This is a genomic window from Aphanothece sacrum FPU1 (assembly GCF_003864295.1).
GTDB classification, from domain to species: domain Bacteria; phylum Cyanobacteriota; class Cyanobacteriia; order Cyanobacteriales; family Microcystaceae; genus Aphanothece_B; species Aphanothece_B sacrum.
In genome coordinates, this window is sequence record NZ_BDQK01000013.1 from 112,228 (window position 1) to 169,479 (window position 57,252).

General features: G+C 37.8%; 59 protein-coding genes and 1 pseudogene (2 of these 60 cut by a window edge). 27 read left to right on the forward strand and 33 right to left on the reverse strand.

Annotated features, from left to right (window positions below):
* From AsFPU1_RS11075 to AsFPU1_RS11150, 16 genes are all read right to left on the reverse strand, one after another.
* Positions 1–169, reverse strand: partial view of an ABC transporter ATP-binding/substrate-binding protein gene (locus tag AsFPU1_RS11075; protein WP_124970481.1) — the 5' end (the start) only. It extends 1,841 nt beyond the left edge of the window; 169 of the gene's 2,010 nt are visible here — the first part of the coding sequence; it begins with the start codon at positions 167–169; its stop codon lies beyond the left edge, outside the window.
* 74 nt (positions 170–243) lie between these two features.
* A complete protein-coding gene (gene ntrB / locus AsFPU1_RS11080; RefSeq protein WP_124970484.1) occupies positions 244–1,080 on the reverse strand; it encodes a nitrate ABC transporter permease in 837 nt (278 codons plus the stop codon).
* A gap of 58 nt (positions 1,081–1,138) precedes the next feature.
* A complete protein-coding gene (locus AsFPU1_RS11085) occupies positions 1,139–2,512 on the reverse strand; it encodes a CmpA/NrtA family ABC transporter substrate-binding protein (RefSeq protein ID WP_124970487.1) in 1,374 nt (457 codons plus the stop codon).
* Between the two features lie 421 nt (positions 2,513–2,933).
* A complete protein-coding gene (locus AsFPU1_RS11090; RefSeq protein ID WP_124970490.1) occupies positions 2,934–3,263 on the reverse strand; it encodes a helix-turn-helix domain-containing protein in 330 nt (109 codons plus the stop codon).
* A 9-nt stretch (positions 3,264–3,272) separates the two neighbouring features.
* On the reverse strand, positions 3,273–3,641 hold the full coding sequence (locus tag AsFPU1_RS11095; protein WP_124970493.1) for a type II toxin-antitoxin system RelE/ParE family toxin: 369 nt from the start codon (positions 3,639–3,641) through the stop codon (positions 3,273–3,275).
* 199 nt (positions 3,642–3,840) lie between these two features.
* Positions 3,841–4,263 carry a response regulator gene (locus tag AsFPU1_RS11100; RefSeq protein ID WP_124970496.1) on the reverse strand — a complete coding sequence of 141 codons (423 nt, stop codon included), beginning with the start codon at positions 4,261–4,263 and terminating at the stop codon, positions 3,841–3,843.
* Between the two features lie 80 nt (positions 4,264–4,343).
* Positions 4,344–6,740, reverse strand: coding sequence for a hybrid sensor histidine kinase/response regulator (locus tag AsFPU1_RS11105; protein WP_124970499.1), 2,397 nt, complete (start codon positions 6,738–6,740; stop codon positions 4,344–4,346).
* Positions 6,741–6,868: 128 nt separating this feature from the next.
* Positions 6,869–7,249 (reverse strand): shikimate dehydrogenase, encoded by a 381-nt coding sequence (locus AsFPU1_RS11110; RefSeq protein WP_227873338.1) that lies wholly within the window; start codon positions 7,247–7,249, stop codon positions 6,869–6,871.
* A 69-nt stretch (positions 7,250–7,318) separates the two neighbouring features.
* Positions 7,319–8,677: a methyl-accepting chemotaxis protein gene (locus AsFPU1_RS11115; RefSeq protein ID WP_124970502.1), complete on the reverse strand. Its 1,359-nt coding sequence runs from the start codon at positions 8,675–8,677 to the stop codon at positions 7,319–7,321.
* 45 nt (positions 8,678–8,722) lie between these two features.
* Entirely contained in the window at positions 8,723–10,165 is a 1,443-nt protein-coding gene (locus tag AsFPU1_RS11120) for a methyl-accepting chemotaxis protein (RefSeq protein ID WP_124970505.1), read from the reverse strand.
* 77 nt (positions 10,166–10,242) lie between these two features.
* Positions 10,243–12,015 (reverse strand): methyl-accepting chemotaxis protein, encoded by a 1,773-nt coding sequence (locus tag AsFPU1_RS11125; protein ID WP_174715383.1) that lies wholly within the window; start codon positions 12,013–12,015, stop codon positions 10,243–10,245.
* Between the two features lie 75 nt (positions 12,016–12,090).
* The gene (locus AsFPU1_RS11130) at positions 12,091–13,185 is read right to left on the reverse strand and encodes a chemotaxis protein CheW (protein ID WP_124970508.1); all 1,095 of its coding nucleotides are present in this window, start codon (positions 13,183–13,185) and stop codon (positions 12,091–12,093) included.
* Between the two features lie 27 nt (positions 13,186–13,212).
* Positions 13,213–14,364 (reverse strand): response regulator, encoded by a 1,152-nt coding sequence (locus AsFPU1_RS11135; RefSeq protein WP_124970510.1) that lies wholly within the window; start codon positions 14,362–14,364, stop codon positions 13,213–13,215.
* A gap of 261 nt (positions 14,365–14,625) precedes the next feature.
* Positions 14,626–15,897 (reverse strand): MgtC/SapB family protein, encoded by a 1,272-nt coding sequence (locus AsFPU1_RS11140; protein WP_124970513.1) that lies wholly within the window; start codon positions 15,895–15,897, stop codon positions 14,626–14,628.
* Positions 15,898–16,092: 195 nt separating this feature from the next.
* A complete protein-coding gene (locus AsFPU1_RS11145; protein ID WP_124970515.1) occupies positions 16,093–17,655 on the reverse strand; it encodes a family 10 glycosylhydrolase in 1,563 nt (520 codons plus the stop codon).
* A 192-nt stretch (positions 17,656–17,847) separates the two neighbouring features.
* Positions 17,848–18,171, reverse strand: coding sequence for a DUF3155 domain-containing protein (locus tag AsFPU1_RS11150; protein ID WP_124970518.1), 324 nt, complete (start codon positions 18,169–18,171; stop codon positions 17,848–17,850).
* A 235-nt stretch (positions 18,172–18,406) separates the two neighbouring features.
* On the opposite strand from AsFPU1_RS11150, the gene AsFPU1_RS11155 reads away from it, so the two are divergent.
* A complete protein-coding gene (locus AsFPU1_RS11155) occupies positions 18,407–19,753 on the forward strand; it encodes a GAF domain-containing sensor histidine kinase (protein ID WP_124970521.1) in 1,347 nt (448 codons plus the stop codon).
* Positions 19,754–19,760: 7 nt separating this feature from the next.
* Here the strand turns inward: AsFPU1_RS11155 and AsFPU1_RS11160 are convergent, their stop codons facing one another.
* On the reverse strand, positions 19,761–20,432 hold the full coding sequence (locus AsFPU1_RS11160; protein ID WP_124970524.1) for a hypothetical protein: 672 nt from the start codon (positions 20,430–20,432) through the stop codon (positions 19,761–19,763).
* Between the two features lie 220 nt (positions 20,433–20,652).
* Here AsFPU1_RS11160 and queF point away from each other — a divergent pair, with 220 nt between their 5' ends.
* A complete protein-coding gene (gene queF, locus AsFPU1_RS11165; RefSeq protein WP_124970529.1) occupies positions 20,653–21,063 on the forward strand; it encodes a preQ(1) synthase in 411 nt (136 codons plus the stop codon).
* A 274-nt stretch (positions 21,064–21,337) separates the two neighbouring features.
* Here queF and AsFPU1_RS11170 read toward each other — a convergent pair whose 3' ends face one another.
* Positions 21,338–22,885, reverse strand: a complete 1,548-nt coding sequence (locus AsFPU1_RS11170; RefSeq protein ID WP_172957404.1) for a GAF domain-containing sensor histidine kinase — start codon at positions 22,883–22,885, stop codon at positions 21,338–21,340.
* A 355-nt stretch (positions 22,886–23,240) separates the two neighbouring features.
* On the opposite strand from AsFPU1_RS11170, the gene AsFPU1_RS11175 reads away from it, so the two are divergent.
* Positions 23,241–23,576, forward strand: a complete 336-nt coding sequence (locus AsFPU1_RS11175; RefSeq protein ID WP_124970535.1) for a DUF3082 domain-containing protein — start codon at positions 23,241–23,243, stop codon at positions 23,574–23,576.
* Here the strand turns inward: AsFPU1_RS11175 and AsFPU1_RS11180 are convergent.
* Both AsFPU1_RS11180 and AsFPU1_RS11185 read right to left on the reverse strand, forming a co-directional pair.
* Positions 23,573–24,598: a helix-turn-helix domain-containing protein gene (locus AsFPU1_RS11180; protein ID WP_124970538.1), complete on the reverse strand. Its 1,026-nt coding sequence runs from the start codon at positions 24,596–24,598 to the stop codon at positions 23,573–23,575. The two genes, AsFPU1_RS11175 and AsFPU1_RS11180, sit on opposite strands and share 4 nt — an antisense overlap.
* Before the next feature lie 5 nt (positions 24,599–24,603).
* Complete coding sequence (locus AsFPU1_RS11185) at positions 24,604–25,371, reverse strand: pseudouridine synthase (protein ID WP_124970541.1); 768 nt, start codon at positions 25,369–25,371, stop codon at positions 24,604–24,606.
* A gap of 158 nt (positions 25,372–25,529) precedes the next feature.
* Here AsFPU1_RS11185 and AsFPU1_RS11190 point away from each other — a divergent pair, with 158 nt between their 5' ends.
* The 3 genes from AsFPU1_RS11190 to AsFPU1_RS11200 all read left to right on the forward strand — a co-directional run bounded on the left by AsFPU1_RS11190 (position 25,530) and on the right by AsFPU1_RS11200 (position 27,769).
* The gene (locus AsFPU1_RS11190; RefSeq protein WP_124970544.1) at positions 25,530–26,243 is read left to right on the forward strand and encodes an LmeA family phospholipid-binding protein; all 714 of its coding nucleotides are present in this window, start codon (positions 25,530–25,532) and stop codon (positions 26,241–26,243) included.
* Positions 26,244–26,516: 273 nt separating this feature from the next.
* Positions 26,517–27,431 carry an ROK family protein gene (locus AsFPU1_RS11195; RefSeq protein WP_124970547.1) on the forward strand — a complete coding sequence of 305 codons (915 nt, stop codon included), beginning with the start codon at positions 26,517–26,519 and terminating at the stop codon, positions 27,429–27,431.
* Between the two features lie 122 nt (positions 27,432–27,553).
* The gene (locus tag AsFPU1_RS11200) at positions 27,554–27,769 is read left to right on the forward strand and encodes a DUF6887 family protein (RefSeq protein ID WP_124970550.1); all 216 of its coding nucleotides are present in this window, start codon (positions 27,554–27,556) and stop codon (positions 27,767–27,769) included.
* Between the two features lie 224 nt (positions 27,770–27,993).
* Here AsFPU1_RS11200 and AsFPU1_RS22855 read toward each other — a convergent pair whose 3' ends face one another.
* From AsFPU1_RS22855 to nifJ, 6 genes are all read right to left on the reverse strand, one after another.
* Entirely contained in the window at positions 27,994–28,656 is a 663-nt protein-coding gene (locus AsFPU1_RS22855) for a PEP-CTERM sorting domain-containing protein (RefSeq protein ID WP_124970553.1), read from the reverse strand.
* 133 nt (positions 28,657–28,789) lie between these two features.
* Positions 28,790–29,086: a type II toxin-antitoxin system RelE/ParE family toxin gene (locus AsFPU1_RS11210; protein ID WP_124970556.1), complete on the reverse strand. Its 297-nt coding sequence runs from the start codon at positions 29,084–29,086 to the stop codon at positions 28,790–28,792.
* Positions 29,071–29,256 carry a hypothetical protein gene (locus tag AsFPU1_RS11215; RefSeq protein WP_124970559.1) on the reverse strand — a complete coding sequence of 62 codons (186 nt, stop codon included), beginning with the start codon at positions 29,254–29,256 and terminating at the stop codon, positions 29,071–29,073. The genes AsFPU1_RS11210 and AsFPU1_RS11215 overlap by 16 nt, the downstream gene beginning before the upstream one ends.
* Positions 29,257–29,445: 189 nt before the next feature.
* Positions 29,446–29,709, reverse strand: a complete 264-nt coding sequence (locus tag AsFPU1_RS11220; protein ID WP_124970562.1) for a type II toxin-antitoxin system HicA family toxin — start codon at positions 29,707–29,709, stop codon at positions 29,446–29,448.
* On the reverse strand, positions 29,696–30,208 hold the full coding sequence (locus tag AsFPU1_RS11225) for a DUF4365 domain-containing protein (protein ID WP_124970564.1): 513 nt from the start codon (positions 30,206–30,208) through the stop codon (positions 29,696–29,698). The genes AsFPU1_RS11220 and AsFPU1_RS11225 overlap by 14 nt, the downstream gene beginning before the upstream one ends.
* An 82-nt stretch (positions 30,209–30,290) precedes the next feature.
* Positions 30,291–33,929, reverse strand: coding sequence for a pyruvate:ferredoxin (flavodoxin) oxidoreductase (nifJ, locus tag AsFPU1_RS11230; protein WP_124970567.1), 3,639 nt, complete (start codon positions 33,927–33,929; stop codon positions 30,291–30,293).
* A gap of 356 nt (positions 33,930–34,285) precedes the next feature.
* On the opposite strand from nifJ, the gene AsFPU1_RS23550 reads away from it, so the two are divergent.
* The 7 genes from AsFPU1_RS23550 (at position 34,286) to AsFPU1_RS11260 (ending at position 41,148) form a co-directional block, all read left to right on the forward strand.
* Positions 34,286–34,459: a DUF7149 domain-containing protein gene (locus AsFPU1_RS23550; RefSeq protein WP_438357493.1), complete on the forward strand. Its 174-nt coding sequence runs from the start codon at positions 34,286–34,288 to the stop codon at positions 34,457–34,459.
* A gap of 74 nt (positions 34,460–34,533) precedes the next feature.
* Positions 34,534–34,773 (forward strand): type II toxin-antitoxin system VapB family antitoxin, encoded by a 240-nt coding sequence (gene vapB, locus AsFPU1_RS11235; protein WP_227873339.1) that lies wholly within the window; start codon positions 34,534–34,536, stop codon positions 34,771–34,773.
* Complete coding sequence (locus AsFPU1_RS11240) at positions 34,773–35,159, forward strand: type II toxin-antitoxin system VapC family toxin (protein WP_124970570.1); 387 nt, start codon at positions 34,773–34,775, stop codon at positions 35,157–35,159. The genes vapB and AsFPU1_RS11240 overlap by 1 nt, the downstream gene beginning before the upstream one ends.
* Positions 35,160–35,234: 75 nt before the next feature.
* Positions 35,235–35,495 (forward strand): type II toxin-antitoxin system Phd/YefM family antitoxin, encoded by a 261-nt coding sequence (locus tag AsFPU1_RS11245; RefSeq protein ID WP_124970573.1) that lies wholly within the window; start codon positions 35,235–35,237, stop codon positions 35,493–35,495.
* A 462-nt stretch (positions 35,496–35,957) separates the two neighbouring features.
* Complete coding sequence (locus AsFPU1_RS11250) at positions 35,958–39,539, forward strand: DNA gyrase subunit B (protein WP_124970576.1); 3,582 nt, start codon at positions 35,958–35,960, stop codon at positions 39,537–39,539.
* A 53-nt stretch (positions 39,540–39,592) separates the two neighbouring features.
* Positions 39,593–40,402 (forward strand): glycine-rich domain-containing protein, encoded by an 810-nt coding sequence (locus AsFPU1_RS11255; RefSeq protein WP_124970579.1) that lies wholly within the window; start codon positions 39,593–39,595, stop codon positions 40,400–40,402.
* Positions 40,403–40,566: 164 nt separating this feature from the next.
* Positions 40,567–41,148 (forward strand): beta-class carbonic anhydrase, encoded by a 582-nt coding sequence (locus AsFPU1_RS11260; protein WP_124970582.1) that lies wholly within the window; start codon positions 40,567–40,569, stop codon positions 41,146–41,148.
* Between the two features lie 96 nt (positions 41,149–41,244).
* Here AsFPU1_RS11260 and ahcY read toward each other — a convergent pair whose 3' ends face one another.
* From ahcY to AsFPU1_RS11275, 3 genes are all read right to left on the reverse strand, one after another.
* Entirely contained in the window at positions 41,245–42,522 is a 1,278-nt protein-coding gene (ahcY, locus tag AsFPU1_RS11265) for an adenosylhomocysteinase (protein WP_124970585.1), read from the reverse strand.
* A 180-nt stretch (positions 42,523–42,702) separates the two neighbouring features.
* Complete coding sequence (locus AsFPU1_RS11270; RefSeq protein ID WP_124970588.1) at positions 42,703–43,125, reverse strand: type II toxin-antitoxin system VapC family toxin; 423 nt, start codon at positions 43,123–43,125, stop codon at positions 42,703–42,705.
* A gap of 20 nt (positions 43,126–43,145) precedes the next feature.
* Positions 43,146–43,355, reverse strand: a complete 210-nt coding sequence (locus AsFPU1_RS11275; RefSeq protein WP_124970591.1) for a hypothetical protein — start codon at positions 43,353–43,355, stop codon at positions 43,146–43,148.
* Between the two features lie 342 nt (positions 43,356–43,697).
* Between AsFPU1_RS11275 and AsFPU1_RS11280 the strand changes: the two genes are divergently transcribed.
* The 5 genes from AsFPU1_RS11280 (at position 43,698) to AsFPU1_RS11300 (ending at position 45,527) form a co-directional block, all read left to right on the forward strand.
* On the forward strand, positions 43,698–44,021 hold the full coding sequence (locus tag AsFPU1_RS11280) for a DUF433 domain-containing protein (protein ID WP_124970594.1): 324 nt from the start codon (positions 43,698–43,700) through the stop codon (positions 44,019–44,021).
* A complete protein-coding gene (locus tag AsFPU1_RS11285; RefSeq protein ID WP_124970597.1) occupies positions 44,005–44,340 on the forward strand; it encodes a DUF5615 family PIN-like protein in 336 nt (111 codons plus the stop codon). Before AsFPU1_RS11280 ends, AsFPU1_RS11285 begins: the two co-directional genes overlap by 17 nt.
* Before the next feature lie 135 nt (positions 44,341–44,475).
* Positions 44,476–44,949: a PIN domain-containing protein gene (locus AsFPU1_RS11290; protein ID WP_124970600.1), complete on the forward strand. Its 474-nt coding sequence runs from the start codon at positions 44,476–44,478 to the stop codon at positions 44,947–44,949.
* Positions 44,930–45,109 (forward strand): hypothetical protein, encoded by a 180-nt coding sequence (locus AsFPU1_RS11295; protein WP_124970604.1) that lies wholly within the window; start codon positions 44,930–44,932, stop codon positions 45,107–45,109. Before AsFPU1_RS11290 ends, AsFPU1_RS11295 begins: the two co-directional genes overlap by 20 nt.
* A 184-nt stretch (positions 45,110–45,293) precedes the next feature.
* Positions 45,294–45,527 carry a helix-turn-helix domain-containing protein gene (locus tag AsFPU1_RS11300; protein WP_124970607.1) on the forward strand — a complete coding sequence of 78 codons (234 nt, stop codon included), beginning with the start codon at positions 45,294–45,296 and terminating at the stop codon, positions 45,525–45,527.
* A 7-nt stretch (positions 45,528–45,534) separates the two neighbouring features.
* On the opposite strand, the gene AsFPU1_RS11305 is transcribed toward AsFPU1_RS11300, so the two are convergent.
* Together AsFPU1_RS11305 and AsFPU1_RS11310 are read right to left on the reverse strand one after the other, a co-directional pair.
* On the reverse strand, positions 45,535–45,783 hold the full coding sequence (locus tag AsFPU1_RS11305) for a type II toxin-antitoxin system HicA family toxin (protein WP_124970610.1): 249 nt from the start codon (positions 45,781–45,783) through the stop codon (positions 45,535–45,537).
* On the reverse strand, positions 45,776–45,982 hold the full coding sequence (locus tag AsFPU1_RS11310) for a type II toxin-antitoxin system HicB family antitoxin (RefSeq protein WP_124970613.1): 207 nt from the start codon (positions 45,980–45,982) through the stop codon (positions 45,776–45,778). Before AsFPU1_RS11310 ends, AsFPU1_RS11305 begins: the two co-directional genes overlap by 8 nt.
* Before the next feature lie 126 nt (positions 45,983–46,108).
* On the opposite strand from AsFPU1_RS11310, the gene AsFPU1_RS11315 reads away from it, so the two are divergent.
* Genes AsFPU1_RS11315 through AsFPU1_RS11330 form a run of 4 tightly spaced genes read left to right on the forward strand, consistent with a single transcriptional unit; the run spans position 46,109 to position 47,516 of the window.
* Entirely contained in the window at positions 46,109–46,441 is a 333-nt protein-coding gene (locus tag AsFPU1_RS11315) for a hypothetical protein (protein ID WP_124970616.1), read from the forward strand.
* Positions 46,405–46,797 carry a hypothetical protein gene (locus AsFPU1_RS11320; RefSeq protein ID WP_124970619.1) on the forward strand — a complete coding sequence of 131 codons (393 nt, stop codon included), beginning with the start codon at positions 46,405–46,407 and terminating at the stop codon, positions 46,795–46,797. Before AsFPU1_RS11315 ends, AsFPU1_RS11320 begins: the two co-directional genes overlap by 37 nt.
* An 11-nt stretch (positions 46,798–46,808) precedes the next feature.
* Positions 46,809–47,105 carry a hypothetical protein gene (locus AsFPU1_RS11325; protein ID WP_124970622.1) on the forward strand — a complete coding sequence of 99 codons (297 nt, stop codon included), beginning with the start codon at positions 46,809–46,811 and terminating at the stop codon, positions 47,103–47,105.
* 6 nt (positions 47,106–47,111) lie between these two features.
* Positions 47,112–47,516, forward strand: coding sequence for a type II toxin-antitoxin system VapC family toxin (locus AsFPU1_RS11330; protein WP_124970625.1), 405 nt, complete (start codon positions 47,112–47,114; stop codon positions 47,514–47,516).
* Between the two features lie 21 nt (positions 47,517–47,537).
* On the opposite strand, the gene lepA is transcribed toward AsFPU1_RS11330, so the two are convergent.
* A complete protein-coding gene (lepA, locus tag AsFPU1_RS11335; RefSeq protein WP_124970628.1) occupies positions 47,538–49,349 on the reverse strand; it encodes a translation elongation factor 4 in 1,812 nt (603 codons plus the stop codon).
* A gap of 482 nt (positions 49,350–49,831) precedes the next feature.
* On the opposite strand from lepA, the gene AsFPU1_RS11340 reads away from it, so the two are divergent.
* A complete protein-coding gene (locus AsFPU1_RS11340) occupies positions 49,832–51,133 on the forward strand; it encodes a serine/threonine-protein kinase (RefSeq protein ID WP_124970631.1) in 1,302 nt (433 codons plus the stop codon).
* Positions 51,134–51,167: 34 nt separating this feature from the next.
* Here AsFPU1_RS11340 and AsFPU1_RS11345 read toward each other — a convergent pair whose 3' ends face one another.
* The gene (locus AsFPU1_RS11345) at positions 51,168–54,080 is read right to left on the reverse strand and encodes a DEAD/DEAH box helicase (RefSeq protein WP_124970634.1); all 2,913 of its coding nucleotides are present in this window, start codon (positions 54,078–54,080) and stop codon (positions 51,168–51,170) included.
* Positions 54,081–54,311: 231 nt separating this feature from the next.
* Between AsFPU1_RS11345 and AsFPU1_RS11350 the strand changes: the two genes are divergently transcribed.
* The 4 genes and pseudogenes from AsFPU1_RS11350 to AsFPU1_RS11365 form a co-directional block, all read left to right on the forward strand.
* Positions 54,312–55,199 carry an alpha/beta fold hydrolase gene (locus AsFPU1_RS11350; protein ID WP_124970637.1) on the forward strand — a complete coding sequence of 296 codons (888 nt, stop codon included), beginning with the start codon at positions 54,312–54,314 and terminating at the stop codon, positions 55,197–55,199.
* Between the two features lie 184 nt (positions 55,200–55,383).
* Positions 55,384–55,851 carry an SsrA-binding protein SmpB gene (gene smpB, locus AsFPU1_RS11355; RefSeq protein WP_125061107.1) on the forward strand — a complete coding sequence of 156 codons (468 nt, stop codon included), beginning with the start codon at positions 55,384–55,386 and terminating at the stop codon, positions 55,849–55,851.
* Positions 55,852–55,961: 110 nt separating this feature from the next.
* Positions 55,962–56,156: pseudogene (locus AsFPU1_RS11360) on the forward strand (Uma2 family endonuclease); the annotation flags it as partial.
* A gap of 163 nt (positions 56,157–56,319) precedes the next feature.
* Positions 56,320–57,252: the 5' portion of an ammonium transporter gene (locus AsFPU1_RS11365; protein ID WP_124970642.1), read on the forward strand. 495 nt of this gene lie beyond the right edge of the window; 933 of the gene's 1,428 nt are visible here — the first part of the coding sequence; its start codon is at positions 56,320–56,322; the stop codon falls past the right edge of the window.

Consider the following 57,252-nt stretch of genomic DNA (forward strand, 5'->3'; position numbering starts at 1 on the left):
CAGCAATCATATTTAAAAGGGTTGATTTACCACAACCTGAGTGACCAATTAGAGAAATAAATTCTCCTTTTTTTATCTCTAAATCAATCCCTTGAAGAGCAATATATTCACCGCCACCAATTAAAGGAAAGACTTTATCAATACTGTCTGCTGCAACAAAAACACCCATGATTTTTACCTCTTAATTACTATGTAAAATGAGTAGGTTGGGTTTCGTGACCTTAACTCAACCCACATATTTAGTTATTCACCAGGAGAAATTAAAGTTTGTAGCCAACCCATAAAACGGTCAAGAACTAAACCAATTGCACCGATATAAATCAGGGCTAAAATGATGTCACTGATGTAGTTATTTTGGTAAGAATCCCAGATAAAGAAACCAATTCCAACAATACCAGACATAACAATCTCTGCTGCAATAATCGCTAACCAAGCTAAACCGATAGCAATTCTCAATCCGGTGAAAATGTAAGGAAGTGCAGAAGGAATCAGAATCTTAAAGAAGAATTTTTTCTGAGAAAGTTGGAGAACTTTACGAACATTAATGTAATCTTGAGGAATTTGTTGAACTCCTACAGCCGTATTAATTAAGATGGGCCAAACTGCGGTAATAAAAATTACGAAAAGTGCAGCAGGTTGGTTTTGTTGTAAAGCGGCTAAGGCAATGGGAACCCATGCTAAAGGAGGAACAGTTCTTAAAAATTGAAATAAGGGATCTAATGCTTTATTAGCAAAACTATTTAACCCGACAAACACTCCTGCAGAAATACCCACAACCGCAGCTAAAGTATAGCCAATTAATACCCTTTGTAAACTAGCCAAAGATTGCCAAAACAATCCTACATCGGTTCCCCCACGATTAAAAAAGGGATATAGTAAATAAGTACGAGTACGTTCATTAAACCAGAGATCACTCGGAGGTGGTAACTTAATTAATCCAATATTTGAAGAGATTTGCCACACAAATAAGAAACCTAAAATTCCTACAATGGGAGGCAAAATATTTTGAGAGTTCTTTTTCCACCATTTAGCAAAAGAACTATTGCCATTTTTACCTCTAGTATTAACCGTAGTTGCCATTTTGATTGCTCCTCAATTAGTTAGTTGTTTATAGATGAAAACTTGTTAAAGTGCTGAATTAAACTTTTTTAATTGCCAGACTCTTTAGATAGGCCTTGGGATCATCTGGATTAAATTCTTTGCCATCAAAGAACTTCTCAACTCCACGAGAATCACTGGTAGGAATATCCGCATCAGGAATACCCGCTTCTTTGGCCGCTTCTTTCCAAATATCAGAACGATTAACTTTACCAATTAATGCCTTAGCATTGTCATCTAAAGTAGTAGGAGGTAAGAAACCCCAACGTACACTTTCTGTTAAGAACCAAAGGTCAAGACTCTTATAGGGGAAAGAAATACTACCACGGGGAGATTTCCAATACATAGCTGCTTTTTGGAAGTCTTTAATTTCTGGTTGTCCATCACCCATAATATAAGTTCCTAGCAACATTGGTTCAAGAACATCAACCGGAATATTAAAATATTTGGCCCCACCTAAAATCTTAGCCATTTCGGGACGGTTTGCTTCCACATCACACCATTGTTGTGCCTCCATAATTCCTTTTAATAAAGCTTTAGTTGCTTTGGGATTTTTATCAACCCAGTCACCACGCATAGCAAAATATTCTTCAGGATGAAACGCCCAAATTTGTGAGGTCAAGGCAGCCATAAATCCAATACCGTCTCCTACAATACGAGCAGGCCAAGGATCTCCTGTACTAAATGCTTCCATACTTCCCGTCTTCATGTTGGCCACAGTTTGGGCCGCGGGGACAGTTAGTAGGTTAACTTCTTTATCGGGGTCAATACCACCTGCGGCTAACCAATAACGAATCCAAAAATCTTGGTTCGCTTTGGGGAAGGTATAGGCGGCCCTAAAAGGTTTACCTGCTGTTTTTAGGCCGACAATATAATCTTTGGCTTTGCTGACATCTAAACCAATGCCTTTGCCTTCTTGAGTTTTGGCGATCGCAATGCCATTTCCTTGAGTGTTTAGCATGGCTAACACATACATAGGAATTTTGACATTATTTTTAGTGATCAACCCCTCAGAAATGAGGTAAGGCATAGGCATTTGCCATTGTCCCCCATCAATACCCCCGGCAGCAGACCCGATTTCTACGTTATCTCTTGCTGATCCCCAGTTCGCTTGTTTGGAGACATCTACTTGAGTCATGCCATATTTGTCGAAAAAGCCCTTTTCATTGGCAATAATCAAAGGTGCAGCCTCAAAAATGGGAATAAAGCCTAATTTTGCGCTTGGGGTTTCAGGGGTGGTTTCGGGGGTTAAAGTTGAGGGAGAACCTACCGGAGATGGGGTTGAGGTTGGTGAATTGTTGCCTGTGGGTTCGGGAGGATTCCCTAAACATCCTTTTAATAACACTGCACTAGCTGCCGACATAGAGGCTGTTACTAGAAAGTTACGACGAGACAAAGGTGAAAAATCGGACATAAAATTTTATTCCTGCTAATAGTTGTAAACAGAACAATGAAAGAATATATACTTGGTAAAAAGGTCTTAAACCCTTACACAATAATAGTTTTAGCACCAATATTAATATTTTATATAAGTGCGATGGGTTGAGGTTCCTCAATGAATTTCATTGATTTGCTCAACTTGTTAAATCAGTTTAGCACCTTTCTTAAAATTTTTTTTTTTTTTTACCTGATCAACCATAACAAAAAACTAATCATATCCATAAGTATAGATTAATTTTTATGATTATTTGATTTTTGAGTGTGTTTTGTCGATATATTGTTTTTTTATTATCATTATAATTTATTTTTATCAATTATCAAAAAAAATTAAATCACAAAGAATAGGGGTCAACGGCCGTTGACCCCTACAATAAGGTTTCAGTTTTTACCTATATTTACCTTGATATAACGGTCAATATAGCTTTTGGACGAGATTCTGGCTTAGATGTAATGACAATTTCAACATCTTGGTTTAAAGCATTAAGAAAGCGAAAGAGTCGGTCAGTAGAAAACTCACGCAGTTGTCCGCGTATGAGTTTTGAGATTTTAGGCTGATCAATGCCCAAAATAGCGGCTGCTTGAACTTGAGTCAGATTTTGCTCTTTGATAATCTCCGTGATACATTGAGCAAGACGAGATTTTGCTAACGCTTCTTCAGCATTAGGATAGCCAAGATCAGTAAAAACATTGCCACAGCTTTCTTCAATAATAATGTCCTCAATCATAGCGTTTCACTATTGTTGTTTTTTCCATTGTCCGTAATGTTCCTCTGCCTTTTTCAATCGACTTTTAATTAAATTGATTTCGGTCTTCGGTGTAGCAATACCTTTCTTCGATTTTTTCTGGAAGGCATGAAGCACATAAACTCCACCCATAAAGCGAACCGTATAGACGGCACGATAAGTGTCACCCTCATAATTTTCCACGACTTCAAGAACGTTTGCTCCTCCAAATCCACTAAGAGGTTTTGCGTCTGGGTGCTTTTTTTCCTGTTGGGCGATGTCGAGCGCGTGTCCCATCATATCTTGCACCTCATCAGGAAATTCTTTGAGGTTACGTCTTGATGAACCCATCCAAAAAAGTGGTTTTCTCTCTATCTTCATGGTATGCTAATAATGGCATATTTTTTCAACCTTGTCTAGTAGTTAGGAATATGTTTGACTGAGATCTTGCACCTGATATTAAAAACTCGATTTTTTCCTAAACGACAACCAAATCAATGGGGTTTGCTCTAAAAATCAGTTTTTTTGGACTTTGGGCTTGCTAAAACGCATTTAAAATACGTTTTAGCTTACTATTCGGTTACAGTGGCTTGGCGGCCACTTGTTTAGTCGCCAGGACTTTAATTTTGATAATTAATGTCTTTTTAAGTTCCTCTTCGTTGGCGGTAGCGGCTTGAGGTTTAGGCATGAAATCCAAAGCTCCAGATTGCAAAACCTTAAAGATGTTGTCGATGTCTGCCTGTTGCACCACATTGCTAATGACCAAAATAGGTACAGGATATTTAGCCATCACTTGTTTGATTAATTCAAAACCATCCATTCCTGGCATTTGTAAATCAGTACAAATCACTTCTGGTTGCAATGTGGGAATCATAGATAATGCTTGATTCCCATCAAGAGCAGTTCCTACTACTTCAATTTCTGGGGAAGATTGCAAGATTTTTTTGAATAACCCCAATGCGACGGGGGAATCTTCGACTAAAAGAACTTTGATCGGTTTCATTGTGGGATCTCCGTGGAAAATAATGTGACTGTGTACCTTTATAGTTCCCGAATTTTTGGGATTTATAACTTTTTTTGCAATTAAATTAGTTGTTTCAAAGTTTGAATCAGAACTTTTTGGTCAAAATCCCCTTTGGTCAGATAAGCATTTGCCCCCGCTTCTGCACCGCGACGCTTATCTGTCTCTTTAGCCAAAGTAGTGACAAGAAGAATCGGTAATTCACTGTACTCTGGGTGTTGACGAATTTTGGCGGTCAGTTCCAACCCGTTTAGGTTAGGCATTTCTACATCCGAAACGACAGCATCGAAATGGCCTGTCCTTAGTTTGTTGTAACCTTCTAATCCATCAACGGCAATGGTTACTTCATATCCCGCACCTTCTAGAAGCCGTTTCATTTGAGTACGAATAATGATCGAATCTTCTACCAGAAGAAGTTTGCTCTTGGTTGTGACTAACTCATCTTCTATTACTGTCGTAATTTTGCCTCCTTTCTGTACAGATTTGCATAAATCTTGGGCATTGAGAACCATACAAACTTGTCCATCCGGGAGAATTGTTGCACCAGAAATATTGCGAACTCGTTTGAGTAATTTGCTTTGCGGTTTCAAAAAGACTTCTTGGCGATCAATCAATTGATCTACAAACAATCCCAACCGTTCGGTGCCTACTTTCAGGATGACGCAAGGTATGGTTTTTCCTGTAGAATTGATAGCTGCGGCGGAAGCAGGTGCGTTAAGCGGCAATTCTAATAAATCGGCTAACCAAAAGACTGAGACTGGTTGTCCCTCAAAATTAATCGTTTGAGAACCTTCGATCGCGAAAATTTCTTGCCGAGACACCAGCATAACTGTGTCTAGAAACTCTAAGGGAATAGCATAGGGAATGTGATCAATTTCTACGAGGAGAACTGAGGGAATAACGAGGTTGGCACTCACCAAAAGGCGAAATTCGCATCCCATCCCAGGAGTAGACTCTACCTGAATCGACCCTTTTAAACGCTCGACGTTGATGCGAACCACCTCTAAACCCATCCCTCTACCTGACAGTTCTGTAACTTCCATGCGAGTGGAAAATCCAGAGGTAAAAATTAAAGATTGGAGTTGATCTTTTGTCATTTTTGCCAATTCTTCTGGGGTACAAAGACTGCGCCGCGCTGCAGTCCGTTTAATACTCTCAATATCTAATCCCCGTCCGTCGTCTAATACCTCAATCCCAATGTTGTTGCCACTCTGGTAGCCTCGCAGACGAATGGTAGCAGTGCGGGGTTTGCCCAATTTTTCCCGTTCAGTTGGGGTTTCGATTCCGTGATCGATCGCATTACGAAAAATATGCAGTAAGGGATCTTTCATTTCTTCGAGAATCCGCTTGTCTGCTCGCGTTTCTCCCCCTTCGATCACTAGATTGATTTCTTTTCCCTGTTGCTTGCCTAAATCTCGCACCATGCGGTTAAAGGGATTGAACAGAGTCGATAAAGGCAAAAGTCGCAGGTTTTGCAGGCCTGATTCTAATTCATTGGTGATGCTTTCTAACTTATTATTATCTTCTGTAGCATCGAATTTTAAGTGACTAACCAAATCTCCCAATTTTTCTAAACGTTGCTCGGCACGCTTCCAGAATTTGTGGAAAGGTGTAAGGGATGGTTGGTCTAGTTCCTGTTCTAATTGCTGGAATTTTGAGCGATTAACTAAGTTATCCCTAGTCCAGTCTTCGTAAAGTTGGAAAATTTCTTCAATGTCGTTGAGACGGCGAGAAATTCGACCTTTGGTAATATTGAGTTCCCCTGTTTGTCTGATCAAATTGTCCAGTTTCTCAGAGTCAACGCGGATACTGTCAAAAGAATCGGTTTCTCGTTGGTTATGAATTGTTGGTTGTGGGTTAATAACTTCTGATTTCTGACTTTTTAGGGGGGATGTTATTTCTTTCTTATGGGTAACAGGCACTGCTTTGTTTTCTAAACCCCCTCCTACCAATGACTCCTGCTGCTTAACTACTGATTCAAAGAGATCCTCAAATAAGTTAATATCTTCAGTAACCAGAGCTTCTGGTACAGTTGGCATTTGCTGTAGGGTGTTATCTTGCTCTTGGGAATTACCATTTTGCTCGGCACCCATTAATTGAGCCAAGACGAGGAATGTATTAATGCCCGATGTTTTACCAGTAACCGCTTCATCAATGAGTTTGCGAATGGCATCGAGTCCGTGATAAAGGCGATCGCACAAATCTGAGGTGATCACCCTCTCTCCCTGTTTGACACCTACCATACAGTCTTCCATTTGGTGAACGAGAGTTTCTACGTCTGTGACTCCTAACATCCGCGAATCACCTTTAAGGGTATGAGCTTCTCGCAGAAATTCTTCTAGTTTGTCAGTATCATGGGGTTGCTTTTCTAGATACATTAAAGCCCCTTCTAGTTTTTGTACCCGTTCTGGGGTAACGCTTTTATAAATATCTCTGAGTTCGTCGTCTTCAATATACATAGTTGTAAGATTTGTTGTTAGTGTAAAAAACCCTCCGGCGGGTTGATCTAGTTTTTTGGTGAGAATCATGGTTATGTAAAAAACCCGCCCCTACTACAAATTTTGTGTAATTAATTTTGTGTACCTACTTATGGATTGGGAATAGAGCGCAATAACAGTGTAATGATGCTCGTCATTACAGCGACAATAATGGGAATAATTAAAGATTTTGCTCCTTTTAAATCCGCTACATCCGCTACTACTGTTTGGGTTGTTAATTTAATCTCTTTAATATCCTCCTTAATGGTTACTGTCTCGGTTTTCACTATTGCCATGTCTATTTTAAGGTCATTAACTTCCTTTTCTAGTCTGTCTAGTTTCTCCTCAACTTTATTGAATCGCTGGTCAACTTTATCAAATCGCTGGTCAACTTTATCAAATCGCTGGTCAATGCTATCAAATCGTTGCTCAAACTTTTCAAATTTCTGTTCTAGATATTCTTTTAGTTCTTGTTCGATCATGACTGACATTAAACTATGCTCCTGTTAGATAAATTGTCTCCCTATCTCCTCAATGATAAACAATGTCTCCCTACTCCTTTAAACGACAGCTTGAAGATCTTGAGCGGCAGATTTAAGTTCTTCGGTGGATACTCGGACTTGATTAATTCCAGCAGAGGTTTCTTGCGCTCCCAAATTAATAGCATTCATAGCGGCGATGACTTGCTGTACCGTCGTAACTTGTTGCTTAGAACTCACGAAGATCTTTTCGTTGTTGACGAATACGTGATTAACCGCTTCAGCTACTCCGGCAAATGCTTGTGCCATTCCTTCTGCAAGTCTGATACTTTCATCGGTCTTTTTAGAGCCTTCATCTGTTACCATCACGGTGCTGTTCATTGATACTTGTAAATCTGTTACCAAAATATTGATTTTCTCAGCAGATTTTTTGCTTTCGTCAGCTAGTTTGCGAATTTCGTTAGCAACAACACCGAAACCTTTACCCTGTTCTCCCGCACGAGCAGCTTCAACTGCCGCCTTAAGGGCAAGCATATTGGTTTTGTTAGCGATATTTGCCACTAGGTCGGAAATATTAGCAATTTGTCCGGTTTGTTCACTCAGTTGCATGATCTGTTCCGCAATGGATCGGACATTTTCTTTGAGAGTACCCATACCTTCCATTGTTTGCTGAACTGCTTGGGTTCCATTTTTAGCAATAGTTAGGGCTTCGCGCGCTTCAGATGTACTAGCTTCAGCTTGTTGAGCAGATTGAAGGGAAGATGCACCCAATTGTTCGATTGTGGTCGTAGTTTCGTTTACGGAATTTGCCTGTTGGCGGATGGTGTTTTGCTGCTGTTCGACGGTGTTAGCAATTTCGATTGAGGAAGAAGCAATATGGCCTGTAGCTTTTTCAAAAGTTGAGGTCATATTGTTCCATATCAGCAAGATGATTGCTATGACAATTAAGTTAATTAGAAAAACAATGATCTGGATGATTTTTACCCTGTTAGTTGTTGAATTAGAGACATTCTCTGCTGCTCCTACGGCTTCGTTAGTTGTATTGAAGAATTCTTCACTTACTGTAAAAAGTTTTTGCCTGTTTTGAGGGTTTGGATTTAGCCTGGTTTTCTCGATAAGGCCTTTAATATTTTGCCAATCAGTTTTAACCTTTTGCATTTTCAACCAAAAGTCTCTATCTATAGCTGGTGGCAAACCTAATTGTTTATCCCCCTCAATTAATCCATTGATTAATCCATCAATTTTTTGGATTAATTCATCACCTTGTTTGCCTGACAATTCTATTTTCACCAGTCGCTGAGTTCCACCTCTGACGATACCTGCTAGGTTAACTACCGTACCTTCTTTGCCGGTGGAAGTGAGCAAAACTGAGCCTAAATTGGAGACAGCAAGGACGACAATGCCGACGATAGTCAAACGAAATGGGACAGTAATTTTCATGAATATTCATCCTTAATTATAGTTTTAGGGAACAAGGAACAAAGATTAAACAACAGCTTGAAGATCTTGGGCAGCAGATTTAAGCTCGTCGGTGGAGACTCGGACTTGATTAATACTCTCAGAGGTTTCTTGCGCTCCTAAGTTGATGACATTCATGGCGGCGATGACTTGCTGTACCGCCACAACTTGCTGCTTAGAACTAGCAAAGATCTGTTGGTTGTTGACGAAAACGTGATTAACCGCTTCAGCTACTCCGGCAAACGCTTGTGCCATTCCTTCTGCTAATTTGATACTTTCATCGGTCTTTTTAGAGCCTTCATCTGTTGCTGTCACAGTGCTGTTCATTAATGCTTGTAGATCTGTTACCAAAGCATTGATTTCTTCAGCAGATTTTTTGCTCTCGTCAGCCAGTTTACGAATTTCAATAGCAATGACGTTGAAGCCTTTACCCTGTTCTCCTGCATGAACTGATTCTACCGCCGCATTGAGAGCAAGCATATTGGTTTGTTTGGCGATATTTCTTACTAGATTAGAAATAGTAGCAATTTGTCCGGTTTGCTCCTTCAGACGCATGATCTGTTCCGCAATCGATTGAACATTTTCTTTGAGAGTACCCATGCCTTCCATTGTTTTCTGGACTGCTTGGGTTCCATTTTCAGCAATAGTCAGGGCTTCCTGCGCTCCTGAAGCACCAGCTTCAGCTTTTTGGGCAGATTGAAGGGAAGATGCACCCAGTTGTTCAATAGTACTGGTTGTTTCGCTGACCGAGCTTGCCTGCTGACTGATGGTGCGTTCCTGCTGTTGTACGGTGGTGGCAATTTCAAATGAAGAAGACGTGACAGAACTCGCTACTTTCTCGATGGATTTACCAATATTAGACGCTGCCAATAATGCGACTGTGATGGCAAATATTACTGATAATAATGTACCGAGTGAACTTAATAGAAGCAGCAAATTACTGGTAGCTTTTTCTTTTTCGGATATCGTTTTTAAACCCGTTTGTGTTTGAGCAAAGATTTCCTCTCTAGTTTTGTCAACTTGACTCATTCGCAACTCTGTACTTAAATCAATCGCCTCGGCTAACTTTCCTTGCTCTAATAAGCTGAAGGTTTTTTGCGCGATTTGATCGAGTTCTTCCCCACTTTTCACCAGAAAATTTAACTGTTCTCGCTGTTTGGGATCTGTAATAATTTTGTCTAATGATTGACTGGCTTCACGAAATAGGTCAATTCCTTCCTGATAAGATTTGATGTAGCTGTCATCTTTGGGAAAAAGGAGGCGGCCTCTGACATTACGGACGACCCTGGATAATCCATTGATTGCCTCATCTGTGTGAATCATCTTCTCCTGAGAAATTGTTATTTGTTCTGATAGCTTCAAGTTTTCCTTAACATTGTTATAGTTAAGTACACCTAAAAGAATGAAAAAAGTAATAGGAAGTGAATAACTTAGTAGTAGACGGTTTCTGAGTTTTAAATTACTGAACATAGGATTGAGTTTCTCCGTTTTTTTGATTGGGTGATTAGATTTGGGACTTTCTAAATTTCCTTTAGCAATCAGTTGCTTTAAACGACTGCTTGGAGATCTTGGGCAGCAGATTTAAGCTCGTCGGTGGAGACTCGGACTTGATTAATTCCTTGAGAGGTTTCTTGCGCTCCTAAGTTGATGACATTCATGGCGGCGATGACTTGTTGTACCGCCACAACTTGCTGCTTAGAACTAGCAAAGATCTGTTGGTTGTTGACGAAAACGTGATTAACCGCTTCAGCTACTCCGGCAAACGCTTGTGCCATTCCTTCTGCTAATTTGATACTTTCATCGGTCTTTTTAGAGCCTTCATCTGTTGCTGTCACAGTGCTGTTGATTGATGCTTGTAGATCTGTTACCAAAACATTGATTTTCTCAGCAGATTTTTGGCTCTCGTCAGCCAGTTTACGAATTTCCATCGCAACGACGCTGAAGCCTTTACCCTGTTCTCCTGCATGAACGGCTTCTACCGCCGCATTAAGAGCAAGCATATTGGTTTGGTTGGCGATATCTCCTACTAGATTGGAAATAGTAGCAATTTGTCCGGTTTGCTCCTTCAGACGCATGATCTGTTCCGCAATGGATTGAACATTTTCTTTGAGAGTACCCATGCCCTCCATGGTTTTATGTACTGCTTGGGTTCCATTTTCAGCAATAGTTAGGGCTTCCTGAGCTTCAGATGCACTAGCTTCAGCTTGTTGAGCAGATTGAAGGGAAGATGCACCTAATTGTTCAATGGTGGTCGTAGTTTCGTTTACAGAACTTGCCTGCTGGTTGATGGTGAGTTCTTGCTGTTGAACGGTGTTAACAATTTCGTTAGCAGAAAAAGCCAGGGTATCGGTAATTCGTTTGAGCAATTTAGTCGTCGGGTTAGTAAAAAAGATAGCCATTCCACTAACAATTAATGCCGTTATTCCAGTCCCAATTATTAAGACGATCAGTAAATAATGTTGGGTTGAAAATATATTTTTTGTGTCGCTGGCAACGAGGAGGCTCCAGTTTAATGGTGGTAAACCATTTAATTCATAAAATGGAGAATAAGTGATTAATTGTTCCGCTCCATCAATCTTATCAATGCTGATGCCAGTATTTATCTTATTTGTCCCTTGCAGTTGAGACAAGCTCGGAAAATCTAAGGTAGCAACCCTGCCTATCTGGCCTTTTTCTAAAGCGGCGAATATTTTTCCAGAAGCATTATCTATCAAATGCCATTCATCTCCATTTTTACCAAAATTTGCTAATAAATCTTGTATAGCTGTAAGTGGCATTTGTGTACGTGCAACACCGATCATTTTGCCAGTAATTGAATCTGTCACAGGCGCAGCAAAGTAGATAAAAACTTTATCTTTTGATTGACCAATTTCAACATCGTTAATTACCGTTTTTCCCGTTTTAATAACTTTCTGAAAATAGTTCTGATCTTTTTGGTTAGAGATCGCAGTTTCTGATGATTTAGCTATTACATTTCCCTTCAAATCAAATACAGCAACATTGTCATAAACACCATAAGTTTCAATAAATCTGTTGAGTACTGATGTCTTTTCTTTTGGACTTAAAATGCTCCATATCTCAGGATTTCTTAAAAATGGCAAATTAGAAATGATGTTAATATCTCCATAGCGTTCAAATAAAAAGCGACTAACTCTGTTATTTAGAGTTTCTGTACGATATTGTTGAGATGTTATTTCTTGCTGAACAATCTGTTTATTCGTTGACGAATAAGCAGTAAACCCAATTACCAACATAGGAATAATTCCGATGCCACAAGCAAAAAGGATAGCTTTTGTTTTCAATGATAGTCTATTTAACATGATAATTTCCTTGTAAGAAAATAGTGAATAAATGAGGGTATACCTCATTCGTTGTGAGAAATGCTAAATTAGCCTTTATACTTCTTCATTAACTGCTAAATTACCCTTAGTTAAGAGCTTTTGCAAGTCAAGAATACTCAGTATTTTTTCAGAATAGGAAGCAGTTCCTTCTAGATAGGTATTGTCTCCAAAATCGGCGGCAAGTGGAACTGCGGTAATGTTTTGAGGAGGCAAATACATCATATCCAATACATCATCAATAGGCAGACCGGCTACTATATCATCAACCTTAATTACGACTGCTTTAGTCCCAGTTTTTACTATAGATGTTTCTAAATTTAGAGTACCCCGAATATCGACTAAAGTAACGATTTCACCGCGCAAATTTATATTGCCAATAATATGGGAGGGGCAACAGGGAATAGGAGTCACATTACGAATATTAATAAACTCGCGGACAGAGCCTAAATTGACACCAAAATACTCACCACTCATCCCAATTACCGCTAAAGGAATTTGTTTAGCTAAATCAGAATTCTTCTCAGTATTTGCTTGTTTTAAATTTTCACAACGTAGCCGAAAAATTTCTCTTTCTTCTGAGGTAGCATCAGGGCAATAAATGTCGTAAAACTTACCAGTTATTGTCAGATTTTTTTGACTATTATTTGATATTAATTGCTCAAAACTGGTGTCATCATTCCCCGGCTGATTAGTATCTTCAACCAAGGCTTCAACCGCATCCGGTTGGCGGATTAAAGCTTGAGGGTTTAGGAGAATAATGTCCTCTGCCTCTAAGGTAGCAATTCCGGCAATAAAGGTGGGATTGAGAGAGTTAATTCGTCCATAATCTATTGTACTTTCTATCCGGTGTGAATCGATATTTTTGACATCATTGACTTGATTAACAATTAGCCCAATCTGCAAATTTTTACAGTTTAAAATAATCACACTGTCATTAATTGTACAGGATTGTTTTGCATTTCCTAATCGCAGATCTAAGTGCATAATCGGGACAATTTTTCCCCGTAGGTTTAAAATACCAACGATATCAACAGGTGTTTCAGCCATCGGGGTGATTTCTGGTAATAAGAAAATTTCTTTAACCAGACTTGCCTCAATTCCGTAGGTTATATCCCCTACAACAAATGTTAAAAAGAAAGTCGTTTTCATAATTTTTTTTCTAAGTTGATTTCATTTTCAGACGGGAATTACTTTCTTATTCCCTAAGAATTGCTCGACAACTGCCAGTAATTTCTCAGCATCAAAAGGCTTAGTCAGATAAAGATTTGTTCCAGCAATTTGACCTTTCATTTTGTCAATTAATGTGTCTCTGGCTGTCACCATAACTATGGGCAAATTGCGGAATTTAGGGATGCTGCGTATCGTTTTACACATCTCTAGTCCATTGATAACTGGCATGGTTACATCGAGTAAGAGAAGATCAACGGTTTTATTGTTTAAGATCTGTAGCGCATCAATAGCATTATTTGCTAAAAGGACATTATAGCGATCGCCTAATGCACGTTTAATCATGGTTTGGACAATAGGGCTATCATCTACGGAGAGAATAGTCGGCAACTGGTGAAGCTCTTTATTGTTAGTAATTGTAGAAGTTCCCTCAAAAACAATCCAATTAGTGTGAAACCCAGTTAAATATAATTGAGCTAACTCCAAGGGATCTTCTCCACTTTGTTGAGCGATTTCAACAATGGATCTTTTCCCATCAATATATTTCTGAGCGTGTAGACGAGTTGATTCGTGGGAAATTATCTCTAATCCGTCTTTCGATAGACAAGGAATCGCTTCCATTGATTTAATAGTAGGAGCAAGAGCAGACCATTGTTCTTGACGCAGAACTAGCTCAGACTTCAACTTAGATTCGTTTAAACAGTGGCCATCATCACCGTAGACAATATCAAACTCAACTATTGGATTAAATCCTATTTGTCCAGCATAGGGCAACAGTTGTTCAAGGGTTATAGCGACTTGCGTTTGGGCATAGGATTCAATCTGTTCCCAAGTCAAAACTCGAAGTTTACACAAAATCTGCAAAAATTCTCTGGCAGATTTTAGATTAGTTGTTTTTTGTTGGACAAATTCAATCGTCGTTTTGCTGACATTGGGCTTAAACTGCTTGATCAGTTTTTGTGCGAGCCTTGGAATATAGGGAATATGGGAGCCACCATAAGTTATTTGCCCTCTGTGATACACTAAGATACGAGAACGACTTGGATGATCCGGTTGAGGTAAAGTCTTGATATGGAAGGTTCCGCTTTGAGCCTTTTTTTGGATGGTGTTTAGAAGGGAACTAAGTTGTTGTGCTTGATATTGATATTGATATTGATTCATTGGAGAATATCAACGTATAATGTGGGAGAGATCATTAAGAGAAAAGAAAGTGGTTTTTGATTTTCCAATCTTGTCCAATTTAGACCTTTTCTTGTTTGATTAAGATCTAAATATGCTTCCATCCTTAAGTAATACCCATTACTCAACATATAATTAACATTCAAAATTATAAAATTTACTTATAATTTTATCTAAAAGTAATAATATAAAATTATATAAGCTTATTTTTCAACGGTTAAATCAGCTTTTCAAAACTTCATTTTATTGGAAAATTAACGGAATTAATCCTAGAATTGCCAAAGAAATTAATAAAAATAAACTTTGTTTTCCAGTTTGGCGATCGCCGAAACTAAACGCATAAATCCCTTTAATAATATTATTACTTGAAGCAGCAATTAAAATCGCTCCTGCGGCTACTGATAAAGGGGTAGATTGTCCTGCTGATTGGGTAATTCCTAAAATGAAAGGATCAATATCTGTTACTCCCATAATTCCCGCCAAAACATATAGTCCACTACTACCTAAATATAAAGCTGTATAGTGAGTAACAATGACGATAATTACAAATAAAAAAGCAAATAAAAAAGCAGCTTTTAATTCCAAAGGATTACGAGAAGAATAAGCTTTTTTTTCTTCTAAAGAGATAGTAGGAGATTCTATTCTAGATGACCATAACCAACCCCCACCTACTCCTACTATAGCCAACAAACTAAATGGTAAGGTTAATTCTTTGCCCAAATTAGGATTAAATAAAATAATGAGGAGAGCTAACCTTACATACATGATACCAGAAGCCATTAAAATCCCTCCAGCATAACGATGAGGATGATTAGTTCTGGTTGATTGTTTAGCCAGTGCTACCGTTGTTACAGTAGAAGAATAAGCCCCTCCTAATAGAGCAACTAAAGCAATATTTCCCTGATTTTTACAGATTTTTTGTAAGATAAAACTACCGTAAGAAATACTACTAACAGCAACTACAATTAACCAAGTTTTAAAAGGATTAATTTGAAATTCTCCGAAATTTTGATTAGGTAAAATAGGAAGAATAACGGCAGTTAAAAATAGAAATTTAGTAAAAGTTAAAATATCGTCAGGAGAGAATTTTTGAGTTAAACCTTCAAGAACAGATTTTAATTCAAGGAGAAGTAAGCTAGTAATAACTAAAGTTGAAGCCATCCAAAATTGGTTATGATAAACTAATGCACCCACTAAATAAGTCGTTAAAGCAACCATTTCAGTCGCTAAACCTGGAGTTTGGGTAGATTTAATTTTATGCCAATAAGACAAAAACATTAAACTACCAATTACAATAAGTCCAACGGAAAAAGGAATCATTTGACCGCTAGAAAGAGAGGCCAGACTATAACCAATTAACCCAATTAATGGATAAGTACGAACTCCCCCAAAAGCGTATTTACCAGAAATAGACTTCCATTCTTCTCTCTCTAATCCAATGAGAAATGAAAGGAAAAATACCAACAACATTTTAAAAAATTCAGGAGGGATAAAATTCATTGTTTGCGATAACATATCTTTTCCTGATAAATTATGAATTATGAATTATGAATTATGAATTATGAATTATGATCTAATGCTTCTAAATCTGAAATTTTTGGCGGGTGATTAGCATTCCATTCTAAAGCTTGCTCTAATTTTTCTTGTTTGGATACCTTTCATAATCGTTTTACTCTCCTGTTCAGTTTAATTATAAAACTCTAATAACTATTACCAAGACACCGGAATAGGCACTGCATCATCAGCATATTGATAGGTTTCTGGCGGTTTAGAATTTGTTTGAGGAGTGGGATTTTCTCTCGGTTCATAAGGTTCAAATTTCTCAAGAGATGTAGAATCTCCTATAGGTTCACTCGGTTCAGAACTTGACCAATTATTATTATTATTTTCTAGCGGTTTCTCCGGTTTAATATTCTCAATAGGTTTATTGTTTTCTATGGGTTTCTCAGGTTGAATATTATCAATAGGATTGGTATTTTGCCTCGTTTGATAAGGTTCAAAAGTTTCGATAGGCTGATTATTTTCTAGGGGTTTCTCAGGTTTAATATTATCAACAGGGGGATTATTTTCTAGTAATATAGGAGTTTCTAATTTGCGGGCAGCAGGATAAGGAAAAAGAGCTAAAAATTTCTCTTGTCTTTCTCCAACAGATTCTGGTGCATAATTCCACAAACTATCATAAAAAAAGAAGGAAACCCCTAACCCATATTGTTTCGCAGCTAAGACTTTTTCTTGAATAAATGCCATCTCAATCGGTCGATTTCTTAAACCAGTTAAAATACCAACACCTGTAGGGATTTTCTGACGAGTTTCTTGAATTTCTGGCCGTTGTAATTGTTTGACAAAACTCTCTAAATCTGGACGATATACCTGTACAACAACTTCATCAATTAAATCTTGTCTTACCCAGGTTAACCAATCTTGTAAATAAGCACTATACGCGGTATCATAAGGATTAGGAGAAACGGAAAAAATGGCATTACTTTTTTTAGTTTTAATTGCTTGATTTAATTGAGCCACATAAGCAGTCAATTTATCAGCCCGCCACTTTAACCAAGCTTCATCTTTTGCATTCGCAGGGGGATCTTTTTTCGTTTCCTGTTTATATAAATTAACCGTATAACTATCGTAGCCTAATTCACTCGGTAAACTTAAATGATCATCAAATTGAATACCATCGACATCATATAAATTCATCACTTCTATCACTAAAGAAGTAATGAACTTTTGCACCTCTGGATGAAACGGGTTTAACCAAACAACTTCCCCTGCTGCACTAATAGTCGTTTGACTTCCATCTCTTTTTTGTGTTATCCAATTAGGGTGTTTAATGGCTAATTCTGAAGTTGGTGGAGCCATAAATCCAAATTCAAACCAAGGTAATACTAATAATCCCTGATTATGTGCTTTAGTAATTAAATCTGTCAAGGGATCTTGACCTTGTAATCCTTTATGTACAAAAGGCTGAATTCCTTCTTTTTTGGCTATTTCACTCGGATACAGCGCATAACCAGAATTCCAAACTACAGGATATACTGTATTAAAATTAAGACGAGCTAATTGGGCGATCGCTTCTTCTAATTTTGTTTGATCGAGTAAAGTATTAGTGTCATTAGTAGTTAACCAAACCCCTCTAATTTCAGGTTTTGGGGGAGAAACAGCAAAAATAGGATTATTTATCAATAAAATACTCAAAAAAGTGGCTAAAACCCGTTGTAAAAATCGACATTTACACAAAAATTGCCAACTTTGCCAAAAAATAGACCATTTCATCAGTAGGAATCCCTAGAACAGGAAAATCAATTTATAGTTTAACTAGACTTTACCTCAGATGGTAATCCATACTGCTTTTGATCAACAATTTTCGTACATGAAAGGAATGTTAGTAGATCTCCCACAAAAAAAAATGTATCCCCCTAAAAATTGATTCGGAGGATACACTTAATGTTATAGTCATTGAGTTGACTAACGAGTGCTGCCAGCCACCGCAGGTGTTTTAGGCGGCACAAGTGGTTGAAACTCCCTTAAACTAGGGAAGAGGAAATGATTTTCTTCAACATACTGAGCACCAAATAGACCCTTTTCTGCCCAAAAATATCTATCTGTTGTATGCTCATTTCGTTTTACAATCAATAAAGCCGGAGGTTGTATCCCTAAGTCACGAATATACTTTCTAGCAGCAGTCACGGGTTTATCCTCACCGCTTTCGATGCTATATTGGGGTACAAGTTCGAGAATTTTGCGACCTTCTTGACGACGACGACTCTTCCGTTTGCGTTTGCGTGCCAACCCTTTTACCTCCTATTCCGGCTAAATGCTGTAATGATAGATACAAAAGCCGATGTCATTATATCCTTTTAATTTAAGAAAATCAAGCCTCTCTCATCAACGGTCTAAGTCTATTCATTCCTGAAATCCCTTTTCTCATCGGCTTTTTCAGGGATTATTCTAAAATTACTTAAATATTTTGTTAAAAAAACTTAACCTTTTGTTACAAAACTTAATAAAATGATGGATCATTCTCATGTTTTCTTCTACTTATCCTTTCGCACCACCTAGTCGAGACTTTATTGCTTTATGTCAGTCTCAAGTTCTGCTGTTAGCACAAGGACTCAAAGCTGACTGGAGTGGAGTTTACTTAACCCAAGAGAATCAAGAGGGTACACAGACCCATTTGATACCGATTGTGGTCTATCCAGCAGCAGAAACCATCTGGGACAAAAACACGACAAGTATAGGATTACTAGATGTTTGGAACAAGGGGGAATCTCAGAAAACCCTGACAAATATAGAATCCTTGGTCAGGTCTAAACCCCTTCGAGGGAAAACAAACTCTCAAAAGACACAAATCGATGATCATTATGGAATGGGGCCTTATCAACTGGTTTTACCCTTAATTCATCAAGAGATAGTTGTAGGATTATTAGTAACCAAACGTAAAGATTACCGATGGCAACCCGACGAGTTAACCCAGGTAGAAACCATTGCCAGAACTTTAGCCATTGCCCATTATTTAGATCATAGTCAAAATTGGTATCAGCATCAGTTAAATCAGCAGCAGATACAACAAGAGAAAGAACGCGATCGCCTTGATGATTTGTTTCATCAGTTGCGGAACCCTTTAACTGCCTTAAGAATTTTTAGTAAGCTTCTCCTTAAACGCTTACTTCCCGATGATAAGAGTCGTTCTATTGTGGAAAATATTGTCCGGGAGAGTGAGCATTTACAGGACTTGATTAAAGACTTTGAGACACAGCAAGACGCGATCGCTGCGAATGAGGAGATAATCACCCTTACCACTGATTCTATCTCCTTAAGTGAGTTTCGGAGCAATATCCCATCTTTACCTCCTAGTAAGTCTTTAACCTTAAGTTCTCTAGACATTAAAGAAATTTTAGAGCCTTTGTTAACTTCAAGTCAAACTATTGCTCAGGAAAAAGGTATCAACTTAACCTCAAATCTTCCCAAACACTTATCATTAATTTGGGGCAATGGGCCAGCTTTGCGAGAGGTTTTGAGTAATCTGATTGACAATGGCATTAAATATACCCCAAAAGGTGGTAAAGTGAGAATTAGAGCCGGATTATCTTGTGTAATAGACGAAAAAGAATATCAGGGAATCGCTATTGAGGATAATGGGTATGGTATTCCAGCAGCAGATCAAGCACATATTTTTGAGAGACATTATCGAGGGATTCAATCTCAGGGAAATATTACCGGAAGCGGGTTAGGATTAGCTATTGTGAGAGATCTGATTAATCAAATGCAGGGAAAAATTGAACTAATCAGTCCGACAGATAAAGACAAAAAGACGGGAACCACTTTTATTGTGTGGCTATCCGTTGTTGAGAAAGATCTTAATATTAAGTAATGTTATTCTATTGTTTTTTGAACAAATAGCCACCAAGTACCAATAAAAACAAAGCTCCAACAGCACTTGATTCTGGGACTTCCGTTATAATTATCACATTAGCCGATGTGGTAAATGAATTAGGAACTTCCTGATCGGGATATTTTAATTGATCACTAAAATTTGAAGCAAAAAATCTATTAACCACCAAATTTATCTTAGGATCAATATTAGTAAGTGTGGTATTTTGTAGTTTGTCTCCTGGTTTAGCATCTGCATAATAAACTCCGATTCGATAATCTTCTCCAGCTTTTAACTCTACAAGTGTGGGAAGATCAGCAAAACAGAAATCATTTTGACACTGGTTGCCTCCGGGTTGTACTATTATTTGTCCTAATAAACTGCGATCACTTACTCGCCATAATCCCACAGGACGAGCAACATCAACATCGATTTGAGAGGGACGAACGGGATTTTGGGAATCTCCTTGAGTATAAACCCCTAAACTCTTAATCAGGATATTACTTAGAGCGCGAAACTCAAAGCCAATAGTAATAAAGCTGTTGGGGTCATCATTTCCTCCTGTCGAAGTAGATCCGATACTTGGTGCCAGCTTGGCTGCTGGAGCTTTAGAAGCAAGACTCAGGGTTAAGGCAACCCCTAAAGAAAAGGTGGAAATCAGGCGAATGTAACGGTTCATGACTATTTTGATCTTTAAAGTTACATTTATTGAAGATTAAAAATTTAATCTCTTACATAATACTTTACATTTGATCGGTGTCAACTACGGTAATATACATACCTAATCGGCTAGATCTTGTATAAATACTTAGTTTTAGGTATTTTTGAGCTTGGTAATCTAGATCCATCAACTTTTCAAAACGTTACTTTATGTTTATTTGTTGACAATCATCCCATTTATGACCCTAGTACCCGATTCAGAATCTACGACCCTTAAATATGGAGAACGTGCTATTATTGAAGGGCAATTGATAACTTTCCCTAACCCTCGTATCGGCAGAAAATATGACATTCAGGTCACTTTACCAGAATTTACCTGTAAATGTCCCTTTTCTGGATATCCCGATTTTGCCACTATTTATCTGACCTATGTCCCGAATGAGAAAGTTGTGGAATTAAAATCTTTGAAACTTTATATTAATAGTTACCGCGATCGCTATATTTCTCACGAAGAGTGTGTTAATCAAATTCTGGATGATTTTGTTGCTGCTTGTGATCCCTTAGAAGTGACTCTTAAAGGAGATTTTAGTCCTAGAGGGAATGTCCATACAATCATTGAAGTGTGTTATCAGAAATCTAATAGTTATTGACACTCCCGCCGTTAACCGCTTGGGCGGTCTAACGGGAGTCCTCTTTTTGCATTAAGATAGTTACCTCCCCCTTCAAGGGGGAGGATTAAAAAAGTTTTTTTAAAAAAAGGGGCGGGTTTATTGTACGGGCGGGTTTATCTAATTTACAAGCGAAGTCAATCATAATTATGATTAAAAACCCTCCGGCGGGTTTATCTAGTTTTTTTGTGAGAATCATAGATTTCGTAAAAAACCCGCCCCTACAAATTTTGTGTAATTAATTTTGTCTACCTACTTATTTCTCATCTCCTCCAATTTTAGGAAACATTAAAATATAACGATAACCAGACTCTAAAGAACCTTGAATCACAATTTTTCCTCCATGACTTTCAGTAAAATAACATCCTAATAATAAACCGAGTAACTCTTGAGAAGTCTTATGATTAGATTCATAAAACTGTTCTTGATGAATCATATTTTCTAATGAAGATGCACTTAATATTTTATCTTCTAAAGTAGTTGTAAAAGTTTGATCTTGAGGCAAACTAGATAGAGAACTTTGCAGTTTTGCTAACTTATGATTAAGCGAAGAAGCAGACATATTAACTTGAGGTAAACCATCACCCAACCAAGGATGAGAAACCCAAATCGAAATGTTAAGATTTTTACTGCGACGAGAAACATGAATACGAATTTCTCCTCCCACTTCCAATGACTCTAAAATACTTAAAACAAGATAATAAAGAGCTTGTTGAACCTTATTTTTATCTAATAACCAGATTCTTTTACCCGGTTCTACTGATAACCGAAGAGTACGACGTTTTTGATTAGCAATATCACCAAGACTATTAAGAACTCGTTGACAGAGCATTTCAATATTAACTGAAATCAATTGTAATTGGCTAGAATCATCATTAATAGACCCTAATTTGAGAAGCTCTTGCACTAAAGAGTTCATCTGCTTGCCACTGGTATTAATAATCTCTAAATATTCTTTTTGTTTATTGCTTAAATGTCCAAATAATCCCCCTTGTAACACACTAGACATACCAATTACTGAGGTTAGAGGAGAACGCAATTCTTCAATTAATTGTTGTAATAATTTCAGTTTAATACTATTGACACAATTCAATAAATTAGGCTGAGTAAAGGATGATTCATTCAATAAATGAGGATAACTATTTATATTCCCGTCATAAATAGAATTTTGTTCTAAACTAAGAAATTGATCCTCTTGCGAAGCTAAGGTATTCCATAAATACTCTCGCTCAAACTCCCGTAAACACCACCGCGCTGTTAGGTTCAAAAATTCCATGTCTCTGAGGGTAAACTGACGAGGAACTAGATCCATTACGGCTATAGTTCCTATGCACTGTCCATCTGCAGTAATCAGAGGAGAACCTAAAAAAGCACGAATACCATAATGCTGAACCAAAATACTTCTTGCAAATAAGGGATCACTTAAAGTATCATTAATAATCAAAGGTTGCTCACTATCAACAACATAAGTACTGAAAGCTTCTTGACTGGAGATTTTTCGGGATGAAGCTAATTGATTCATAAATCCTAATCTTGATAACCCGACAACGGATTTGAGACTAAGGTTATCTTGAAGCATAATGCCTAAAGTACACACAGGTACTTCCAGAAAACGAGCAGCAGTTTGTGTAGCTTCATCAAATACGGGAATAGTTTCAGCTTCTAGTAACCCTAAATTTTTTATGGTGTTTACTCGCTTTTTTTCTCGTACTTCTGGGGTTAGTCCATCTAAACGACAAAAGAGACGGTTCGTTAGATTGGCCATACTTACCCTTACCCCTAAATCTACTGCTGTTACTTGCATCACTAAATCTCACTCAATCTTAGGTATTAGAGAAATCACAGAAAATTTTCCTAAGTTAGAGGTAGATAGATACTTACCCCATAAGTAGGAACGCTTAATTCAGCCTTGGCTGTTTACGGCTCTGTTATTTTTAAAGTTCCCCAAAATGTCTGATAACAAACATTGTGTCCAGTAATTTTGCAAAATACCGCGATAACTCTTAAAAATACGGCGATTAAGCGGGTTTTACGGGACTATCCGAGTGGTTAAATATCATTAAGTAACTCAGGAATTTTACATAATCTTTATCAAGATATCCGAGAAATTGCTGATCTGTTTCAATGTTATAACTCAATGTAAAACTAAAATTAATATAATGACAGATTCATCAGAAAAACCTTCTAGTAGCGATCGCACAGAATCAAAAAAAATAACCCCCTTAAACTGTTTGATCGGTTCTACCCTTTCAGGATCATTGGCGATCGCGCTTTACTCTCTGACTTACTCGATTGTCCATAGTTTTACTGCTAAACCTCTCACGTCTGATAATCCTTTGGTACTAAGAATTGGTTCTTTAGTCAGAACATTAGTCATGGGAGTATCTTCCTTAGCTACTTTTGTCTGTGCTTTTATCGCAGGTGGATTAATTTTATTAGCCATTCAATTATGGTTACAGAAAACTCCGGTTTCATCGGATAAAATGGAAAATTAATCAGGTTTAGGTGTATTTTTGAAGGTTTTTGGAGATTGATAGGTAATCCTTTTTGCTTCTCCGAGTTTACCTAAGCGTTGAGGGGGTTCCTCATTAAATTTAACAATTATTAGACCAGCATTATCAACATCAAGGGTGAGGGTTTTTTGGGCCATCCAATTTTGTTGAGTTTCAGTCTCAAGAACCCCTTGAAAAACGGTTTTTCCATCAGCAACAATTTTTAATGAGGATTTACCTCTAATCTGGAGATTAACCCTAACAGGTTTTTGCCCTGTCTGTGAAGGAATAACAGGAGTCGGAGAAGCTTGTACCGGAAGCGAAGGAACAGACGAAGGTGGGACAACTTCCTTTAACCTCATCTCAAAAGCAGAACGTTTAAGACTATTAGAAATCCCTTGTACTGATAAAATAACAATAATAATATACAAAAAATATAGATGGAGGGGGCGAAGTTGAAGACCAGGTAAACCTAGATTAAAACGACTTGATGGAGAGGATTTGAGGACAATATCCGTAGGGAAACGATAGGCCAAGGTGGCCCCATCTAATCCCAGAAAATCCGCAAATTTTTTAATTAATCCCCTAGTATAAATAGCTTCAGGTAAATCCTCTAAACGTCCTTTTTCAATCGCTTGTAATAACCCCACCGAGATCCGAGTTTCTATGGCGATTTCCTCAAGAGATAAGCGATGTTCTCGACGCACTTGATATAATTCTCGACCAATATCAGCTAAAATTTCTTGTTGAAGTTGACGGGGATCATAAGAAGGTTTTTTGCGTCTGGGTAATTTAGCCCATAATTGCTTGAGAAATTTGAGGGATAAACGAGGAGATAGTTTGATTTTTGGGAGATTTTCTGGTTCTTTTTCAGTATGATTAACCGGTAGGGAGTGATTTAATAACAATTTAGCCCATAACTTCTGTAACTGACTTCTTTCCTCAGATGAAGAATGGCCAAGATAATCTAACGACCTATTAGACTGGGATTGAGAGGAATTAAGGGGGGGTTTTTGGCTAGACATATCTATTAAATCAGCTTACCTTGCGTTTCAGTGATGAGATTAGCAGATTGCTTGAGAAAATCAATTTCTGAAGGGGTAAGTAAGCGATACTGACCACTGAATAAATTAGGTTGATGCAACGTTAGGGAACTGATAGCACTTCGATGTAGTCTCAGGACACTAAAGCCAAGCTGTTCAACAATACGGCGAATTTGACGGTTTTTTCCTTCAGTAAGAATCACTTGTAAATGAGTATGTTCAGGAGAACGGGTGATTACCTTAACTTCAGCAGGTAAGGTATTTTTGCCCATTAGCATAACACCTTCACGCCATTGTTGTAACTCTGTTTCTGTGGGATCACCTTCTATCGTGACTTGATAGGTTTTGGATAAATGGTAACGGGGATGGGTTAACTTTAAGGTAAGTTCTCCGTCATTAGTTAAGAGTAGGGCCCCCGTTGTATTAAAATCAAGACGACCGACAGGATGAATTCCCATTCTATAGCTTAATTCTTGGGGAAGTAATTCTAAAACTGTAGGTCGGTTTTGGGGATCACTACAGGTAGAGACAACCCCGGCCGGTTTATGAAGGAGAATATATATTAATTGGGGTCTTTCGAGGGGTTGAATGACTTTTCCGTCTACTTCTAAGCGATCTCTTTGGGGATCAGCTTTATCTCCTAATTGTACCACCTGACCATTGAGTTTAACTCTCCCTGCCAAAATTAAGGCCTCAGCGTGACGACGAGAAGCTATTCCCCACTGGGATAAAATTTTTTGTACTCTTTCTATCATAAGGCCGCCTTGACGTTGCCATGGGAAATAATTTCTTAAGAAGCATATAAGATTTTCTATGCACTACTTTTGAAATCTTCTTCTACACTAAACTAATTATCAACAAATATCCCCTAGACCGATCACCCTCGTTATCATTATTTAGGAAATCAAGCAAAATGTGGATTACTCAATCTAGTAACCTGATCAGTAAATTTCTCTCTCCTGCGGTGCAACTGTGGTTACGTTCTCAAGTTGATCAGGTAGAAACACTTCAGATTAAAATTCAAGGCAGCGATCGCCAAATTCTGGGAGGTTATCTTCCTGGGGTTCTCCTCAATAGCGATCGCGCTATTTATCAAGGGTTACATCTGGGACAAGTCCAATTGACAGGGGAAAATATTCGCATTAACATCGGTCAAGTGCTTAAAGGTAAACCTTTGCAGTTACTCGAAGCAATTCGCATCTCAGGGGAAATACACTTAAGTGCGACGGATTTACAAGCGTCTCTCCCCTCTGCTTTATTAGCTGATGGATTTAAGGAACTTTTAATTAGTTTACTCGAACATCAGCAAGTTAGTGATCCGGTTCAACAGTTGAATGCTTATGAAATTACTTGGCACTCCGCCAGTTTAGCCGAATCTTGTTTTATTTTACAAGGTGTCCTGACTCATGATCAAGTAACCAGTGATCTAAAAATTCAAGCTAACTTAGAATTAATTAGCCCTCAACTCTTAAAACTATCTTCTGTTACGATTGAAGGAATGCCCGAATGTGATAAATATTGTTTGGAAGAATTACAAGTTGATCTCGGTTCTGATGTTGCTATTAATACCTTTAAGGTAGAAGCTGATAAAATTGTTTGTCAGGGAGAATTATTAATTCGTCCTTAACATAATGAACAGTTAATAGTTATCAAATAATTGTCTGCCCGTCACAGGCAAGATGCGGTGTGCCACAAATGTTTATAGTAATTGGTATTATAAGCTCGCGCAGGCGAGCTTTGTTTCTCTAGCTCAACCCTTTAGGGTTTGAGTTCTTCAAGTAAAAATCATTTGATAATGGTTAGTAAAATAAAAAAATAATTCAGTTAAATAGTTTAATTTTTGCTATAATATTTACGGAAAAATTATGAAATTAAAGCTAAAAGAAAGTACCTAATTGATATGAAAAATTCATCAGTTATTGGAATTGACTTAGGGGGAACAGCCATCAAGTTAGGCCGGTTTCTTGAGGATGGCACTTGTATTAATAAGCTTACCCTGGCCACACCTCAACCAGCTACTCCAGAAGCGGTACTAAAAGAAATAGTTCAAGGAATTAAACAAATAAACCCATCTCAAGACTGTGTAGCTTTGGGAGTGGGAACACCCGGCCCTGTGGATGCTACCGGAAGAATTGCTAAAATAGCGATTAATCTATCAGGATGGGAAAATATCCCCTTAGCTGACTGTTTAGAACAAGAAACAGGACTCCCTGCTACTATAGCCAATGATGCTAATTGTGCGGGGTTGGGAGAAGCTTGGTTAGGGGCCGGAAAACCTTTCAAAAATTTGATTTTATTAACCCTCGGAACGGGTGTAGGGGGGGCGATTATTCTCGATGGCCATCTATTTACAGGTCATTTAGGGGCCGCAGGAGAATTAGGCTTAATTACCTTAAATTTTGATGGGCCGCCCTGTAATAGTGGAAATCAAGGCTCTTTAGAACAATATGCCTCAGCTACCGCCATTCGTCGCATGATGGGACAAGAACCCGCCGAATTAGGCAAATTAGCAGCCCAAGGCAACAAAAAAGCTTTAGACTTTTGGCAAGACTATGGCCGACTTTTAGGGGCGGGATTAAGCACTTTAATCTACATTTTAACACCAGAAGCTATCCTAATTGGGGGGGGAGTCAGTGGCAGTACAGAATTTTTCTTTCCGGCAACTTTGGCCGAAATTGAAAGGCGAGTTTTAGCCAGTTCTCGTCAAGGTTTACAATTATTACCGGCCCAATTAGGCAATCAAGCAGGTATGATCGGAGCAGCCAAATTAGCTTGGGAATTAGTAGGAAAAGATGCTCTCCCGTACCTGTGGTGATAAGTAAAGCTTATAATTCGTAGAATGGGTTAGACGTGGCAAAGAACAAATTTTTTGTTCATTTTAGCAGGAGATCAAGAAGATATTGAAATAGAAGTTACACCCATTGGGGAGGTTATTTAATGAGTGAAATTAATTATGCTGCGATGTCTGATGAAGCGTTAAGAGAATATTTTCTTAAGCATCGGGATGATGAGTCAGCGTTTCAAGCTTATTTAGAGAGACGCAGAAGTCATCCTAGACAGGTAATTACAAAAGTAGGTGATCCTGATTTTGATCTTAAGATAGAAAGGGCAATTGAGCAAAAGTTACAAGCTCGTAAACATTCTAATTCATAAACGATATTGTAGGTTGGGTTAAACGAAGTACAACCCAACCAATAGATGTAAAAGACAAGAAAGGTTATGTTGGGTTTCGTCCCTCAACCCAACCTACACTCGTCTACGTCCTTGTAGGGGTCAACGGCCGTTGACCCCTACAAAACAAACAAAGGTTGTCTACGCAACCCAGAATCGATTCCGCGAAGGCGGACTTAGTTTTCATAGAATAAGGCTGTAGCCTTTTATTTCTTCTTAGTTTTACTTAATTCACGTTTGAAGCCTCTTCCAAAGGCTACTGCTGTTGCTGCTCCGAGAATAGTTAAAGGCTCAGGTACTGCACCACTGTTATAAACGGCATAAAGACCTTGTCCTGAAGAAGATATAAGTACCTCTTGGGCAGGAGATAAACTAAGATCGGTAATTGAGTTTCCATTATTCTGATAAAGAGAGGAAACACCATGAAAAATAGGGTGAGTGCTACTAATCGTTTGATTTCCTATAATAAGGTTATATGTGGAGGCAAATTGTAAACCAAAAGCATTAAGAAAAGTATTCCAATTGGCTGCTTCACCTACTGCTCCACCAACTCCTGTACCAGCCATAAGGTAAACGTTCCCTCCAGCATTAACGTAATTAATTAATACGTTTTGATCAACTGAAGGAGGGGTTCCTAAGAAAATACCATCATAGGTTGATAAGGTGGCCACATCAAAAGTAATACTAGTACCTGTTGTCCAAGTATGACCGGCTTTGGATTGACGTAGAATAAGAGAATCAGCGCGTATGGGTTCAAGAGACAGTTCTTTAGGACTTAATTCGACTAATTCGACGGGTTCACCTAATAACCAAGTAGCGATATCGATAGAAAATTCTTCAACAATGAATTTACAAATGTTGTCATACATAGTTTTACATTAATAATGGGGTAAGTCCTTAAAACCCACCCTAAATCTATCACCACTTAACCAGGTGCGTTACATTATCATTAACGCACCCTAAACTCGTCGGCGATCGCTACACTCGTCAGCGATCGCATTATCATAATTCTAAACTTTCTCTTGATGAGTGCCAAAATCTAGCGATGCTAATCTGTTTTTTAGATTGTTCAACTCGGTAAATAATGCGATAAGGTTTAAGAATTAATTGACGTAGGTTAGGATCATTAAATTCAGGTACTATTTGACCTCTTAATGGAAATTGGCTTAATTCTTTGGCTTTACTGAGTAATTGTTGACCTATTTTTTTTGCTGCTTCAGGATTATTGATAGCAATATACCTAACAATTTTTTCTAAATCATTAACTGCTTTGGGGGAAAGAATTACTTGGTAGTCCATGAATCTATCATTTTTTCAACGTCTTCTAGGGGAATACCTTTTCCTTGGTCAATTTGGTCAAGTCCTTCTTGAACTGATGCAATAAATTCGATTTCTTGAGCAATTTCTCGTAAGGATACATCTGAGGGTAAGCGTTTTACCAGTTCAATGACAGCTTCTTTGTTACTCATCGTAATTTACACATTAGGTAACAGTATATTATTGATTGTAGCATTAGCTTCAGAAAAAGGAGAATTAAATTGTTGAAATGACTTGATGAGGTGCCGTACTTTGCCCATTCTACAAGATCAGCGATCGCACTTGAGGAGGTGCGTTACATTATCATTAACGCACCCTACAAGAAAGCTACATAATTCACACTATTTTGTACTAAAGCTTAAGCTATTCTCTAAAAAAGTTTCAAAATCTAATTTATTCATAATATTGAATTCATCAAGAATACGAGCAATAGCAGCTATATGAGTAGGACTAACTTCTTGATTTTCTGAATAGTCAGGCAAAATAATTAAAGCACCTGATGGATGTTCAAATACTTTTTGAGTGCCTTCTGTTGATAAGGATATAAAGTTTAAACTTAAAATTACTTTCTCTAGTTCACGGTATCGAATTTTAGGATAATTCATGTTTGATAACTCCTCTTATTTGTTTGAGTATATTGTTTTTATATTTAGCAAATTCATTAATAGTTTCTTGGGTTAAAATATTAATTTTCGGAATATAAACAGTTACATTATTTCCTGTTTTAGATGGATCAAAGTTGGGTAAAGCTTCAAAATAAGCTTGTAAATATAACCAATAAGCACAGTCGGATAAAGCATCATAAATAATAAGAATACACGGCATTGGTTCATTAAGCCATAATTCTAAATCTGATGATTTAAGGGAGAACAAAATTGTCTCCTTATCTGAACTAATTTTAATAGAGTCAGTCGCTTTAACTTGTAAATAAACTTGACCATTTTCAATTTCTCCTTTTTCATTATAAGTAAAAAGAATTAAATCATATCCATAATCATACTCAACTCTTTCAACAGAATAACCACATAAGAAAATCAACCTTTCTACATAATTAACACTTAAGTCAGCAATAATATGGTTTCTGGGTCGTTGCTTTTTGGTCATTTACGAAAGATTGATGATACTTGATGTATTATAGCTTAAAAAGCAGGGTGAGTCATGAAAACCCACCCTAAACCATCACTAACTAGACCTCACTAACTGAACTTTCAGACTCAATATTCCCTTTATCATGTCCATTGCCGTTACCAGTTTCTACCTGCCTTGCCGCTAAATATTGATACATTTTCCAACGGGTATTAACATCTTCTTGGGCTTGTTTTAGCAGTTGTTTAGCTACCTCTGGTTTACTTCTTGCTAACATTTTAAAACGGTTTTCTTGATACATTATCCGTTCAATAGGAAGCTTAGGAGTACGCATATCTAACTGTAAGGGGTTCTTTCCTTCTTCTACTAAGTCGGGATGATAGCGATACAATAACAACCGTCCCGTATCTACTAAGTCCTTCTGATGAGTCATAGCAGTAGTCATATCGATACCGTGAGCGATACAGTGAGAATAAGCGATAATCACGGATACCCCTTCATAAGCTTCTGCTTCCATGAATGCTTTGATGGTCTGTTCATTCTTTGCACCCATGGCCACACTGGCTACATAGACGTTACCGTAGGTCATGGCCATTAACCCTAAGTCTTTCTTAGCTGAACGTTTACCCCCTGACGCATATTTGGCTACAGCAGCGCGGGGAGTCGATTTAGAGGCTTGTCCCCCCGTGTTAGAATAGACTTCCGTATCCAAGATCAAAATGTTGACGTTGCGACCACTGGCGAATACATGGTCTAACCCACCATACCCAATATCATAGGCCCAACCGTCACCCCCAATAATCCAAACACTCTTGTACACTAAATAGTCGGCTAAAGACTGTAACATGGTCACTTTAGCTTGCACAGACTCATCTAAGTTACTATTGTTTAACTCTGCTAACCGTTGCTTGAGTATAGCGACTCGTTCCCGTTGTTCAAAGATGTCTGCTTCGTCTCGTTGTTGCGCGTTCAATAACTCTAGCGCTAGAGTTTCTCCGATATCAGATGCTAAGGTTTTCACTAACTCAGCAGCAAACTCTGCTTGTTTATCAATGGAAACCCGAAACCCTAGCCCAAATTCTGCGTTATCTTCAAATAAGGAATTAGACCATGCTGGCCCCCGTCCTTCCTGGTTATATGTCCAAGGAGTAGTAGGTAAGTTCCCCCCGTATATAGAAGAACATCCCGTCGCATTGGCCACTACCATGCGATCGCCGAATAGTTGAGTCGCTAATTTAATATAGGGTGTTTCTCCACATCCTGCACAGGCCCCAGAGAACTCAAACAAAGGTTCTTGCATCTGTTGATGACTAATTTTATTGAGTTTCAAAGTGTTACGATCTGGGTTAGGAATAGATAGGAAATAGTCCCAGTTGGCCCGTTCTTGTTCCCGTATAGGCAACTGTGGGGCCATATTGATGGCTTTTAGTTTGGGTTGAGATTTATTTTTTGCCGGACAAACATCTACACAAATACCGCAACCTGTACAGTCTTCAGCGGCCACTTGAATAGTAAATTTTAGATTGGTTTTCTTCCAGTCTAAATCTTTGGCCTCTGTACTTTTGAAGGTTTCGGGGGCATTAGTTAGGGCCGCTTCTTCATATACTTTAGACCGGATGACTCCATGAGGACAAACTAAAACACATTTACCACATTGTACACAGACATCTGTATCCCAAACGGGTATTTCTTGGGTAACGTTGCGCTTCTCCCATTTTGCGGTTCCACTGGGATAGGTTCCATCACAGGGTAATGCACTAACGGGGATGTCGTCTCCTTGACGGGATAGCATTTTCCCTAGTACATCTCGAATGAATGCGGGGGCCCGGTCAGGAATAGGCGGTTGAATGTCGCTTGCGTCGTTATCTACCGCAGTCGGTATAGTTATTTGATGGAGATGGTCTAAGGAAGCGTCAACGGCTTTCATATTCATTTGAACGATATCTTCGCCTTTTTTGCCATAAGTCTTACGGATTGCTTTTTTAATCTGTTCTATGGCTTCATCTCTTGGTAATACTCCTGATAGCGCAAAGAAACAGACTTGCATGACTGTATTTATTCGTCCTCCCATTCCTGCATCTTGGGCTACCTGGAAGGCGTTGATGGCATAAACTTTGAGGTTTTTCTTAATAATTTGCTCTTGGAGAGGACGGGGGAAATGATGCCATATTTCATCGGGTTTGTAGGGACTATTTAATAATAAAGTGGCCCCGTCGATGGCAGTGTCTAAGAGATCAAATTTTTCCACAAACTCCCATTGATGACTGGCGACAAAATTAGCTTTAGTCACTAAGTAGGTAGACAGAATGGGGTTAGGTCCAAAACGAAGGTGAGAGACAGTTACAGATCCAGATTTTTTAGAATCGTATACAAAATATCCTTGGGCATAGTTGTCTGTTTCTTCTCCAATAATTTTGATGGAGTTTTTATTAGCCCCGACGGTTCCATCTGATCCTAAACCATAAAATATTGCTCTGACGACGTTATCAGGTTCAGTAGAAAAATTGGGATCGTAAGTTAAGCTGGTATGGCTTATATCATCGTTGATACCAATAGTAAAGTGATTTTTGGGAGTAGCTAAAGCTAAGTTATCAAAGACTCCTTTAACCATTGCGGAGGTAAATTCTTTAGAAGATAGTCCATATCTTCCCCCAACAATTTTAGGTAGGGGCAGATCATGAAATTCTTCTACAAAGGCTGTTACTACATCTAAATATAAGGGTTCTCCCCCTGCCCCTGGTTCTTTAGTGCGGTCTAATACGGCTACTTTTTTGACGGTTTTAGGTAAAGCTTCAATCAATTTTGTTGCTTCAAAGGGACGATATAAACGGACTTTTAAGACTCCTACTTTTTCTCCTTGGTTTAATAAGTAGTCAACGGTTTCTTGAACCGTTTCACATCCAGAACCCATTAAAATAATCACTCTTTCTGCTTCAGGATCACCATGATAATCAAATAAGTGATATTGTCGCCCCGTCAGTTGAGCAAACTTATCCATTGCTTTCTGTAAAATTTCGGGATAAGCTGTATAAAATGGGTTAACTGTTTCTCTGGCTTGGAAGTAGACATCAGGGTTTTGGGCAGTACCTCGAATGATGGGGCGATCAGGGGTTAAAGCCCGTTCACGGTGGGCGATCACCCATTCATCTTTGATCAGCGATCGCAATACCGTATCCTCCAATAACTCGACTTTCTGCACTTCATGGGAAGTCCGAAAACCGTCAAAAAAGTGCATTCCAGGTATTCTCGACTCAAAACTCGCCGCCGTGGTGATAGCGGCAAAATCTTGGGCTTCTTGCACCGATGCAGAACTGATGAGGGCGAACCCTGTACTACGGGCGGACATTACGTCTGCATGATCGCCGAAAATAGACAACCCTTGGGCAGCCAGCGATCGCGCGGCGACATGGAGTACCATTGAGGTGAGTTCCCCTGCTATTTTGTACAGGTTGGGCAACATCAATAATAAGCCCTGAGAGGCGGTAAAAGTGGTCGTTAATGACCCCGTTTGCAATGATCCGTGAATGGCACCGGCAGCCCCTCCTTCGCTTTGCATTTCCACCACAGAGGGGACCGTTCCCCAGAGGTTCGTCCGTCCTTCTGAGGCCCAAGCATCAGCCCATTCTCCCATCGGTGAGGAGGGGGTGATGGGATAGATGGCGATCACTTCATTGAGACGATAGGCAACTCTGGCAACGGCTTCGTTTCCATCAATTGTAGCGTAGGTTTTGGTACTCATAGTGTTCTCTTTAGTTGGGCGATCGTCAATGACAAGGGTAATTTTTTGTTACAAACTATTGACAAATTCTTGAATAAACGTCCGAAAATGACTTATTCTATTGGAGCAAGTAAGGCAACTTCATTGTTGTTTTTTAGGCTTATTTGACTTCTTCTTTTATGATCGAACATAATTAAAGAGAAGGGACAATTTATTATCTTTTTTTAAGACATTTAATTAAAAGATTGATTTTGTTATAATATAATCAAGTAATAGCCAAATTTAAAAGGAGTAAAAATAATGGATAATTCCAGTAATAAATCTATCACTGAAAAGACAACGGAAGATGATCGAGAATTTTGCGAAGATGAAATACCTTGGAATTTCATAAAAATCTGATTAGTGATTTTCTTAAGCAGACTTATTATCAGTCTCAACATTTTATTAATACTAAAAATGGAAGGATACGGAGAATAATGAGACATAAAATCTTGTTAGATACAGGACCTTTAGTTGCCTTTTTACAACCTCAAGATAGGTTTCATATATAAACTAAGTGAATATGTTATACTTTTTCTTGAGGTTAAGACCCATAAAAACTATTAATTAGAATTAAAAAGTAGTCATGATGAGTACCGATACAGCCTTATGGAATATTGTTGAAAATATGCCTGATTCTCTGAAAATTGAGCTTTTACAATATGCTGAATATTTAATGACTAAATCCTCAAACCTGCAACGAGAAAAAAAAAGTGAGGAGATAACAAATAAAAAAGGTTTAGCGGGTTCAATGAAAGGTACTTTCGTTTTACCGTTATCTGAGGATTTTGATGAACCGTTAGAAGATTTTGAGGATTATATGTAATGAGTAATGTTTTAATAGATACTCATGTTTTTATTTGGTTAGCGGAGAATGATTCTAGTTTACCTGTTGCCATCAAAGATTATCTAGAAAATACAGAAAATGTGTTTGTCAGTGTTGCTAGTTTTTGGGAAATATCTATTAAAGTTAAAATTGGTAAACTTGCTTTAAGTTGTGATTTTAATGACATAGAAACTCGTTTTTTAGATACTCGATTCAAGTTGTTATCTATTACTTTAAAAGATACTATTAAGCTTTACGATTTACCTTTACATCATAAAGATCCTTTTGACCGTATTTTAATTGCTCAATCGATTAATAATTCTTTAGTTTTAGTTAGTCGAGATCAAATTTTTGACAATTATTCTATTCACCGTTTCTGGTTATAAACTCTCAAGGAAGTGTATGAGTAAAAATTGTTATAATGGAAAGTCCTGTAACAAAATAAGGGAGAATAAAACCTAATGAGTTCGTTAGAAATACGCACACAAATTAATCAAAAAATATCTAATTTATCCCAAGAACAACTTATTGATAAAGTTATTCTTTACTCAGAACCAACTATATTATGTAATGAGCAAGGAAAACAAGCAGTTTTGATGTCTTTAGATGAATTTAATTCTTGGCAAGAAACCTTATATTTATCATCAAATCCTGCTAATATAGAACATCTACAAAAATCAATTCTACAAGCGAATGCAGGGCAAAAAACGTTAGAGAGTTAATAGATGAATGAAAATAACCTGATTCTACCGAACTTGTTATTTTAAATCAACGTATACACCACAGACCTTATGTCTGATACTATAGAAACGAAGCCTCCCTTCAGAGGCTAAATTAAACCCGCGTAGATGGGTTTTGTCTTTATAGCTTAACCCTTCAGGGTTTAAGCTTATAGTTTTTGTCGATTTCATTATCAGAAATGATAAATCAAGTAATCGACATTTTTACAATATCCTCTGGTAGAATTTGTTGCATCGTATAAGCTGTTATTTTTATCTGAGTAACTGCTAACTGCTAACTGCTAACTGCTAACTGTTAACTGTTCCCTGTTCCCCCCATCCCCACAAAAAAATATTCTCATCTTTATTTAAAGCAGGCTTGAACCCTTTTGTGTTAGAATTTTTGAATATTTTGCTATCGAGGAGTCGAAACCCGTCTCCAAAGCCATTATTTAGGAAAGTTCCATGACAACAACAAGTAACTACGGTGCAGAACAAATTCAAGTTCTCGAAGGGTTAGATCCTGTCCGCAAACGTCCAGGGATGTACATCGGAACCACTGGGCCGAGAGGACTACACCATCTTGTCTACGAGGTTGTGGATAACTCCATTGATGAAGCGTTAGCGGGTCATTGTACCCACATAGAAGTTGATATCAACGCCGATGGTTCCGTCACCGTTACAGACGACGGACGAGGCATTCCCACTGATATTCATCCTAGCACGGGAAAATCAGCCTTAGAAACCGTCATGACCGTACTTCATGCGGGGGGAAAATTTGGGGGTGGAGGTTATAAAGTTTCTGGGGGTTTACATGGGGTTGGAATTTCCGTAGTCAACGCTTTATCAGAATGGGTAATAGTGACAGTTTGGCGCGATGAAAAGATCCATGTCCAACGCTACGAAAGGGGAGTTCCTGTTAGTTCATTAGAGGAAAAACCCGACCCCGAACATTCAACTGGAACCTCAGTTTCTTTCTTGCCTGATACTCAAATTTTCACCGGAGGAATTGAGTTTGATTATAATACCTTATCGGGAAGATTACGAGAATTAGGATATTTGAATGCTGGTGTCAAAATTACCTTTACTGATCACCGTCAAGAAGAACCCCATGTAGAAACTTATTTTTATGAGGGGGGAATCAAAGAATATGTAGCTTATATGTGTCGAGATAAAGACTCATTACATCAAGAAATTATCTATGTTTCTGGTGAAAAAAATGGAATTCAATTAGAAGTTGCTCTACAATGGTGTATTGATGCCTATAACGATAACTTATTAGGATTTGCCAATAACATCAGAACAATTGACGGAGGGACTCACTTAGAAGGGTTAAAAGCTGTCCTGACTCGGACAATGAATAGTGTCGCCCGTAAACGAAATAAAATCAAAGAAAATGAACCCAATTTAGCCGGGGAAAATGTTCGAGAAGGGTTAACTGGAGTGATTTCTGTTAAAGTCCCTGACCCCGAATTTGAAGGACAAACAAAGACCAAATTAGGCAATACAGAAGTCCGAGGAATTGTTGATTCTTTCGTGGGAGAAGTGTTAGGAGAATATTTAGAATTTAATCCCCACGTTGCCGATAGTATTATTGAGAAAGCTGTCCAAGCATTTAAAGCAGCAGAAGCGGCCAGACGGGCCCGAGAATTAGTACGTCGGAAATCAGTATTAGAATCTTCTCCCTTACCTGGAAAATTAGCAGATTGTAGCACGAGAGATCCCGAAGAATCTGAGATATTCTTAGTAGAAGGAGACTCCGCAGGAGGAAGTGCAAAACAGGGACGAGATCGACGGTTTCAGGCAATTTTACCCCTAAGAGGAAAAATCCTAAATATTGAGAAAACCGATGATGCTAAAATCTATAAAAATAACGAGATTCAATCCCTAATTACTGCCCTAGGATTAGGCATTAAAGGAGAAGAATTTGATGTCTCTCAATTGCGTTATCATCGTGTGGTAATTATGAGTGTTGCTGGGGATGAACCCACCCTAGTGATGGATGATACAGGGAAAACAGAACTTGTAGAAATTGGGCAATTTATCGATGATTGTATTGAAGGGAAACGTACCCCAGAACGGTATCAAGTAATCTCCTTTGATCCCGTAAGTCATACTACTCGTTTTCGTCCTTTAAAAGCGGTGATTCGTCATGGTCATGAAGAACCTATGTACAAAATCACAACCCGCTATAATCGCTCTATTAAAGTGACATCTTCTCATAGTATTTTTGTATATGAAAATAACAAAGTAATTCTCAAGAAAGGCAATGAAATTAGTCCTGGAGACTTATTAGTTGCGAGTCGTAATTTACCCCGTCCTTCTCAACATCTTACTCAGATTGACTTACTCAAAACCTTCTATCAAGCAGGATTAATTGACTCTCTTTATTTACAAGGAGAAGCAGTAAGAAAAGTGGCGAGTCAACGACTTTTAGCAAAAGTAGATCGACCCGAATTATGGAATGAATCGCGGGTTAAACTTGATGGACAAGCTTGGCAACAATTAATACATCAACGCCAAGCTGCCGGAATTTCTCAAAAACAGGTTGCCACTTCCTGTGATGTTAAGCAACCTATAACTATTAGTCACTGGGAAAGAGGAATTAATCAACCAACTCTGCCTCATTTTCTAAACTATCTCGAAGCAATTGGCGGCAATGAGAATATTGTTTATCAAACTTTACCATCAAAAGTCGACCAACTACTTACTCAAGATGATAGTAGTAAAAATGCCAGTTGGCGTGAAGTAAGTAATTACAAACCCTTTGATTATTTTACCCCCAGTGAATTAGCTCAACTAGACGAAAATATCAAAATTGTTTCTCAAGCACACCATGATAAAGAATTTAATCGTTATTTATCTATTACTCAGGAATTAATGTGGTTTCTAGGATGGTATGTTGCAGAAGGAACCCTCAGTCAACATCAAATTAGTTTAAATTTAGGGGAAAAAGATGAACCCTTTATTTCCGAATTAATCCTGACAATTGAAACTTTGTTTGGTGAAACCCCACGCATTTATAAAGATAATCATAGTCAGGGAATTAAACTCTATTTCCATAGCGTACTAGCAGCACGATTATTACAAGCTTGGGGAGTCGCAAAACTAGCTCACCAGAAACAACTCCCAGACATTGTTTTTAGCCTCCCAGAAGCCCTACAATTAGCCTATTTAGAAGGTTATTTCTTAGGAGATGGTACCACCGTCGGCAAAAACTTGTCTTTTACAACTAATTCCCCCACTTTAAAAGATGGGTTACTTTATTTATTGGGTCAATTGGGGTTAATTGCTAGTACGACAAAACATCAACCTTCTAATGAGCATAATGGCCCGATTCAAACTCGTCATCCTTACTACAAAATTACTATTTGTGGTAAAAAACAAATTGAACAATGTCGTCAAATTTGGCAACGCCATAGTAATGCTTATCAGTTAGAAATTCATCTGACAAACCCAATTCATAAATCTCAAGATTATGTAGCAATTAGTAATGATTTGATTGGGTTAAAAGTTCTGAGTAATGAAGAAATTGATCTCGTTGGTGAGTATGTTTATGACTTCTCTGTTGAAGGGGATGAAAACTTCATCTGTGGAACCGGAGGAATCGCGGCCCATAATACGGATGCGGATGTAGATGGCGCACATATTCGGACTCTTTTATTGACCTTTTTCTATCGTTATCAACGGGACTTAGTGGATCAAGGTTATGTGTATATTGCTTGTCCTCCTTTGTATAAAGTAGAACGGGGTAAAAACCATGTTTATTGTTACAATGAACGGGAATTACAAGAACATTTGAGTAGTTTACCTGCTAATGCTAATTACACTATTCAACGTTTTAAAGGGTTAGGAGAAATGATGCCAACTCAACTATGGGAAACAACAATGAACCCCGAAACTCGTACCATGAAACGGGTAGAAATTGAAGATGCTGCCGAAGCTGATCGCATTTTTACCGTGTTAATGGGCGATCGCGTGGCCCCTCGACGAGAATTTATTGAAACCTATGGACCTAAACTAAATTTATTAGATTTAGACATCTAATTAGTAAATTTTTGAAAAAGATTGACCTACCAAGGTCAATCGGGAGTAGATTTATGGAATTCCATTACTTACCTATGTTGGCAGCGTTAACTATTGTTTTTGGTATTTTTCTCTCTATTGTGAGCGAAGGTACCAGAAATATTAAACGAGGTGCAGAAAAGCGCAAAAAATTAGCAGAAGAAAAACGCGAGAAATTAAAATTCCTAGAAACTTATCAATTTAGTCCTGGGTTAAAAAGTAAATTTGCCAAGACGAGAGAATATTTATCGTCTCCAGACCAAGAAATAGTTTTTGATGCGCTTAAAGATTACTTTTTGCTTTGTTATCAAGCCGACAAAAAAATGGTTTCTATGCCTTCACAAATTGTTGATGAAGCTTGGCATGAGTTTATTTTATTTACCCAAGATTATGCAGATTTTTGTTCTCAATTTTTTGACCGTTTTCTTCATCATACCCCTGCTGAAGCTATGGCTGGGCCGAATCAAGCTAATAAGGGAATTCAACTAGCTTGGCAATTAGCTTGTGCTAAAGAAAACATTAATCCTAGACAGCCTAAACGTCTACCCTTATTGTTTGCTATTGATGATTTACTGAAGATTGAAAATGGATTTTATTATAGTCTCGATTGTTCAATCATTGCTACTAATAAAAAAAATACAGAAAGTACACAGACTTCCTATTGTGTGACAGATATTGGTTGTAGTAGTAGCTATTCTTCCGATTTTAGCGGTTACGGATGTAGTAGTAGCCATTCTTCTGATTCTAGCGGTCACAGTTGTGGCGGACATAGCTGTAGTAGCTGCGCAGGTGGTTGTGGTGGTGGCTGTGGTGGTGGCTGTGGGGGTGGTTGTGGGGGTGGCTGAACCATTGTTGTAAACTTAAAAGTGTTTAACCTTTAGAATAAACAGGCGATCGCATAACCCCATAAAACTCAATTTAATTACTTTTGGTATAAAATGCTACTGGGTCAACACTTAGCTAATCAATAATTAATTTTATTATTAGCAAAAAAATAGGAGTATTATTGATGAGTACGATTTTAAAAGAGATTCTGGCAGCCAATGAGGCTTATGCTAAAGACTTTGGCGATAAGGGCAATCTACCCATGCCCCCCGGTCGTCACTTTGCTATTGTGACTTGTATCGATGCTCGGCTCGATCCGGCAAAGTTTGCCGGATTAAGAGAAGGAGATGCCCATGTGTTTCGCAATGCAGGGGGGCGCGTTACGGAAGATGCTATTCGCTCTCTGGTTGTTTCTTATAAGTTGCTAGGAACCCGCGAATGGTTTGTCATTCATCATACTGATTGTGGAATGGAATATGCTGACAGTGCGACGATCAATAGCTTGTTAGCCCAAAGCCTAAAGCCTGCTAAACTCGATGAACAAGGTTGGCATGACACGAAAGACAACTCAGGGACAACTGACGGGGAATTTATCAACTGGTTAACAATTGACGACCCCATCAGAAGTGTCTGTGTTGATGTTAAACGACTGCGCTCTCATCCTTTAGTACCAGGATACATTAAAATTTACGGTTATTTATTCGATGTCAAAACTGGAATACTTAATGAAGTTCCTGAAGCAACGAAAATCGGGAAAGAGATTTAAGTAGTGATTACCATTGTCATAGACTATTGAAATCCTTAAAAATACCGAAAAAAAAAGGTGGGCATTGCCCACCCAACAAAAAGCCTTAATTAGAGTTCATGTTCCCATTGTCCAAGAATTGATATATTCTTCTTGTTCAGCAGTTAAAGTATCAATGCTAATACCCATTGCTTTGAGTTTTAAACTAGCAATTTCTTGATCGAGTTCTTTAGGAATATTGTAAATTCCAGGGGCTAACTTTCCTTTATTTTTCACTAAGTATTCACAAGCTAAAGCTTGGTTAGCAAAACTCATATCCATAACTGCACTAGGATGACCTTCAGCAGCCGCTAAATTAATTAAACGACCTTCTCCTAAGACAACAATAGACTTACCACTAGGTAAACTATATTTTTGGGTAAAGTTACGAACTTCCTTAACTTCAGTTGCTTTTGCGCCTAAAGATTTGAGGTCAATTTCAATATCAAAGTGACCCGAATTACAAACCATTGCACCATCTTTCATCACCTCAAAATGTTCAGGGCGAATGACGTGCTTATTGCCTGTTACAGTGATAAAAATATCTCCTTCTGCTGCCGCTTGTGCCATCGGCATAACCCGGAAACCATCCATAGCCGCTTCAATCGCTCTTACGGGGTCAATTTCCGTTACAATGACACTAGAGCCTAATCCACGGGCCCGCATAGCAACCCCTTTACCACACCAACCATAACCAGCCACAACGACAGATTTACCCGCTAATAAGACGTTAGTAGCGCGAATGATACCATCTAAGGTAGATTGACCAGTTCCGTAACGGTTATCAAAGAAATGCTTAGTATCCGCATCGTTAACATTGACTGCGGGGAAGGTAAGAACCTTATCTTTGAGCATCGCTAAGAGACGCACAATACCTGTAGTGGTTTCTTCGGTTGTGCCGATGAGGTCACCAATTTGATGTTGACGTTCTTTGATTAAAGTAGCCACAACATCGCTACCATCATCGATAATGATATTAGGTTTGTGATCAAGAGCGGTTTGAACGTGACGGTTATAAGTGGCGTTATCTTCCCCTTTGATGGCATAAACAGGAATGCCATAATCAGCCACTAAACAAGCTGCTACATCATCTTGAGTGGAGAGAGGGTTACTGGCAATAAGAACCGCATCTGCACCACCCGCTTTGAGGGCGATCGCTAGATGAGCGGTTTCAGTGGTAACATGACAACAAGCTGCTATACGAATACCAGCAAAAGGCTGTTCTTTGGCAAAACGTTCTTGAATTTGACGTAAAACTGGCATTTCACGTCCTGCCCAGTCAATACGTTGTTTTCCTTTGGGAGCTAAACTAATATCTTTAATGTCGTATTTGGCTTTGATGGGTGTTGCAACCATAGTATAGGGGTTTCCTCAATACAGATCTTTAATTACCTAGTGTAACATTAAGTTAACATTCTTTTTGAACCTTTTTGCGTCGAATAGTTCCAAGGTTGACAACTTAGACAAGGTAGATTCTAGTTTTTTGTAGGCATAGGTAGATCGCATTAATTCGTATAGCTTATCAATTTCTATAATTTACACCGACCAATCTTCTATTTTTAGTTCGCTAATTTGTCGAAAATCTGCTCCATTACGAGTTAGTAAAACTGCTTTATTTGTTAAAGTTATGGCTGCTATTTTTAGATCCATATTTCCCAGACGAGGATAAGATTTTCGCAAGCGTTGATACTCTAAGACAGCTATTTGATTGAAGGAAACAACTACAATCGATTGATAATCAAGAACTAGCTGTTCTAATCCTTGGTAAGCAAAAATTTGTTGCTCTATCGTTTTTGACTTCGATAAAAACAAAAGTCGCCCTCTAACTTGCTCTTCGTAAGTAATTATTGTGACTGCTACTTCTGGATTATCGAGGGTTGCCAGCCTTTTTAATATGTGTTTTCCTTCTTTCCCATTTCGTTGAATGAAGCTGATATGATCTGTATCAAAAATATACATCGTGAAACAAAGAATTTCTATTAAACAGATTTACGCCATTCTTGTCCGAGTTTAACAACTTCATCAAAGGTAGGATCTTGTTCAAAACTACCTGCTACTTTTAACCACCAAGGAGATTTTGGTGTAGAGGATTCAGCTAACTTCTGTTTTACTTCTGATAGTTCTGTTTCCAAAGTACTGACTCTTTGTTCAAGGGGTGAGAGATGGTCTTGAATTGGTTTTGTCGTCATATACGCCTCTAGCTATTTGGAATACCAACACTATTCTATCTCATATTAGTTAGATAGTGGACTAGCTTTGTCAATCAAATTGACAATACCAAAATTTAGAAAAGCACTTTTAACTCTAACCTCATTTTAACTCAAAACCCATAAAAGCAAGCTTTAATTGTCTAACATTCTTTAATTACAGCATTTTAATAACTTCATCAATAACAACAAATAAGGTGTTATACACTTCGTTATAGCACCCTACAAGATCAGCGATCGCACTACCCATCGACAAAAAAGCGATCAAACTTGAGAAAAAATGCTATAATAATGACAAATTATCGATATTAATAGTAAATAATTATGTCATCTTTAGTCATCTCAGAACACATTGAAATTACTCCTGGTATCTGTGGCGGAAAACCTCGTATTGCTGGACATAGAATTAAAGTGCAAGATATTGTAATTTGGCATGAAAGAATGGGAATGTCACCAGATGAAATTATTTATCACCACCCTAGTATTACCCTAGCAGATGTTTATGCAGCCTTAGCCTATTACCATGACCATCGAGAAGAAATTAGACAACAAATTGAAGCAGGAGAAGCTTTTGCTCAACAATTACAAGGCGATAAACCATCTTTAATTAAAAAAATATTAAAGGGTAAAAATGTCAACCAAGATTAAATTTCATCTGGATGAAAGTGTCAATAATGCTATCGCAAACGGATTGAGAATGCGGGGAGTTGATGTGACAACTTCGCCGGAAGAAGGGCTAGTTGGTGCATCTGATGAACAACAATTAGCTTATGCTTTATCTCAACAACGAGTCATTTTTACATTTGATGATGATTTTCTTAGTTTGGCTTCTACAGGAATAGAACATTGTGGTATTATTTATACTCACCAACAACGTCAGCCAATTGGAAAAATTATCAGTGATTTAGTCTTAATTTGGGAATGTTTAGAACCTAAATATATGTACAAAAATATTGAGTTTTTGTAGAGAATTAGATACAATGATAAATAAGGCGCATTACCAATACGTTAATGCACCCTACAAGATCAGCGATCGCGCTTATCAAATATGGTAATCTAAATAGAGAAGTATTTGATTTTTATTTTGAGTCGATCCTATCCAATGAAAAAACTAAGGGTTTATATAGATACATCAGTTGTCGGAGGTTGCTTAGATGATGAATTTTCGGTAGAGTCAAATAAATTGATGGAAGCAATTAAGCAAGAAAAGTTTATTTTGCTGATTAGTGATATTATTGTTAACGAATTAATTAATGCACCTCAAGCAGTTAAAGATATTTTATTATTTATTCCTCAGACTGTCATTGAAGTTGTTAATATAACGCCTGAAATCTTACAATTAAGAGATGCCTACATCAATGAGGGAGTTGTTACATCAAAATCCATTAATGATGCCACTCATGTAGCGGCTGCTACGGTTGCTAGGGCAGATGCTATTATTTCCTGGAATTTTAAACACATTGTTCGTTTAGATAAAATGAAAGGGTATAATCGAATTAATTTACTCAATGGCTACGGAATTTTGACCATTATTTCTCCTTTAGAGGTAACAATTGATGAAACCAACGACAATTAAAACAAGTTTTGACTGTTTGGCTTTTAAACAATCAAGTCAAGAAAAGATGGCTGAAGACATGAAAAATCTTAGTTATTTAGAGGAAGTTGAATATCTCAAAATAAAGATTCATCAAAGCGATTTAAAAGCATGGTGGGAAGCAATAAATAAAAATAAATAAGGCGCATTACCAATACGTTAATGCACCCTACAAGATCAGCGATCGCACTATTCCCTTCTATAGCAATTTAGCCAAATTATCGGCAATTCCTTGAATATGCGTCCGCTCTGCGTTCAGCAGAATTATAATATCCCTGAGCTTGAGATGTGTAGCCCTGACCAAAGTGTCACTCTGTATAAATTGTATGGATGTTAAGCAAGTTTCACAATGGATGGATGAGCAAGTTTTTCAACAAAGTGGCAAACGTCTAGATGATGTTCAAAAAGCAATTATTGACGGAAGTTTTGAAGGAAAAAGTTATAAAAATATAGGCTCAGAATGTAATCGTAAACGCTATTTAGTCAGAAAAATCAATCAGGATAAAATTTTATTTGATTTATCGCCCGTTTTTAAAGAATATTTAATAACTTGTTACTAAAATTGATTTATTGCAAATTTTGCAAAAATTCTTCAAGAGAAACTCCTGCTTGATTTAAAATATTTTTTAATGTTCCAACTGCTAGAGTTTTCCTTTGCATGGGAATAACACAACCCACTTGATTTATCTTTCCTTCTTTTGAGATAAATTGTTTTTTAAGAATTAAATGGCTTCCGCGTTGACGAATTTGAACAAAGCCTAATTTTTCTAATGTTTGCACTGTTTTTTGACTGCTAACTCTTGGCAATTTAGGCACTTAGCACCTCAAATGTGGTCAATAAACGAGGAGAAGTTTTAGGTAAGGGGAATTCTTCAAGATAGAGTTCAGTCGCTTCTTTAAGGTTCGCTAATGCTTCTTCTATGGTATCTCCTTGACTGACGGTTCCCACCTCTGGACACTCAGCAACATAGACATCTTCTTCCCAATAGACAATAGCAGTAAAAGTTTTAGTCATTGCATTCACGTTGAATAAATAATCACTTATAATTCTATTATAAAACATATAATTGTGTATAATGAGCATATCATCTATCAGAAGCTAGAAGCTTATGCTACTATTAAATAGAGGTAAATTAACACAATGATAACCGTTTCTATCAAAGATGAATACGCAGAAATATTAAGCAACTTCGGTAATTTAGAATCAGCGATAGATTTAGCTCTAAAACGCTATACTATTGAACAAATTACTACCAAAATCGCTGGACTAAAACAAAAAAATCTGAATTATCAAAACAAATATAAAACAGATTATTTTACATTTTGTCAAAAAATTCAACAGGATGAAACTTTTATTAATTATATTGAAACTAAAGTCGAAAAGCTTTGGGAAATTGATTTATCAGATTGGGAATTTTCCTATCAAGGAATAATAGATTGGACAGTAAAATTACAGACTATTTTACTTGTATAGTTGAACTCGCAAACATTCATTTTGAATCAGTTCAATTTACTATTGACAGTACCCCAAAACGGTCGACTTTGCGGTTAAATGCTTTCTATAAAAACTATAAAATATTAGTAACAGAATTATATAGTGATCAAAGTTTTAAATATCGCTATTATGTTTTAAAAGATCAATTTGTTATAGCTGGTTTTGACAATGCACCCGATCCCCGTGCCATTCGATTAAAATATGGTAAAATAGGTCAAGAACATTCAGGAGAATTAATTCCCCATTTACATTTGGAAGATAAACAAGAGTTAATTCTCACTCAAGAAATGAATTTTAATCTGTTTATAGATTGGTTAATTAAACATCACTTTTAGAGAGGATCAATATGTTATCAACAGATGCTAAACAAGAATCAATGATGAAAAAAATTGAGCAAGTTGTTTCTATTTTAATGGAAGAAGATTCTTTGTTTAAAGAGGAACTTAATTATTCAAAAATAGTGAAACATTTAACAAATTTATTTGCAGAAAACTTATCTTTTGAAGAATTTAATAATATTTCAGAACAAAGCTTGAAAAATCGTTGTCGTGGTATAATGTCAACAGAACTTATGGCAGGAATGTTAGATGATCTAACACCGGAAGAAATGGCAATTTTTGATGAAGCAATTAAGAGAAAGTAGATGATTATGAGTTATTTATTAGATACTAATATTGTCTCTTTAGTTATCAAACAAAATGTTCAAATTCTGCAAAAGATTGAAACAGTTAAAGCTAAAGAACAAAATATGTATATTAGTTGTATCAGTTATTTTGAAATTAAAAGAGGTTTGTTAGCAGTCAAAGCAACTACAAAACTCAAAATATTTAATAAATTTTGTCAAAATCATCAAATTATCTTATTAGACGATTTAGCTATTTTAGAAAAAGCAGCAGAAATTCATGCTAATCTTAGATTAAGAGGATTACCTATACAAACTGAAGATATTTTAATTGCTGCTACTGCTATTATTAAAGGATTAACCGTTGTTTCTAATGATAGTGATTTATTGAGAGTTGAACATTTAAGTTTAGAAAATTGGGTAGAATTATAAATAATACTACCCGCATCACAACTAAGGTTGATCTAATTTTAACACAGCCATAAATGCTTCTTGAGGAACATCTACAGTCCCGATCGCTTTCATTCTTTTCTTACCTTTAGCTTGTTTTTGTAATAGTTTTTTCTTACGAGAAATATCACCCCCATAACATTTCGCTAACACATCTTTGCGTAAAGCAGGAATATGTTCACTCGCAATAACTTTAGCCCCTATCGCAGCTTGAATAGGAACTTTAAATTGATGACGGGGAATCAATTCTTTAAGCTTTTCTGTCAAAGCGCGACCAACATAATACGCTTTATCCCGATGGACGATCATCGCTAACGCATCCACACTATCGCCATTTACGAGAATATCTAACTTAACTAAAGGATTTTCTCGATAACCAATTAACTTATATTCCATACTAGCGTAACCCCTCGTTCTTGACTTTAATTGATCAAAAAAGTCCGTCACAACTTCCGCTAAAGGTAACTCATAAATTAACGCAGTTCTTGACTTAGTAAAATAGCGCATATCCTTAAACACTCCCCGTCGTCCCTGACACAACTCCATCAGGGTTCCCACATAAGTTTCTGGGGTGATCATCTCCACTTCAATAAACGGTTCTTCCACTTTTTCCCGTTGTTGAGCAGGAGGTAATAAACTAGGATTATCAATATCAAAAACTTGCCCATCAAGAGTCGTGACGCGATAAATAACCGAGGGTGCGGTCGTAATTAACTCCAGATCATACTCCCTTTCTAACCGTTCTTGCACAATTTCCATGTGCAGTAACCCCAAGAACCCACACCGGAACCCAAACCCCATAGCAGTAGAAGTTTCTGGTTCATAAGACAAGGCAGCATCATTTAGTTTAAGCTTGTCTAATGCTTCCCGCAAGTCTCCATATTGATCAGCATCCGTAGGGAATAACCCACAAAATACCATCGGGTTTGCTTCTGTATACCCCGGTAAGGCCTCTTGGGCCGGTTCTATGGATAATGTAATGGTATCTCCTACTCGCGCGTCTTCTACCGCTTTAATCGCTGCTGCAAAATATCCTACTTCTCCCGCATGAAGTTGATCTACTTGTATTTGGTTCGGGGATAAAATTCCTAATTCATCAATATCATATTCTTTTTTTGATGCCATTAAACGGACGCGATCGCCTTTTTTCACCTTTCCGTCCATGACTCGGAAATAAACGACTACACCCCGATAAGCATCATAATAACTATCAAAAATTAAAGCCCGTAAAGGTTTATCTACAGTATCTTGAGGAGGAGGAACTAATTGTACAATAGACTCTAAAATCTCATCAATACCGATTCCCGCTTTAGCGGAGGCTTTGATAATATTACTACAATCTAACCCAACTACTTCTTCAATTTCATCCGCGACTCTTTCGGGTTCTGCCCCAGGTAAGTCGATTTTATTTAAAATAGGGATAATTTCCAGATTATTATCTAAAGCTAGATAAACATTAGCCAGGGTTTGCGCTTCTACTCCCTGAGAGGAGTCTACTACTAATAATGCCCCTTCACAAGCAGCTAAAGACCGGGACACCTCATAAGAGAAGTCTACATGACCAGGAGTATCAATGAGATTGAGAACGTATTCTTGACCATCTTTAGCCGTATAATTCATCCTAGCAGCCTGTAGCTTGATGGTAATTCCCCGTTCTCGTTCTAGATCCATGCTATCGAGGAATTGTTCCTTCATCTCCCGTTGTGCGACGGTTTTGGTAACTTGCAACAATCGATCAGCTAAGGTGGACTTACCGTGATCAATGTGGGCAATGATACAGAAGTTACGAATGCGAGAAACAGGAACGTCGGTCATATACTGTGGGGTTGGGATAGGTTAACAAAAATTTTCCTACTGTAATTTATTGTAATGCTGATTTTCCCAAATGCTGCACTCAGTAGTCAGCCATCAGGTATCAGTTCACAGTTAATACATAAAGAATTGTTTTGGTTGCAATCTATTTCTAAGTGCAATTGAATCAAATATTAAGGAATATGAATATAGGGGCATGGCATTAATAAGATTTTGCCAGAACGAAAAATTGAATAATGCCATGCCCTATTCATTATTTTAAACAAGCGATCTCGTTTAAACAAGCATTAATTAATAGCCTATAATTATAAACTGTAGGGGCATGGCACTAATAAGATTTTGCCAGAACAAAAAATTGAATGATGCCATGCCCTATTCATTATTTTAAATAGATTTGGGCATGGCGTTAATCAGATTATGGTAAAATAATAAGTTACTAATGCCATGCCCCTACAAATCTTCTCACTTATTCATTTTGACATTCCATGAGACATCTCAACCCTGGCGAAACTCTCCAAAATGGACGTTATACTATCAATAGTATCTTAGGTGCTGGTGGTTTCGGTATTACTTATCTCGCAACGGAAAACCCATCAGCAAACCAACTCGCTATTAAAACTTTAAATGCTACGGTACAAGGTAAACCTAATTTTATTGATTTACAAAATCAGTTTATTAAAGAAGCTTTCTTATTAGCTAAATGTAGTCATCTTCATGTCGTTACTGTTCATAACGTTTTTCATGAAGATGAGCTTTGGTATATGGTTATGGAATATATCAAAGGTTCTGATTTATCAGTCTATTTACAACAAAAAGGTATCTTAAAAGAAACTGATGGGTTAACTATTATTCAAAAAATCGGAGAAGCTTTAATTTATGTTCATTCTCAAGGTTTTTTACATCGAGATATTAAACCCCATAATATTCTATTACCTCCTAATACTTTAGAAGCAAAATTAATTGATTTTGGTATAGCAAGAGAGTTTACCGCAGGTGAAACCCGTACCCATACTAATTATAGAACGGATGGCTATGCACCTCCTGAACAATACGAAGAAAAGGCAAAAAGGGACACTTATACAGATGTTTATGCCTTGGCCGCTACTTTGTATAATATCTTAACTGATCAGGTTCCTATTCCCGCACAGTTTCGCGCTTATGCTGCTTTACCTCCTCCGAACCAGTTTAATAATCAAATTAGCGATCGCGTTAATAATGCTATCCTTAAAGGGATGGAATTAAAACCCGCAAACCGTCCCCAAACTATTCAACAATTCTTAGATTTATTATTACCAAAAGATGATTTATCATCAGATAGAAATGTAGACTATAGTAAATTAAGGGACTTATTAAAAGCAGGAAACTGGGAAGAAGCAGACGAAGAAACCGCTAAGGTAATGTGTCAAGCAGCAAAATGCAGCAAGCAAGGATGGTTAGGAGAGGAGGATATAGATAACTTCCCCTGCACCGATTTACGCACCATAAATCAACTTTGGTTAGACTATAGTGGGGGTAAATTTGGCTTTAGTGTCCAAAAGGAAATTTACCAACGTTTAGGAGGCACAAGAGAGTATAATACTGAGGTCTGGCAAGCTTTCGGCGATGAGGTCGGATGGCGTAAAGGAGGTCGTTTGTTGTCTTACGAATATATTACCTTTAATACTTCAGCACCATTAGGACACCTCCCGAATAAGATTTGGAACGGATCAAGGAGGGAGGGGGACGTTTGTGAATTAGCGATTTGGATTGGGATTGTCTTCTCTCGCGTCGGGACTTGTAAACTGTAACATATCGGATATTAATGAGTAAATTAACAAACTTCTAAATAGGAAACCGTTTTAACTGCATAATCGCTTCTCTAGCACAAGCTTGTAAACTGTTAGAAATACCAGGAATTTGGGGAATTTGCCACAAAATATCAATAGTTCGCCGTAACAAACGCACCAAGTCCCCCTCATCAAGACTTGTATTCTCACATAATACCTGCCAGTCTGCCCCTAAAGCCCACTGTTCTATTAATCCTACTAATTCTAACTCTAACCACACAGGAATGCTTATATCATAGCGGCGTTGCGCTTGATTGAGTAAACGGCGCATTTCCACTAAACTGACCCCATTTTCCCCAGATTGAGTAAATAATGCCAAAATTTCAGGAGAAGCTGGATAATTTGTCCAAGTATCAGGTCTTAATGTTTCCGTAATAATTGCACTCATGGCGGCCGCTAGATGATGGGCCGGCAAATCCTCCAAAAATCCCGACATGATCACTAATCCTAACCATAACTCGTTTTCACCCCTCATGGTGGCGGCAGTTTTTCCCAATGGGGTGGGTTCATATTCTTCTAATGCCTTAAATTCTCGCAAAATTTCGATTAAATTGAGAAATTCTTGCCAATAATAGGATTGACGAGACTGGAGTTTCTGTAATTTAATCTGACTTTCCTGGAGTTCCTCACGCAACTTTAACCTTTGATGGTGTAACTTTAACAAGCGTGTCGGATTTTTGTGTTGTGCTAAAGGATGCTGTTGTATTTGTTGTGTAGCATAATTAACACGCTGTTGCTGTTCTTCTACTTCTGGGTCTATTTTGATAGGGGTAGCACGTTCGAGTAACTGATCACAAATTTCCTTACTTACTTCATCTCCTTTGGGCCCTTTCCCTAAAGATAAGGTTTCTATACGAGGTACATTTAACTCGCTTAGGGTCGTAGGAGCCATATAAACGTCGCTAATATCGATAATATCACCACGTTTGACCAAATACCAATGATTATCTGACCCTAAGACTAAAATATGAGGAATTTGACCTGACCCTGTCACGAAGGAAACCACCATTCCTAGTTGGGGGGTAGATACTTTGATGTATTTGCCTTTTAAATAAACTAAGTCTCCGATGTTTAGTTCGGCTAATTGGGGTAAAATTTGTTTTTTTCGGCTTTCTTCCGCTTGTTCTTGCAGAATTCTCAGAACTCTTTGTTCTTCTTTCAGTCTAGCTTTCAATTTCTCGTATCTTAGTAATTCCCCCTCTGTAAGTCCCCCTAACTCAATATCGAGTTTAACCACTTCCGTACTCAAATGGGCGATCGCTTTTTGTTCGGGTTCTAGTTTTAATTGGGCTAAATATTCGGCAAAACTACGCTCTAATAGGTCTTTTGCTTCATTTATCGTATGTTTTTGCAGTAGGTTTAATACCATCCCATAAGAAGGGGTAAAACAACTTTTGAGTGCCTCAGACAAGGTTGTAGCTAGATAAGCGGCTTCTTGCGCCCCTTCAAAGGGGCTTTGTATGGTGACTACATACCCCACCTCATCCATGCCCCGTCGTCCTGCCCTACCCGCAATTTGTAAAAATTCTGAGGGAGTTAACATATTATGCCCTTTATCGGTGCGTTTGGAGAGGGCAGAAATAACCGTAGTACGGGCCGGCATATTAATTCCAGCAGATAGGGTGGCCGTAGCAAAGACCACTTTAACCAATCCCGCTTCAAACAACTGTTCTACTAATTCTTTCCAAACGGGCAAAATTCCGGCATGGTGGGCCGCAATACCTCTGGTTAGGGGTTCGAGGTGATCAGCTTTCACCAGTTGACAAGTACCGGCCAACAGTTGAAATAAATGGTTTTTACTCTCCTCATCATCTGCTAAATAGGCAAATAAGTCAGCCGTTGGGGATGGTTTGGCTAAAAACTCGAATAAGGGTTGATATAAGGAGGGGTTCTTCGTTTGAACTTCTTTTAAGAGGGTTTCTTGTAAATTGGGATTTTCAGCTAAAAAGAAGGTTAATAGGTTATATTGTAGGGCGTGAGCTTCTTCTGGATTGACTAAGACGATGCCATCGAGTTTTTGAACGGCTAGATCACAACCACGCCGACTAAAAATGACGTAAATGGCGGGTAATAAGTCCCTTTCATACAATTGTTGGATAATCGTTATTAGGGTGGGACAGTCTTCTCGTTTCAGCCGTTTTGACTTTTTCCTGGGATTTTTTAGGGCTAAACTGCTGTTAATGGCGGTTTGTTGGCTGTTTAACAGAGGAAATAGTCCTTTTTTATTACTAAAATAGAATCGTAGGGGAACCGGTCGAAAATCTGAATTTATCAGTTCACATAAACTTGGCGTGCCTTGATTTTCCTTGAGTTTAGCCCCAGTTTGTCGTACTTGATTAATCCAGTTGGTTAAGTCTTGGGGGTTGCCAATGGTGGCTGATAAGGCTACTAATTGGATAGCGGGGGGACAGTAAATGATCGACTCTTCCCATACTGTGCCTCTACCGCGATCGCTGATATAATGACATTCATCTAATACAACCGTTGCTACGTTTTCTAAGGAAGTCCCCACTTCTCCGATGGGGGTTTCATACAGCATATTACGGAAAATTTCTGTAGTCATAACGACTATGGGCGCATTGGCATTGACTACGATGTCTCCAGTAATAAGTCCCACTAAGGTGTTATCTGTTCCCTCTGGGGTTTGAGCAAATTTCTCTTGAAAGTCGCGGAATTTTTGATTAGACAGGGCTTTCAGGGGCGTTGTATAGAAAATACGTTTACCTAGTTGTAGGGCGCGGTAAATGGCATATTCTCCAATGGCAGTCTTTCCTGAACCTGTGGGGGCGCATACTACCACTGATTTTCCCACGGCTAAGGCGGCGATCGCATCTTTTTGGAACCCATCAAGTTTGAAGGGAAACAGAGCGTTTATATTTAGTTCAGAGGAATCGTTTTGTTGGTTCACTCACATTTAACTGTTTTTTAGTAAAGAGTTGCTTCTTATCAATTATTATAACATGGTTAGTTAATTTAATCGGACTTACTCACAAATGTTAATCATATAGATAATTTATCCCTAAATAATTGACAATTGACAATTGATAATTAATTAATTGGGTTATCCATTATTCATTATCCCTTGTTGAAAGAGACTTTGTGTAAGTCTTGTTTAACTCATAAATTCCTCTCGTATAAGATGTTTAATCTTCCTCTTGATAACCAAAATCTGACAGAAACGACTTCCATTAATTTGCTTAAACAGATAAGATGTGAAGAAATATTAACTCCTTTATCTTCTGACCCTATCCTGACTACTTATGTGACTGAAGGAAGGGGAGAAACTCCTATTTTATTATTACATGGTTTTGATAGTTCTCTCTTAGAATTTCGTCGCTTATTTCCTTTATTAGCAAAACATCATCCTACATGGGCTGTTGATTTATTAGGGTTTGGTTTTACTCAGAGAATGACTGGTCTTTCTTTTAGTCCACGAGATATTAAGACCCATCTCTATTATTTTTGGAAAACTTTAATTCAAAAACCAATGATTTTAGTGGGAGCATCTATGGGAGGAGCAACCGCCATTGATTTTAGTTTAACTTATCCCGATATGGTCAAAAAATTAATTTTAATTGATAGTGCAGGGTTAGCTAAACCGCCTACAATTGGCAAATTTATGTTTCCACCTTTAGATTATTTATCAACTGCATTTCTTCGTAATTCCTGGGTGAGACAACAAATTAGTAGAGTTGCTTATTATGATAAAAGTTTAGCTAGTAAAGATGCTCAAGTTTGTGCCGCGTTACACTTACAATGTCCTCGATGGAGTGAAGCCTTAATTACATTTACTAAAAGTGGTGGTTATGGTTGTTTTACTGAATATTTATCAAATTTAAAGATACCTACTATAATTATTTGGGGAGAAAATGATAAAATTTTAGGAACTAAAGATGCTACTAAATTTCAAGAATTAATTCCTGATAATGAGTTAATTTGGATTGCAAAATGTGGTCATGTTCCTCATTTAGAACAACCAGAAATAACTGCTGATAATGTTATTCAAAGTATCTCTCCTAACAAGTGAAGTTGGATTGAACAATGGCAAAACACAACAAAAATTATGTGTTGGGTTTCGTTCCCTAACCCAACCGACAAAAATACTTAGATTTCGGCTCTCCCGATATCTTGGTGTAAAATGTATAATAGGGGTCTTTTAATCCGTAGAATAAAACGCAGTAGATAAATAATTATGGTACTATGGAAAGGTTATGGGAACTCAAAATCAAACGGTCAAAATTCTAACTGATAATCGTAAAGCCCGCTTTCTCTATGAGATTTTAGAGACTTATGAAGTGGGTATAGAACTATTGGGAACGGAAGTTAAGTCTATTCGGGCAGGTAAAGTGAACCTGACGGATGGTTATGGGTTAATTCGTAATGGGGAACTTTGGCTGATTAATGCCCATATTTCGCCTTATCAAGCGAGTGGAATGTTTTTTAATCATGAACCTCGTCGTAGTCGTCGGTTACTGATGCACCGTCGAGAGATTAGTAAATTAATTGGTCAAATTGAACAAAAGGGATTAACTTTAGTTCCTCTAAAAATGTATTTTAAGGGAAGTTGGGTAAAAGTGACGATGGGACTAGGAAGGGGCAAGAAACTCCATGATAAACGAGAAACCATCAAACGTCGTCAAGATGATAGAGAAATTTCTAGGGCGATGAAACGAGATTAAAACAATTAACAATTAATAGCAGAAATTATTGTTGCAAAATGATGACTATCGGCCAAACTTTACCCCTTATCGATATAGAGCAAAAACCTGAGATAATTTTCCCACAAGGTCAACAATTAGGGCTATATTTAGGAATATATGAGGATAAATTACGTTATTTTACTTCGGAGGGTCTATTAGTTCCTACTCCCGAAGAATCTGCCATTCAAGCGCAATGTTTATTAGTACAAGAGCAAGAAAGAGCGAAACAACTAGAAGAAAGACTCAGAAGCTTAGGTATTAATCTTGATGAATTCAACAATTGATAATTCATAATTCATAATTGATAATTCATAAGATAAATTGTATAAAAAGCTACAATAATGACCGTACCAACTTAGTCAGATATTAAGATTTTAGATGAATCTTTTGATTGTCTCACATGTTATGCACTAAATTTATTTAAAAGTAATTTTGTGTGTGGGAATAATGCTCAAGAAAATTTTAACAGTCGGGCTTATTATAGGAGTGCTACTAGGATTTATTCTGATTACTCCAGCACTAGCTGAACCGATATCGGACGGAAAGCTGACGGCTATTCAAACATCCGTTGATACAGCTTTTATGCTGATTTGTGCGGCTTTGGTACTGATGATGACTCCAGCACTAGCCTTTTTCTATGGTGGGTTCGTTGCTAAGGGAAATATCCTCAATACCCTGATGATGAGTTTTGTTTCTATGGGTATTGTGGGGGTTACTTGGATTCTGTGGGGTTATAGTCTTAGTTTTGACCCTGGAAGCCCATTTATTGGGGGATTAGAATGGTTAGGCTTGAATGGTGTGAGTCCCGAAGCAACGGGTTATTTACCGCAAATGCCCTATGAAGCAGGATTAGCAGCCGATAAAGTTGTCACGTCTTATTCTCCCACCATTTCCAATCAAACCTTCATGATGTTCCAGGCCATGTTTGCCATTATCAGTCCTGCGCTGATTTCTGGGGCTATTGTGGAACGGATGAGTTTTGCTGCTTATTCTCTATTTGTGGGAATGTGGTCAACCTTGGTCTATTGTCCCATGGCCCATATGGTTTGGTCTAAAGGGGGATTTTTCGGATTATTTGGCGGTTTGGGGGCCTTAGACTTTGCGGGAGGAACAGTCATCCATATTGCCACTGGGGTTTCAGCTTTGACGGCCGCTATAGTTATTGGCCCCCGCAGAAAATATCCCCATCAGATTTCTGCCCCCCATAATGTGCCTTTTATCTTATTAGGGGCCGGTTTATTGTGGTTTGGTTGGTTTGGGTTTAATGCAGGTAGTGCTTTAGCTTCAGGGTCTTTAGCGGTTAGTGCCTTTGTTGCTACGAATACGGGGGCCGCATCGGCTATGATCATGTGGTTGATTTTAGAAAAAGTCTTAAGAGGC

Excerpts from the sequence above, each read along its gene's own strand:
- AsFPU1_RS11140 (WP_124970513.1), bottom strand. The coding sequence starts at position 15,897 with ATGTTATCGCAAACAATGAATTTTATCCCTCCTGAATTTTTTAAAATG.
- AsFPU1_RS11325 (WP_124970622.1), top strand. The coding sequence starts at position 46,809 with ATGTTATCAACAGATGCTAAACAAGAATCAATGATGAAAAAAATTGAG.
- AsFPU1_RS11115 (WP_124970502.1), bottom strand. The coding sequence starts at position 8,677 with ATGAAAATTACTGTCCCATTTCGTTTGACTATCGTCGGCATTGTCGTC.
- ahcY (WP_124970585.1), bottom strand. The coding sequence starts at position 42,522 with ATGGTTGCAACACCCATCAAAGCCAAATACGACATTAAAGATATTAGT.
- AsFPU1_RS11125 (WP_174715383.1), bottom strand. The coding sequence starts at position 12,015 with ATGTTAAATAGACTATCATTGAAAACAAAAGCTATCCTTTTTGCTTGT.
- AsFPU1_RS11340 (WP_124970631.1), top strand. The coding sequence starts at position 49,832 with ATGAGACATCTCAACCCTGGCGAAACTCTCCAAAATGGACGTTATACT.
- queF (WP_124970529.1), top strand. The coding sequence starts at position 20,653 with ATGACCCTAGTACCCGATTCAGAATCTACGACCCTTAAATATGGAGAA.
- vapB (WP_227873339.1), top strand. The coding sequence starts at position 34,534 with ATGATGAGTACCGATACAGCCTTATGGAATATTGTTGAAAATATGCCT.
- AsFPU1_RS11210 (WP_124970556.1), bottom strand. The coding sequence starts at position 29,086 with ATGGACTACCAAGTAATTCTTTCCCCCAAAGCAGTTAATGATTTAGAA.
- AsFPU1_RS11315 (WP_124970616.1), top strand. The coding sequence starts at position 46,109 with ATGATAACCGTTTCTATCAAAGATGAATACGCAGAAATATTAAGCAAC.
- AsFPU1_RS11160 (WP_124970524.1), bottom strand. The coding sequence starts at position 20,432 with ATGAACCGTTACATTCGCCTGATTTCCACCTTTTCTTTAGGGGTTGCC.
- AsFPU1_RS11090 (WP_124970490.1), bottom strand. The coding sequence starts at position 3,263 with ATGATTGAGGACATTATTATTGAAGAAAGCTGTGGCAATGTTTTTACT.
- AsFPU1_RS11225 (WP_124970564.1), bottom strand. The coding sequence starts at position 30,208 with ATGACCAAAAAGCAACGACCCAGAAACCATATTATTGCTGACTTAAGT.
- AsFPU1_RS11285 (WP_124970597.1), top strand. The coding sequence starts at position 44,005 with ATGTCAACCAAGATTAAATTTCATCTGGATGAAAGTGTCAATAATGCT.
- AsFPU1_RS11290 (WP_124970600.1), top strand. The coding sequence starts at position 44,476 with ATGAAAAAACTAAGGGTTTATATAGATACATCAGTTGTCGGAGGTTGC.
- smpB (WP_125061107.1), top strand. The coding sequence starts at position 55,384 with ATGGGAACTCAAAATCAAACGGTCAAAATTCTAACTGATAATCGTAAA.
- AsFPU1_RS11240 (WP_124970570.1), top strand. The coding sequence starts at position 34,773 with ATGAGTAATGTTTTAATAGATACTCATGTTTTTATTTGGTTAGCGGAG.
- AsFPU1_RS11105 (WP_124970499.1), bottom strand. The coding sequence starts at position 6,740 with ATGTATATTGAAGACGACGAACTCAGAGATATTTATAAAAGCGTTACC.
- AsFPU1_RS11280 (WP_124970594.1), top strand. The coding sequence starts at position 43,698 with ATGTCATCTTTAGTCATCTCAGAACACATTGAAATTACTCCTGGTATC.
- AsFPU1_RS11330 (WP_124970625.1), top strand. The coding sequence starts at position 47,112 with ATGAGTTATTTATTAGATACTAATATTGTCTCTTTAGTTATCAAACAA.
- AsFPU1_RS11200 (WP_124970550.1), top strand. The coding sequence starts at position 27,554 with ATGAGTGAAATTAATTATGCTGCGATGTCTGATGAAGCGTTAAGAGAA.
- AsFPU1_RS11120 (WP_124970505.1), bottom strand. The coding sequence starts at position 10,165 with ATGTTCAGTAATTTAAAACTCAGAAACCGTCTACTACTAAGTTATTCA.
- AsFPU1_RS11100 (WP_124970496.1), bottom strand. The coding sequence starts at position 4,263 with ATGAAACCGATCAAAGTTCTTTTAGTCGAAGATTCCCCCGTCGCATTG.
- AsFPU1_RS11275 (WP_124970591.1), bottom strand. The coding sequence starts at position 43,355 with ATGACGACAAAACCAATTCAAGACCATCTCTCACCCCTTGAACAAAGA.
- AsFPU1_RS11255 (WP_124970579.1), top strand. The coding sequence starts at position 39,593 with ATGGAATTCCATTACTTACCTATGTTGGCAGCGTTAACTATTGTTTTT.
- AsFPU1_RS11155 (WP_124970521.1), top strand. The coding sequence starts at position 18,407 with ATGTTTTCTTCTACTTATCCTTTCGCACCACCTAGTCGAGACTTTATT.
- AsFPU1_RS11095 (WP_124970493.1), bottom strand. The coding sequence starts at position 3,641 with ATGAAGATAGAGAGAAAACCACTTTTTTGGATGGGTTCATCAAGACGT.
- AsFPU1_RS11250 (WP_124970576.1), top strand. The coding sequence starts at position 35,958 with ATGACAACAACAAGTAACTACGGTGCAGAACAAATTCAAGTTCTCGAA.
- AsFPU1_RS11175 (WP_124970535.1), top strand. The coding sequence starts at position 23,241 with ATGACAGATTCATCAGAAAAACCTTCTAGTAGCGATCGCACAGAATCA.
- AsFPU1_RS11245 (WP_124970573.1), top strand. The coding sequence starts at position 35,235 with ATGAGTTCGTTAGAAATACGCACACAAATTAATCAAAAAATATCTAAT.
- AsFPU1_RS11130 (WP_124970508.1), bottom strand. The coding sequence starts at position 13,185 with ATGAAAACGACTTTCTTTTTAACATTTGTTGTAGGGGATATAACCTAC.
- AsFPU1_RS11270 (WP_124970588.1), bottom strand. The coding sequence starts at position 43,125 with ATGTATATTTTTGATACAGATCATATCAGCTTCATTCAACGAAATGGG.
- lepA (WP_124970628.1), bottom strand. The coding sequence starts at position 49,349 with ATGACCGACGTTCCTGTTTCTCGCATTCGTAACTTCTGTATCATTGCC.
- ntrB (WP_124970484.1), bottom strand. The coding sequence starts at position 1,080 with ATGGCAACTACGGTTAATACTAGAGGTAAAAATGGCAATAGTTCTTTT.
- AsFPU1_RS11180 (WP_124970538.1), bottom strand. The coding sequence starts at position 24,598 with ATGTCTAGCCAAAAACCCCCCCTTAATTCCTCTCAATCCCAGTCTAAT.
- AsFPU1_RS11215 (WP_124970559.1), bottom strand. The coding sequence starts at position 29,256 with ATGAGTAACAAAGAAGCTGTCATTGAACTGGTAAAACGCTTACCCTCA.
- AsFPU1_RS11195 (WP_124970547.1), top strand. The coding sequence starts at position 26,517 with ATGAAAAATTCATCAGTTATTGGAATTGACTTAGGGGGAACAGCCATC.
- AsFPU1_RS11310 (WP_124970613.1), bottom strand. The coding sequence starts at position 45,982 with ATGACTAAAACTTTTACTGCTATTGTCTATTGGGAAGAAGATGTCTAT.
- AsFPU1_RS11085 (WP_124970487.1), bottom strand. The coding sequence starts at position 2,512 with ATGTCCGATTTTTCACCTTTGTCTCGTCGTAACTTTCTAGTAACAGCC.
- AsFPU1_RS11295 (WP_124970604.1), top strand. The coding sequence starts at position 44,930 with ATGAAACCAACGACAATTAAAACAAGTTTTGACTGTTTGGCTTTTAAA.
- AsFPU1_RS11185 (WP_124970541.1), bottom strand. The coding sequence starts at position 25,371 with ATGATAGAAAGAGTACAAAAAATTTTATCCCAGTGGGGAATAGCTTCT.
- AsFPU1_RS11260 (WP_124970582.1), top strand. The coding sequence starts at position 40,567 with ATGAGTACGATTTTAAAAGAGATTCTGGCAGCCAATGAGGCTTATGCT.
- AsFPU1_RS22855 (WP_124970553.1), bottom strand. The coding sequence starts at position 28,656 with ATGTATGACAACATTTGTAAATTCATTGTTGAAGAATTTTCTATCGAT.
- AsFPU1_RS11145 (WP_124970515.1), bottom strand. The coding sequence starts at position 17,655 with ATGAAATGGTCTATTTTTTGGCAAAGTTGGCAATTTTTGTGTAAATGT.
- AsFPU1_RS11300 (WP_124970607.1), top strand. The coding sequence starts at position 45,294 with ATGGATGTTAAGCAAGTTTCACAATGGATGGATGAGCAAGTTTTTCAA.
- AsFPU1_RS11350 (WP_124970637.1), top strand. The coding sequence starts at position 54,312 with ATGTTTAATCTTCCTCTTGATAACCAAAATCTGACAGAAACGACTTCC.
- AsFPU1_RS11170 (WP_172957404.1), bottom strand. The coding sequence starts at position 22,885 with ATGCAAGTAACAGCAGTAGATTTAGGGGTAAGGGTAAGTATGGCCAAT.
- AsFPU1_RS11110 (WP_227873338.1), bottom strand. The coding sequence starts at position 7,249 with ATGTCAGTCATGATCGAACAAGAACTAAAAGAATATCTAGAACAGAAA.
- nifJ (WP_124970567.1), bottom strand. The coding sequence starts at position 33,929 with ATGAGTACCAAAACCTACGCTACAATTGATGGAAACGAAGCCGTTGCC.
- AsFPU1_RS11190 (WP_124970544.1), top strand. The coding sequence starts at position 25,530 with ATGTGGATTACTCAATCTAGTAACCTGATCAGTAAATTTCTCTCTCCT.
- AsFPU1_RS11220 (WP_124970562.1), bottom strand. The coding sequence starts at position 29,709 with ATGAATTATCCTAAAATTCGATACCGTGAACTAGAGAAAGTAATTTTA.
- AsFPU1_RS11135 (WP_124970510.1), bottom strand. The coding sequence starts at position 14,364 with ATGAATCAATATCAATATCAATATCAAGCACAACAACTTAGTTCCCTT.